The sequence below is a fragment of the Streptomyces sp. NPDC036822 genome, assembly GCF_055609145.1.
Genome location: NZ_JBVJPY010000006.1, coordinates 391,908 through 445,845 on the forward strand (window position 1 = coordinate 391,908; position 53,938 = coordinate 445,845).

55 protein-coding genes and 1 tRNA gene (2 of these 56 only partly in view) are annotated in these 53,938 nt (G+C 72.3%); 25 read left to right on the forward strand and 31 right to left on the reverse strand.

Annotation, left to right across the window (positions count from 1 at the left end; all coding sequences use genetic code 11):
* A protein-coding gene (locus ACZ68P_RS17580) for a GNAT family N-acetyltransferase (RefSeq protein ID WP_471006971.1) crosses the window boundary here: on the forward strand, positions 1-287 show its 3' portion. 223 nt of this gene lie to the left of the window's left edge; 287 of the gene's 510 nt are visible here — the last part of the coding sequence; the start codon falls outside the window, past its left edge; the stop codon is at positions 285-287.
* A 4-nt stretch (positions 288-291) separates the two neighbouring features.
* On the opposite strand, the gene ACZ68P_RS17585 is transcribed toward ACZ68P_RS17580, so the two are convergent.
* The gene (locus ACZ68P_RS17585) at positions 292-1,692 is read right to left on the reverse strand and encodes a M1 family metallopeptidase (protein WP_471006972.1); all 1,401 of its coding nucleotides are present in this window, start codon (positions 1,690-1,692) and stop codon (positions 292-294) included.
* Between the two features lie 258 nt (positions 1,693-1,950).
* The gene (locus tag ACZ68P_RS17590; RefSeq protein WP_471006974.1) at positions 1,951-2,499 is read right to left on the reverse strand and encodes a GlcG/HbpS family heme-binding protein; all 549 of its coding nucleotides are present in this window, start codon (positions 2,497-2,499) and stop codon (positions 1,951-1,953) included.
* Positions 2,500-3,068: 569 nt separating this feature from the next.
* Here ACZ68P_RS17590 and ACZ68P_RS17595 point away from each other — a divergent pair.
* The 4 genes from ACZ68P_RS17595 to ACZ68P_RS17610 all read left to right on the forward strand — a co-directional run bounded on the left by ACZ68P_RS17595 (position 3,069) and on the right by ACZ68P_RS17610 (position 6,899).
* On the forward strand, positions 3,069-4,199 hold the full coding sequence (locus tag ACZ68P_RS17595) for a sensor histidine kinase (protein WP_471007166.1): 1,131 nt from the start codon (positions 3,069-3,071) through the stop codon (positions 4,197-4,199).
* Entirely contained in the window at positions 4,196-4,816 is a 621-nt protein-coding gene (locus ACZ68P_RS17600; RefSeq protein WP_471006975.1) for a response regulator, read from the forward strand. The genes ACZ68P_RS17595 and ACZ68P_RS17600 overlap by 4 nt, the downstream gene beginning before the upstream one ends.
* A gap of 87 nt (positions 4,817-4,903) precedes the next feature.
* A complete protein-coding gene (locus ACZ68P_RS17605) occupies positions 4,904-6,211 on the forward strand; it encodes an FAD-dependent monooxygenase (RefSeq protein WP_471006976.1) in 1,308 nt (435 codons plus the stop codon).
* 187 nt (positions 6,212-6,398) lie between these two features.
* On the forward strand, positions 6,399-6,899 hold the full coding sequence (locus tag ACZ68P_RS17610; protein WP_471006978.1) for a hypothetical protein: 501 nt from the start codon (positions 6,399-6,401) through the stop codon (positions 6,897-6,899).
* An 83-nt stretch (positions 6,900-6,982) separates the two neighbouring features.
* On the opposite strand, the gene ACZ68P_RS17615 is transcribed toward ACZ68P_RS17610, so the two are convergent.
* On the reverse strand, positions 6,983-7,660 hold the full coding sequence (locus ACZ68P_RS17615; protein ID WP_471006980.1) for a pentapeptide repeat-containing protein: 678 nt from the start codon (positions 7,658-7,660) through the stop codon (positions 6,983-6,985).
* Between the two features lie 118 nt (positions 7,661-7,778).
* On the opposite strand from ACZ68P_RS17615, the gene ACZ68P_RS17620 reads away from it, so the two are divergent.
* Both ACZ68P_RS17620 and ACZ68P_RS17625 read left to right on the forward strand, forming a co-directional pair.
* Positions 7,779-8,951: an FAD-dependent oxidoreductase gene (locus ACZ68P_RS17620; protein WP_471006982.1), complete on the forward strand. Its 1,173-nt coding sequence runs from the start codon at positions 7,779-7,781 to the stop codon at positions 8,949-8,951.
* 136 nt (positions 8,952-9,087) lie between these two features.
* Positions 9,088-10,086 carry a zinc-binding dehydrogenase gene (locus ACZ68P_RS17625; protein WP_471006984.1) on the forward strand — a complete coding sequence of 333 codons (999 nt, stop codon included), beginning with the start codon at positions 9,088-9,090 and terminating at the stop codon, positions 10,084-10,086.
* 76 nt (positions 10,087-10,162) lie between these two features.
* Here ACZ68P_RS17625 and ACZ68P_RS17630 read toward each other — a convergent pair whose 3' ends face one another.
* Positions 10,163-10,639, reverse strand: a complete 477-nt coding sequence (locus ACZ68P_RS17630; RefSeq protein ID WP_471006985.1) for a GNAT family N-acetyltransferase — start codon at positions 10,637-10,639, stop codon at positions 10,163-10,165.
* A 220-nt stretch (positions 10,640-10,859) separates the two neighbouring features.
* On the opposite strand from ACZ68P_RS17630, the gene ACZ68P_RS17635 reads away from it, so the two are divergent.
* Positions 10,860-12,251: an NAD(P)/FAD-dependent oxidoreductase gene (locus ACZ68P_RS17635; protein WP_471006987.1), complete on the forward strand. Its 1,392-nt coding sequence runs from the start codon at positions 10,860-10,862 to the stop codon at positions 12,249-12,251.
* Positions 12,252-12,362: 111 nt separating this feature from the next.
* Here ACZ68P_RS17635 and ACZ68P_RS17640 read toward each other — a convergent pair.
* Positions 12,363-12,437: transfer RNA gene (locus tag ACZ68P_RS17640), tRNA-Thr, on the reverse strand.
* Positions 12,438-12,745: 308 nt separating this feature from the next.
* On the opposite strand from ACZ68P_RS17640, the gene ACZ68P_RS17645 reads away from it, so the two are divergent.
* From ACZ68P_RS17645 to ACZ68P_RS17655, 3 genes are all read left to right on the forward strand, one after another.
* Positions 12,746-13,843: an ABC transporter ATP-binding protein gene (locus ACZ68P_RS17645; protein ID WP_365718881.1), complete on the forward strand. Its 1,098-nt coding sequence runs from the start codon at positions 12,746-12,748 to the stop codon at positions 13,841-13,843.
* 233 nt (positions 13,844-14,076) lie between these two features.
* Positions 14,077-14,490 (forward strand): hypothetical protein, encoded by a 414-nt coding sequence (locus ACZ68P_RS17650; RefSeq protein ID WP_471006990.1) that lies wholly within the window; start codon positions 14,077-14,079, stop codon positions 14,488-14,490.
* 54 nt (positions 14,491-14,544) lie between these two features.
* Positions 14,545-15,261: a nucleotidyltransferase family protein gene (locus ACZ68P_RS17655; protein WP_471006991.1), complete on the forward strand. Its 717-nt coding sequence runs from the start codon at positions 14,545-14,547 to the stop codon at positions 15,259-15,261.
* A gap of 181 nt (positions 15,262-15,442) precedes the next feature.
* On the opposite strand, the gene ACZ68P_RS17660 is transcribed toward ACZ68P_RS17655, so the two are convergent.
* From ACZ68P_RS17660 to ACZ68P_RS17685, 6 genes are all read right to left on the reverse strand, one after another.
* Complete coding sequence (locus tag ACZ68P_RS17660; protein WP_471006994.1) at positions 15,443-17,023, reverse strand: DoxX family protein; 1,581 nt, start codon at positions 17,021-17,023, stop codon at positions 15,443-15,445.
* 246 nt (positions 17,024-17,269) lie between these two features.
* The gene (gene rlmB / locus ACZ68P_RS17665) at positions 17,270-18,229 is read right to left on the reverse strand and encodes a 23S rRNA (guanosine(2251)-2'-O)-methyltransferase RlmB (RefSeq protein WP_365718798.1); all 960 of its coding nucleotides are present in this window, start codon (positions 18,227-18,229) and stop codon (positions 17,270-17,272) included.
* A gap of 76 nt (positions 18,230-18,305) precedes the next feature.
* Positions 18,306-19,706, reverse strand: a complete 1,401-nt coding sequence (gene cysS / locus ACZ68P_RS17670) for a cysteine--tRNA ligase (RefSeq protein ID WP_471006997.1) — start codon at positions 19,704-19,706, stop codon at positions 18,306-18,308.
* A gap of 101 nt (positions 19,707-19,807) precedes the next feature.
* Positions 19,808-20,326, reverse strand: coding sequence for a 2-C-methyl-D-erythritol 2,4-cyclodiphosphate synthase (gene ispF / locus ACZ68P_RS17675; protein ID WP_471006999.1), 519 nt, complete (start codon positions 20,324-20,326; stop codon positions 19,808-19,810).
* Positions 20,316-21,065, reverse strand: a complete 750-nt coding sequence (gene ispD / locus ACZ68P_RS17680) for a 2-C-methyl-D-erythritol 4-phosphate cytidylyltransferase (RefSeq protein WP_471007001.1) — start codon at positions 21,063-21,065, stop codon at positions 20,316-20,318. Before ispD ends, ispF begins: the two co-directional genes overlap by 11 nt.
* Before the next feature lie 424 nt (positions 21,066-21,489).
* On the reverse strand, positions 21,490-21,972 hold the full coding sequence (locus tag ACZ68P_RS17685; RefSeq protein ID WP_003953493.1) for a CarD family transcriptional regulator: 483 nt from the start codon (positions 21,970-21,972) through the stop codon (positions 21,490-21,492).
* Between the two features lie 662 nt (positions 21,973-22,634).
* Between ACZ68P_RS17685 and ACZ68P_RS17690 the strand changes: the two genes are divergently transcribed.
* The gene (locus tag ACZ68P_RS17690) at positions 22,635-23,231 is read left to right on the forward strand and encodes a DUF461 domain-containing protein (protein ID WP_471007003.1); all 597 of its coding nucleotides are present in this window, start codon (positions 22,635-22,637) and stop codon (positions 23,229-23,231) included.
* 361 nt (positions 23,232-23,592) lie between these two features.
* Here the strand turns inward: ACZ68P_RS17690 and phoP are convergent, their stop codons facing one another.
* A complete protein-coding gene (gene phoP / locus ACZ68P_RS17695) occupies positions 23,593-24,264 on the reverse strand; it encodes a two-component system response regulator PhoP (protein WP_466728736.1) in 672 nt (223 codons plus the stop codon).
* Positions 24,265-24,269: 5 nt separating this feature from the next.
* On the reverse strand, positions 24,270-25,505 hold the full coding sequence (gene phoR, locus ACZ68P_RS17700) for a two-component system sensor histidine kinase PhoR (RefSeq protein WP_471007005.1): 1,236 nt from the start codon (positions 25,503-25,505) through the stop codon (positions 24,270-24,272).
* Positions 25,506-25,769: 264 nt separating this feature from the next.
* Here phoR and phoU point away from each other — a divergent pair, with 264 nt between their 5' ends.
* The gene (phoU, locus tag ACZ68P_RS17705; protein WP_365718786.1) at positions 25,770-26,450 is read left to right on the forward strand and encodes a phosphate signaling complex protein PhoU; all 681 of its coding nucleotides are present in this window, start codon (positions 25,770-25,772) and stop codon (positions 26,448-26,450) included.
* A gap of 101 nt (positions 26,451-26,551) precedes the next feature.
* Entirely contained in the window at positions 26,552-26,695 is a 144-nt protein-coding gene (locus tag ACZ68P_RS17710) for a hypothetical protein (RefSeq protein WP_471007007.1), read from the forward strand.
* A gap of 68 nt (positions 26,696-26,763) precedes the next feature.
* Here the strand turns inward: ACZ68P_RS17710 and ACZ68P_RS17715 are convergent, their stop codons facing one another.
* Positions 26,764-27,249 carry a GNAT family N-acetyltransferase gene (locus ACZ68P_RS17715; protein WP_471007008.1) on the reverse strand — a complete coding sequence of 162 codons (486 nt, stop codon included), beginning with the start codon at positions 27,247-27,249 and terminating at the stop codon, positions 26,764-26,766.
* Between the two features lie 173 nt (positions 27,250-27,422).
* Between ACZ68P_RS17715 and ACZ68P_RS17720 the strand changes: the two genes are divergently transcribed.
* A complete protein-coding gene (locus ACZ68P_RS17720; RefSeq protein WP_471007010.1) occupies positions 27,423-27,671 on the forward strand; it encodes a hypothetical protein in 249 nt (82 codons plus the stop codon).
* Between the two features lie 488 nt (positions 27,672-28,159).
* Here the strand turns inward: ACZ68P_RS17720 and ACZ68P_RS17725 are convergent, their stop codons facing one another.
* A complete protein-coding gene (locus ACZ68P_RS17725; RefSeq protein ID WP_471007013.1) occupies positions 28,160-28,417 on the reverse strand; it encodes a hypothetical protein in 258 nt (85 codons plus the stop codon).
* A gap of 765 nt (positions 28,418-29,182) precedes the next feature.
* Between ACZ68P_RS17725 and ACZ68P_RS17730 the strand changes: the two genes are divergently transcribed.
* The gene (locus ACZ68P_RS17730) at positions 29,183-29,404 is read left to right on the forward strand and encodes a hypothetical protein (RefSeq protein ID WP_471007014.1); all 222 of its coding nucleotides are present in this window, start codon (positions 29,183-29,185) and stop codon (positions 29,402-29,404) included.
* Positions 29,405-29,693: 289 nt separating this feature from the next.
* Here the strand turns inward: ACZ68P_RS17730 and ACZ68P_RS17735 are convergent, their stop codons facing one another.
* Complete coding sequence (locus ACZ68P_RS17735; RefSeq protein WP_471007016.1) at positions 29,694-30,455, reverse strand: phosphoglyceromutase; 762 nt, start codon at positions 30,453-30,455, stop codon at positions 29,694-29,696.
* A gap of 126 nt (positions 30,456-30,581) precedes the next feature.
* Here ACZ68P_RS17735 and ACZ68P_RS17740 point away from each other — a divergent pair, with 126 nt between their 5' ends.
* Positions 30,582-32,021 carry an MDR family MFS transporter gene (locus ACZ68P_RS17740; RefSeq protein WP_471007019.1) on the forward strand — a complete coding sequence of 480 codons (1,440 nt, stop codon included), beginning with the start codon at positions 30,582-30,584 and terminating at the stop codon, positions 32,019-32,021.
* On the opposite strand, the gene ACZ68P_RS17745 is transcribed toward ACZ68P_RS17740, so the two are convergent.
* The 3 genes from ACZ68P_RS17745 to mshA form a co-directional block, all read right to left on the reverse strand.
* The gene (locus ACZ68P_RS17745) at positions 32,011-33,687 is read right to left on the reverse strand and encodes a glycosyl hydrolase family 28-related protein (RefSeq protein WP_471007021.1); all 1,677 of its coding nucleotides are present in this window, start codon (positions 33,685-33,687) and stop codon (positions 32,011-32,013) included. The two genes, ACZ68P_RS17740 and ACZ68P_RS17745, sit on opposite strands and share 11 nt — an antisense overlap.
* A gap of 143 nt (positions 33,688-33,830) precedes the next feature.
* Entirely contained in the window at positions 33,831-34,331 is a 501-nt protein-coding gene (locus tag ACZ68P_RS17750) for a type III secretion system chaperone family protein (protein ID WP_471007023.1), read from the reverse strand.
* Positions 34,324-35,682, reverse strand: coding sequence for a D-inositol-3-phosphate glycosyltransferase (mshA, locus tag ACZ68P_RS17755; protein WP_471007024.1), 1,359 nt, complete (start codon positions 35,680-35,682; stop codon positions 34,324-34,326). The genes ACZ68P_RS17750 and mshA overlap by 8 nt, the downstream gene beginning before the upstream one ends.
* Positions 35,683-36,009: 327 nt before the next feature.
* On the opposite strand from mshA, the gene ACZ68P_RS17760 reads away from it, so the two are divergent.
* From ACZ68P_RS17760 to ACZ68P_RS17770, 3 genes are all read left to right on the forward strand, one after another.
* On the forward strand, positions 36,010-36,732 hold the full coding sequence (locus ACZ68P_RS17760; RefSeq protein ID WP_471007169.1) for a class I SAM-dependent methyltransferase: 723 nt from the start codon (positions 36,010-36,012) through the stop codon (positions 36,730-36,732).
* Positions 36,733-37,094: 362 nt separating this feature from the next.
* Positions 37,095-38,153 carry a C40 family peptidase gene (locus ACZ68P_RS17765; protein ID WP_471007026.1) on the forward strand — a complete coding sequence of 353 codons (1,059 nt, stop codon included), beginning with the start codon at positions 37,095-37,097 and terminating at the stop codon, positions 38,151-38,153.
* A 213-nt stretch (positions 38,154-38,366) separates the two neighbouring features.
* The gene (locus tag ACZ68P_RS17770) at positions 38,367-39,647 is read left to right on the forward strand and encodes a PP2C family protein-serine/threonine phosphatase (protein ID WP_471007028.1); all 1,281 of its coding nucleotides are present in this window, start codon (positions 38,367-38,369) and stop codon (positions 39,645-39,647) included.
* A gap of 112 nt (positions 39,648-39,759) precedes the next feature.
* Here the strand turns inward: ACZ68P_RS17770 and ACZ68P_RS17775 are convergent, their stop codons facing one another.
* The 4 genes from ACZ68P_RS17775 to ACZ68P_RS17790 all read right to left on the reverse strand — a co-directional run bounded on the left by ACZ68P_RS17775 (position 39,760) and on the right by ACZ68P_RS17790 (position 41,941).
* On the reverse strand, positions 39,760-40,101 hold the full coding sequence (locus tag ACZ68P_RS17775) for a DUF2516 family protein (RefSeq protein ID WP_365718760.1): 342 nt from the start codon (positions 40,099-40,101) through the stop codon (positions 39,760-39,762).
* Positions 40,102-40,207: 106 nt separating this feature from the next.
* Positions 40,208-40,777: a hypothetical protein gene (locus tag ACZ68P_RS17780; protein ID WP_471007031.1), complete on the reverse strand. Its 570-nt coding sequence runs from the start codon at positions 40,775-40,777 to the stop codon at positions 40,208-40,210.
* A 20-nt stretch (positions 40,778-40,797) separates the two neighbouring features.
* The gene (locus tag ACZ68P_RS17785) at positions 40,798-41,286 is read right to left on the reverse strand and encodes a helix-turn-helix domain-containing protein (protein ID WP_471007032.1); all 489 of its coding nucleotides are present in this window, start codon (positions 41,284-41,286) and stop codon (positions 40,798-40,800) included.
* A 97-nt stretch (positions 41,287-41,383) separates the two neighbouring features.
* Positions 41,384-41,941, reverse strand: a complete 558-nt coding sequence (locus ACZ68P_RS17790) for a hypothetical protein (RefSeq protein WP_471007034.1) — start codon at positions 41,939-41,941, stop codon at positions 41,384-41,386.
* A gap of 160 nt (positions 41,942-42,101) precedes the next feature.
* On the opposite strand from ACZ68P_RS17790, the gene ACZ68P_RS17795 reads away from it, so the two are divergent.
* Complete coding sequence (locus tag ACZ68P_RS17795; RefSeq protein WP_471007036.1) at positions 42,102-42,587, forward strand: MarR family winged helix-turn-helix transcriptional regulator; 486 nt, start codon at positions 42,102-42,104, stop codon at positions 42,585-42,587.
* 112 nt (positions 42,588-42,699) lie between these two features.
* Positions 42,700-44,355, forward strand: coding sequence for an MFS transporter (locus tag ACZ68P_RS17800; RefSeq protein WP_471007037.1), 1,656 nt, complete (start codon positions 42,700-42,702; stop codon positions 44,353-44,355).
* A gap of 278 nt (positions 44,356-44,633) precedes the next feature.
* On the opposite strand, the gene ACZ68P_RS17805 is transcribed toward ACZ68P_RS17800, so the two are convergent.
* Positions 44,634-45,440, reverse strand: coding sequence for a TetR/AcrR family transcriptional regulator (locus ACZ68P_RS17805; protein WP_471007038.1), 807 nt, complete (start codon positions 45,438-45,440; stop codon positions 44,634-44,636).
* A 105-nt stretch (positions 45,441-45,545) separates the two neighbouring features.
* On the opposite strand from ACZ68P_RS17805, the gene ACZ68P_RS17810 reads away from it, so the two are divergent.
* Both ACZ68P_RS17810 and ACZ68P_RS17815 read left to right on the forward strand, forming a co-directional pair.
* A complete protein-coding gene (locus tag ACZ68P_RS17810) occupies positions 45,546-46,529 on the forward strand; it encodes an ATP-binding cassette domain-containing protein (RefSeq protein WP_471007040.1) in 984 nt (327 codons plus the stop codon).
* Positions 46,522-47,277, forward strand: coding sequence for an ABC transporter permease (locus tag ACZ68P_RS17815; protein ID WP_471007042.1), 756 nt, complete (start codon positions 46,522-46,524; stop codon positions 47,275-47,277). The genes ACZ68P_RS17810 and ACZ68P_RS17815 overlap by 8 nt, the downstream gene beginning before the upstream one ends.
* A 91-nt stretch (positions 47,278-47,368) precedes the next feature.
* Here ACZ68P_RS17815 and ACZ68P_RS17820 read toward each other — a convergent pair whose 3' ends face one another.
* Complete coding sequence (locus ACZ68P_RS17820) at positions 47,369-48,613, reverse strand: GNAT family N-acetyltransferase (RefSeq protein ID WP_471007043.1); 1,245 nt, start codon at positions 48,611-48,613, stop codon at positions 47,369-47,371.
* Between the two features lie 169 nt (positions 48,614-48,782).
* Positions 48,783-49,376 carry an RsiG family protein gene (locus tag ACZ68P_RS17825; RefSeq protein WP_471007045.1) on the reverse strand — a complete coding sequence of 198 codons (594 nt, stop codon included), beginning with the start codon at positions 49,374-49,376 and terminating at the stop codon, positions 48,783-48,785.
* A gap of 128 nt (positions 49,377-49,504) precedes the next feature.
* Here ACZ68P_RS17825 and dtd point away from each other — a divergent pair, with 128 nt between their 5' ends.
* The gene (gene dtd, locus ACZ68P_RS17830; RefSeq protein ID WP_471007047.1) at positions 49,505-49,930 is read left to right on the forward strand and encodes a D-aminoacyl-tRNA deacylase; all 426 of its coding nucleotides are present in this window, start codon (positions 49,505-49,507) and stop codon (positions 49,928-49,930) included.
* A gap of 69 nt (positions 49,931-49,999) precedes the next feature.
* Here dtd and ygfZ read toward each other — a convergent pair whose 3' ends face one another.
* The 5 genes from ygfZ to ACZ68P_RS17855 form a co-directional block, all read right to left on the reverse strand.
* Positions 50,000-50,980, reverse strand: a complete 981-nt coding sequence (ygfZ, locus tag ACZ68P_RS17835) for a CAF17-like 4Fe-4S cluster assembly/insertion protein YgfZ (RefSeq protein WP_471007049.1) — start codon at positions 50,978-50,980, stop codon at positions 50,000-50,002.
* Positions 50,981-50,990: 10 nt separating this feature from the next.
* A complete protein-coding gene (locus ACZ68P_RS17840; protein ID WP_471007052.1) occupies positions 50,991-51,428 on the reverse strand; it encodes a Fur family transcriptional regulator in 438 nt (145 codons plus the stop codon).
* Positions 51,429-51,477: 49 nt separating this feature from the next.
* Positions 51,478-52,050, reverse strand: a complete 573-nt coding sequence (locus tag ACZ68P_RS17845; RefSeq protein WP_471007055.1) for a heme-binding beta-barrel domain-containing protein — start codon at positions 52,048-52,050, stop codon at positions 51,478-51,480.
* A gap of 299 nt (positions 52,051-52,349) precedes the next feature.
* A complete protein-coding gene (locus ACZ68P_RS17850) occupies positions 52,350-53,345 on the reverse strand; it encodes a hypothetical protein (protein ID WP_471007057.1) in 996 nt (331 codons plus the stop codon).
* Positions 53,342-53,938 carry the 3' portion of a hypothetical protein gene (locus tag ACZ68P_RS17855; protein ID WP_471007060.1) on the reverse strand. 240 nt of this gene lie beyond the right edge of the window, so the window shows 597 of its 837 coding nt (coding positions 241-837); the start codon falls outside the window, past its right edge; its stop codon occupies positions 53,342-53,344. The genes ACZ68P_RS17850 and ACZ68P_RS17855 overlap by 4 nt, the downstream gene beginning before the upstream one ends.

A 53,938-nucleotide genomic window follows, 5' to 3' on the forward strand; every position in this document is an offset into this window, starting at 1 on the left:
GCATCGCGGCCACCCTCGACCACCATCCCGACCCCGACGACCCGGACCCGTGGATCGGCCTGCTGATGGTCGACGCGCGCGCCCACCGGTCCGGCCACGGCCGGGCGCTGGCCGGCCGTGTCGAGGACCGCTTCCGCTCCGAAGGGCGTACGGGCGTCAAACTCGCGGTCCTGGAGAACAACCCCCGCGCCTTCGCGTTCTGGACGTCCCTCGGCTACGAGGAGACCGACCGCCGCGCCGACCTGGACCGGGGCCGCCCCTGCCGGGTGCTCCGCAAGAGCCTCTGAGCGCTCACCGCGGCCGCTCCGGCTTGTCGTCCCCGTACAGCCACACGTCCCACAGCGCGCTCAGGTCCTCCCCCGCCACGTCCTCCACATAGGCGGTGAAGTCCTCCGTCGAGGCGTTGCCGTGCCGGTACTTCGCGGGCCAGCCGGCCAGGATCTCGTAGAAGGTGTCGTCGCCGACCGTCTCGCGGATCTTGTGCAGCACCATCGCGCCGCGCTGGTACACCGGCGGGTCGAAGAGGTTCTCCGCCTTCGGCGGTTCGGCGGGCGGGAAGGCCCAGTTGGCGTCCTCACCGAAGGCCTTGTCGAAGCTGACCCGCGCCGGGGTGTCCTCGAAGTCCTCCGCGTACAGCCATTCCGCGTACGTCGCGAAGCTCTCGTTGAGCCACATGTCCCGCCACGTCGCAGGCGAGACCGAGTCGCCGAACCACTGGTGCGCCAGCTCGTGCACGAGGGTGGGGGCGTCGAAGGAGTCCAGCGGGAAGACGGGCCGCGTCTGGGTCTCCAGGGCGTAGTCGGCGTCCCCGGCCGGTTCGACGATGGCGCCGGTCGCGGAGAAGGGGTACGGCCCGAAGTTCTCCTGCTGCCACTCCAGGAGTTCGGGGATGCGGGCGAGGAGTTCGGCGCTCTCGTCGGCGACGGCCGGGTCGGCGGCGGTGAGGACGGACACCCCGGAGGGGGTCGTCGTGGTGCTCGTCCGGTACCGGCCGATGGCCGCCGTCGCGAGGTAGCTCGCCATCGGCTCGGCGCTGTGCCAGACGGCCGTGGTCCGGCCGTTCGCGGTGCGCTCGCCCCGCAGGACGCCGTTGGAGATCGCCCGCAGCCCCTCGGGGACGGTCAGCGTGATGTCGTACGTCGCCTTGTCGGAGGGGTGGTGGTTGCCGGGGAACCAGGCCATGGAGCCGACCGGCTCGCCGAGCGCGAGCGCCCCGTCCTTCGTCCTCAGCCACCCCTCGCCCGACCCGTCCGCGTCGGTGATCGTCCGGGGGACCCCGGAGTACGCGACGGTGGTGCGGAAGACCTGGCCCTCGTCGATGTCCTCGCGGGGCCGGAGCGTCAGTTCGCTGCCCGCCCGGTTGACGGCTGCCGGGGCCCCGTCGACGGTGGCGCGGCCGACGGTGAGGCCGTCCAGGTCGAGGTTGAAGGCGCTCAGGTCCTGCGTGGCGCGCGCCTCGATCTCCGCGGTGGCGTCGAGACGGCCGCTCGCCGGGTCGTAGTCGAGCTTCAGCGCGTAGTGCCGGACGTCGTAGCCGCCGTTGCCGAGCTTGGGGAAGTACGGGTCGCGCAGCCCCGCGGCGCCGGGGGTGCCACGCACTCCGCCGTCCTCGCCGCCGGTGCAGCCGGCGGAGCCCGCGAGGAGCAGCAGCGCCGTGACGGCCGCCAGGGCGGTCCGGGTACGTGGTTCCACCCGACGATCTTAGGTCGTGCCCCGCGGCTGCCGACCGGCCCTGACGCCGTCACACCTGGTCGGAGCCTCGGCACGCCGGGCCCGGGGGCGCTGCCGTGCCTCGTCCGCGGGCACCATCCTCCTGGTGCGCGACCACCATCCGCCCTTCTCCGCGGGCAGGCCACGCCTGGCGCGGGGGCGTGGTCCTGCCTGGCGCGGGGGCGATACGGAACGGTGGCGCCCGGCGGTGGTCCGGGCGCCGCCTCCCCGCGGCGAGGGCTACTTGCCGAGCGCCTCGGCGCCGGCCCGGGCGAACTTCTCGTCCAGGTCGCCGCTGGGCGCGCCGGCCACGCCGATGCCGGCGATCGGGGCGCCCTTGGCCGTGACCGGGACGCCGCCGCCGAGGAAGAGCGTGCCGGGGATGTCCTTCAGGTTCGGAGCCTGGGCGAGGCGCCCGGCCAGGACCGAGGTCGGGGCGTTCCAGGAGACCGCCGTGAACGCCTTGCGCTCGGCCGACTCGTAGGACTGCGGGCCGGCGCCGTCGCCGCGAAGGGTCACGATGGTGTTGCCGTTGCGGTCCACGACGGCGACCGTCACACGCTGGTTCTCGTCCTCGGCGGCGTCCAGGGTGGCCTGCGCGGCCTTGGTCGCGGCCTCGACGGTCAGGTGCGTGGACTGCTGGAGGTTCTCGTTCGCGGCGTCGGCCTTCACCGCGGCGGCCGGGGCGGCGGCGGGCGCGGCCGGGGCGGAGGCGTTCGCGGAGACGGCGCCGAAGGTGCCGGCGGCGAGGGCGGCCGCCGCGGTGGCGCCGATGAGGATCTTCTTCATGGGGAACTCCCTGGGATCGCTGCGTGAATCGCTCTGCCATCGATCCTCCGGCCGCTTCCGGGCCCGTGCGGTCGACGGAGCGGCTGCGTCCGCCGCGCGGTACGGACGACACGCGGGTCAGCCGATCGGTTGATGCCGGTGTGGTCCCGCCGGGTCACCATGGATCCGTACACCCAGGTCAGCACGGGGCCCCGCGCGCCGCCAGGACCCCGGGCGCGTCGGAGACGACCGCCGGACACCGGGCCGGACACCGGCCGGACCGGGACCGGCCGTCGGGACACCGGGCGAACCGGGCCGGCCGTCCGGACTCCGAGCGGACCGGAACCGGCCGACGGGACACCGAGCGGACCGGAACCGGCCGCCGGGACTCGGGTCGCCGCCACCACCGGCGACCCACCCGACGCCCCCGGTCCCGGCAGCCGGCAGCCGGCACCCGGCACCTGGCCGGCCCAGGCCGGAAGGACCACCTCGGCACCCGGCCGACCAGGCCGGAAAGACCCACGAGACAGGAAAGGCCGGAGAGGCACGTGAACGAGCAGGACCCGGACGCCCGCTGGCTGGCGCGGGTCATGCACGTCGCCTTCTTCCTCCTCCTCGGCGCCTCCCTCGCCCGCTTCCTGCTGCGGCACCCCTGGGAGGACCGCGGCCCGTGGGTCGTCGCCCTCTCCGGCGCCCTGGCCTCCCTCTACCTCCTCGGCCCGGTGCTCGGCACCCGCGCCACCCCCCGCCGGATCGCCTGGCTCTTCACCGTCGTCGCCGTCTGGATGCTCCTGGTCGTCCTCGCGCCGAGCTTCGCCTGGTGCGCCGTACCGCTCTTCTACACGGGCCTGCGCACCCTCCCGCCCCGGGCCGCCCTCGTCCTGGTCGCCCTGCTGACCGTCTTCGTGGTGACCGCCCAGGTCCAGCTCTCGCACGGCGGATGGGACCCGAACCTGGTCATCGCCCCGCCGGCGGTCGCCGCCATCGCCACCGCCGTCTTCGTCCACGCCCAGCGCCAGGCCGACCGGCAGCGGGCGCTGATCGACGACCTCATCCGCACCCGGCGCGAACTGGCCGCCATCGAGCGCCGCGAGGGAACCCTCGCCGAGCGCCAGCGGCTGTCGATGGAGATCCACGACACCCTCGCCCAGGGCCTGTCCAGCCAGCAGATGCTGCTCCAGGCCGCCGACCGCACCTGGGACGGCGACCCGGCGACCGCGCGCCGCCACGTCCGTACCGCCGAGTCCATCGCCGAGCGCAACCTCGCCGAGGCCCGCCGCTTCGTCCACGACCTCGCCCCGGCCGATCTCGCCGAGGGCGGCGGTCTCGAGGAGGCGCTGCGGAACCTCGCGGCCCGCGAGTCCACCGCGTTCCGTGTCGACGGCACCCCGGTTCCGCTGCCCGACCGGGTGCAGTCGGCGCTGCTGCGGATCGCGCAGGGCGCCCTGGCCAACGTCCGCGAACACGCCGCCGCCACCTCCGCCGCCCTAACCCTGACCTACCTCGACGACCAGGTCGTCCTCGACATCGCCGACAACGGCCGCGGCTTCGAGCCCACACCGCCGGCCCGGGAACCGGGCGTACGCGGCCACGGCCTGCCCGCCATGCGGGTACGCGCCCGGCAGCTCGGCGGCGACCTCACCATCGAGTCCACACCCGGCGAGGGCACCGTGCTCTCGGTCGCGATCCCCCTGTCGACACCCCCGGAGGCCCGTTCATGACGGTAAGGATCCTGCTGTGCGACGACCACGCCGTCGTACGCGCCGGACTGCTCGCCCTCCTCGGCAGCGCCCCCGACATCGAGGTCGTCGGCGAGGCCGGCAGCGGCGAGGAGGCCGTCGCGATGGCCGCGAAGCTCACCCCCGACGTCGTCCTGATGGACCTCCAGCTCGGCCCGGGGATCGACGGCGTCGAGGCCACCCGCCGGATCGCCACCCCCGACGTACACGTGCTGGTCCTCACGACCTACGACACGGACGCCGACATCACCCGCGCCATCGAGGCCGGCGCCACCGGCTACCTCCTGAAGGCCGAACGGCCCGAGGAGCTCTTCGCGGCGATCCACTCCGCCGCCCAGGGCCGCACCACCCTCTCCCCGCCCGTCGCCAGCCGCGTCATGGACCGGATGCGCGGAGCGGCCGGACCGACGCTGACCGACCGCGAACGGGACATCCTCGGCCAGCTCGCCCACGGCCTCGGCAACCGCGAGATCGCCCGCGCGCTCTTCATCAGCGAGGCGACGGTGAAGACCCACCTGGGCCGGATCTACGCCAAACTCGGCGTCGACACCCGGGCGGGCGCCGTCGCCGTGGCCAAGGAACAACGCCTCCTTCCCTGAGCCCGCGCCTCCCCCGCCACCCACCTCACCCCCTGCTACCCTGCGTCGCTCATCCATCACGAAGTGTGAGAAGAAGTGGGAGCGCGCGTGAAGATCGCCTGCGTCGGCGGTGGCCCGGCCGGCCTGTACTTCTCGATCCTGATGAAGCGGCAGGACCCGTCCCACGACATCACCGTCTACGAACGCAACCCGGCCGGCTCCACCTACGGCTGGGGCGTGACCTACTGGGCCGGGCTCCTCGACAAGCTCCGGGCCGGCGACCCCGAGTCCGCCGCCGCGATCAGCGCCGCGTCCGTGCGCTGGACCGACGGTGTCGCCATCGTCCGCGACGAGCGGACCGTCCACCGGGGCGACGAGGGCTTCGGCATCGGCCGCCGCCGGATGCTCGCCCTTCTGGCCGAACGGGCCCAGTCCCTCGGCGTGCGGGTGGAGTTCGAGCACGACATCACCGGCGCGGACAGCCCCGAACTCGCCGACGCGGACCTGGTCGTCGCCGCCGACGGGGTCAACAGCGTCCTGCGCGAGGCACACGGCGACCACTTCGGCGCCACCTTCGCCACCGGCCGCAACCGCTACATCTGGCTCGGCACCACCAAGGTGTTCGACTCCTTCAGCTTCGCCTTCAAGGAGACCGAACACGGCTGGATCTGGTGCTACGCCTACGGGTTCAGCGGCGAGCAGTCCACCTGTGTCGTCGAATGCTCCCCGGAGACCTGGTCGGGCCTCGGGCTGGACACCATGGGCGAGGCCGACAGCCTGAACCTGATGGAGAAGCTCTTCCACGACCTCCTGGACGGCCACCGGCTGATCGGGCGGGCGCAGGCCGACGACGCCGCCCAGTGGCTGCACTTCCGTACCCTGACCAACCGCGTCTGGCACCGCGGCAACCTGGTCCTCCTCGGGGACGCCGCCCACACCACCCACTACTCCATCGGCGCGGGCACCACCCTCGCCCTGGAGGACGCCCTCGCCCTCGCGACCGCCCTGCGCGAGGCCGAGACCGGGGCCGGGGCCGGGGCCGGGACTGCCGACAGGCGGCGGGCGGATGACGGAGCCGGGAAAAGCGGGAGCGGGGCCGGCGTGGATCTCGACGGGGCGCTCACCCGCTATGCCCGGCGCAGGCGCGCGGAGCTCCTGTCGGCCCAGAGCGCGGCCCGCTACAGCGCCCAGTGGTACGAGAACCTCCCCCGCTACATGCGCCTGGACCCGGCGCGGATGTTCGCGCTCCTCGGCCAGCGCCACTCCCCTCTGCTCCCGCACATCCCGCCCCAGCTCTACTACCGGCTCGACCAGGCCACCGGACGGCTGGAAGCCCTGCGCCGCCTCAAGCGCTGGCTCGGTCCCCGCCTGGCCCGCACCCTCCACGCCCGCACCCGCCCCCGCACGCACGCCTGACACCGGGAGGACCGGGACGACGCCCGACACCGGGGCCGAGCACCCGAACCCGGGGCCGCCCCCCGCGCGCCGGGGACGAGCTCCCGACCGCCGACCGCCCTCGCGACAGGCGTCCGGCCCCCGGGCGCCCGGGGGCGGGCCCTTCGCCCCGCGCCGTTCCCCTCCCCCGGCGTGGGACCATCAATCCGTGCTCGACATCGGCTACTCCCTCTCCCGTCGCTTCCCCGACCCCCCGCAGACCGACTACCGCCGCGCGGACGTCCGCGCCCTGCGCCACGACCTCTTCTGCGGGGACGTCTACCTCGCCGACCCGAAGGCCGACCGGGAGCTGTCCACAGCCTGGGGATGGGTGCCGGTGCTCGACTTCGCCTGGGCCCTGTGCGACATCGTCGAGCAGCTCGACCGCGACCCGCGCGGCAACCGCTCCGCCCGCCCCCAGTACGCCGAACTCGACTTCACCGAGTCCTCGGACCGCATGCTCTTCGAGCGCCGCTTCGGCTGGGTGGACGTCGAGGCCGACTGGATGCCCGGCGACGAGCCCCCGCTCACCTTCAACCACCGCGAACTGCGCCGTGAAGCCCGCGACTTCCTGCACGACGTGATCGCCGACCTCACCGACATGCACGAGGGCCTCGGCGACAACCCCGTGATCTGGGACCTCCAGGCCCGCTTCCCCCGCGTGCCCTGAGTCACCCCGGGTGCCCCGGCCCTCCCGGCCGAGGTCCCCCGGCCCCCGGGCATCCCGGAACGTCCCCGTCGGACCGCCGCCGCTCAGTCCTCCACCCGCACCCCCAACTGGGCGGCGAACACCGGCGCGAGGTCCAGCAGCTGGCCCATACCGATCACCGCACCGGCCAGGGCGTCCACGCCGCGCGCGATCTCCAGGCGCTCCACGGTCCGCAGGTCCACGTCCTTCATCACGGCCCCGCTGAAGTCCACCCCCGCCAGCACACAGTCGCGGAACTCCACCCGCTCCAGCCGCGCGCCCCCGAAGTCCGGCTCGCTCAGCACGCACCCTTCGAAGAGCACGTCCTTCAGCTTCGCCATCCGCAGGTTCAGATAGTCGATCTTCCCTCCCCTCACCCACACCCGCTCCAGGACCGCCCCGTGCAGCTGCGTCCCCCCGAGCCGCGCGTCCCGCACCTCCACGTCCCGCAGCGTCGCCCCCGCGAGGTCCGTCCCCACCCCCCGCAGCTCGCTCCACACACAGTCCAGGACCCGGGCCGAGGTCAGTCGCGTCTCGTCGAGCGCGCACTCCCGCACCGCGCAGTCCATGAACCGCGCGCCCGCCCCCTCCTGCCCGGCCAGGTCCAGGCCCCGGAACTCGAGACCGTCGTAGTCCCCGTCCGGCTCCAGTCCCCCCGCGTGCGCGGTGAGGGGCGGCAGCCGCACCTCGGGCCGCCGCACCCCCGCCACCCCCGCCGTCTTCCTGCCACTCCGTGTCGCCATGACCCCATGGTGACGTGCACCACTGACAACGGCCCCGATGTCACAAACCGCGGCCCCCGGCCCGTCCCCTCCGTAGGACCGGCCCGGACCGGACCGCACCGACATCAGGGAGAAGCACATGAAGCAGACGAAGCACCTCACCGTCATCGGCGGCGGCTTCGCCGGACTCACCGCGGCCGTCACCGCCGCCGAAGCCGGAGCGCGGGTCACCCTCCATGAGGCCCACGGCACCCTCGGCGGCCGCGCCCGTACCGCCGAAGGCCCCTACCGCACCAACGAAGGACCGCACGCCCTCTACAGCGGCGGCCCCCACTGGACCTGGCTCAAGCAGCGCGACCTCCTCGGCCCGCTCGCCCCGCTGCCGCCCCTCGAAGCCGCCCGGCTGCGCTTCCACCGCGACGGCGCCCTGCGCCGCACCCCGCCCCTCGGCTTCCTCCGCCTCAGCCGCCGCTCGGCCGAAGACGCCCCCGTCGACGTCGACTTCCTCAGCTGGGCCGACCGCGTGGCCGGCCCCCGTGCCGCCCGCGACGCCGCCGCCTTCAGCGCGGTCGCCCTCTTCCACCACGACCCCGGCTCCCTGTCCGCCCGCTTCGTCCAGGAACGGCTCCGCCGGTCCACCTCCCTGCCCCCCGAGGCCCACTACCCCCGCGGCGGCTGGGGGCGGCTCATCGACCGGATGGCCGCCCGCGCCCGGGACCTGGGCGTACGGATCGAGACCTCCTCCCGCGTCGACGCCCTGCCGCTCGCCGACGGGCCCGTCGTCGTCGCCACCTCCCTCGCCGCGGCCGCCCGCCTCCTCGACGACCCCGGCCTCACCTGGGAGAGCGGCCGCACCGTCCTGGTCGACCTGGCGCTGCGCCACCGCGCCGGGGACCCCTTCGTCATCTCCGACCTGGACGCCCCCGGCTGGATCGAACGCTTCACCGCCCAGGACCCCACCCTCGCCCCGGCCGGCGAGCAGCTCCTCCAGGCCCAGCTCCCCATCGGCCCCGACGGCTCCAAGGCCGACGGCGTCGCCCACGCCGAACGCCTCCTCGACCTGGGCTTCCCCGGCTGGCGGGAACGTACCGTCCAGCGCCGCGTCGCCGTCTCCCACGGCCGTACGGGAGCCGTCGACCGCCCCGGCACCACCTGGCGCGACCGGCCGGCGATCGACCGCGGCGACGGCGTCTACCTCGCCGGCGACCAGGTCGCCGCACCCGGCGTGCTCTCCGAGGTCTCCTTCACCAGCGCCGTCGAAGCGGTGTCACTGGCCCTGCGCGCCACACGCCTTGACCTCAAGCGAGCTTGAGGTTGAAAGCTGGGGCTCGCCCACGGACCACACCGACACCCACCGGTCGCCGGCCGGCGCGGTCACCCCGGGCAGCCGCAGGACCCGCGCCACGCACCACGACCGCCCCACGCGACCACCGGACAGGGGAGCCACCATGCACGCCATCCGCCTCCACGCCTTCGGCCCCGCCGAGAACCTCCGCTACGAGGAGACACCCGACCCCGTCCCCGGACCCGGCCAGGTACGCATCGCCGTCACCGCGGCCGGCGTCCACCTCCTCGACACCGCCCTGCGCAGGGGCTTCAGCGGCCCCTTCCCCGCCCCCGCCGAACTCCCCACCATCCCCGGCCGCGAGGTCGCCGGAACCGTCGACGCACTCGGCGCGGACACCGACCCCGCCTGGCTCGGCAAGCGGGTCGTCACCCACCTCGGCCTCGCCCCCGGGGGCTACGCCGAACTCGCCGTCGCCGACGCCGACCGGCTCCACGCCCTCCCCGACACCCTCGGCGACGCCGAGGCCGTCGCCATGATCGGCACCGGCCGCACCACCCTCGGCATCCTCCGGTTCGCCGAACTCGGCCCCGACTCCGTCGCGATCGTCCCCGCCGCCGCCGGAGGCATCGGCACCCTCCTCGTCCAGTACGCGAAGAACGCCGGCGCCACCGTCATCGGCCTGGCCGGCGGCCCCCGGAAAGTCACCCTCGTCGAGAAGAACGGCGCCGACCTCGCCGTCGACTACACCCTCCCCGACTGGCCGGCCACGGTCCGCGACTTCCTCGGCCCCCGCACCGCCACCCTCGTCTTCGACTCCGTCGGCGGCGACACCGGCCGCGCCGCCGTCGACCTCCTCGGCCGAGGCGGCCGGCACCTCGTCTTCGGCTGGTCCGGCAAGGGCCCCCACGACGGCGAACCACTCACCTTCACCGACGACGAACTCACCACCCGCGGCATCACCTCCGAGAACGTCCTCGGCCCCGCCATGATCCGGAAGGCCGGCGGCGACATCCGCACCCTCGAACTCGCCGCCCTCACCACCGCCACCGCAGGCCACCTCCGCCCGGCCGTCCACCGCTTCCCCCTCGCCGAAGCGGCGGCCGCCCACCACGCCCTGGAAACCCGCGGCACCACCGGCAAGGTGGTCCTCATCCCGTAGCTCCCCGGAGCACACCCACGCCGGCGGGGGCCGCCCACCCCCGCCGGGCCCAGCGCCGCCGCCAGGCCCTCACACCTCAGGCGCCCGTCCCCAACTCCCGCAGCGCCCCGTCCGTCAACCGGTACACCGACCACTCGTCCTGCGCCCGAGCCCCCAACGACTCGTAGAACTCGATCGCCGGCCTGTTCCAGTTCAGGACCGACCACTCCAGACGCCCGTACCCCCGCTCCACACAGATCCGCGCCAGCTCCGTCAGCAAAGCCTTCCCGTGACCACCACCCCGGCACGACGGACGGACGTACAAGTCCTCCAGATAGATGCCGTGGACACCCCGCCACGTCGAGAAGTTCAGAAACCACAGGGCGAAGCCCACCGGCTCCCCCTCCGCGGACTCCGCGACGTGCGCGAAGACCGCCGCCCCCGGGCCGAAAAGCGCCTCATGGAGCTGCGCCTGCGTCGCACGGGCCTCGTGCGGGACCTTCTCGTACTCCGCGAGCTCGCGGACCATCGCATGGATCACAGGAACATCAGCCGGTGTGGCGGTACGAATCATGCCCCCAGCCTGCCTCCGTCAGCGCCTCCCGCTCAGAAGCGTCCGCGCGATGGACACCTGATCCGGATCCAGCGCCGGCTCCCCGTCCTCCACCTCCCAGGAACTCCCGCGCCGCCCCGGCAACGCCGCCACGAACGCCCACCCCACACCCCGGAACACGCCACCCCATCCAGTACCCTCCCGCCACCGACCCCCAAGGCCCGCAGGGACAGAGGACACCATGAGCAGCACGGTCAACGGCGGCATCTCGTTCTGGTACGCCCAAGAAGGCACCCCCGCCCCCCGCGAACCGCTGCCCGGCGACACCACCGCCGACATCTGCATCGTCGGCGGCGGCTACACCGGCCTCTGGACCGCCTACTACCTCAAGAAGGCCGTCCCCTTCCTCAACATCACCCTGCTCGAAGCCAAGTTCTGCGGCTACGGCGCCTCCGGACGCAACGGCGGCTGGCTCTACAACGGCATCGCCGGACGCGACCGCTACGCCGCCCTCCACGGCCACGAAGCGGCCGTCCGCCTCCAGCACGCCATGAACGACACCGTCGGCGAAGTCATCCGCGTCGCCGCCGAAGAGGGCATCGACGCCGACATCCACCAAGGCGGCGTCCTCGAAATCGCCCACACCCCCGCCCAACTCGCCCGCCTCAAGACCTTCCACGCCCTCGACATCGCCTTCGGCGAGAAAGAGCGCGAACTGTACGGCGCCCGCGAAACCGCCGACCGCATCCGCGTCACCGGCGCCGTCGGCTCCACCTGGACCCCCCACGGCGCCCGCATCCACCCCGTCAAACTCGTCAAAGGCCTCGCCGCCGCCGTGGAGGCCCTCGGCGTCACCATCCACGAATCGACCCCCGTCACCGAGATCAAGCCCAAACACGCCGTCACCCCCTACGGCACCGTCCGCGCCCCTTACGTCCTCCGCTGCACCGAAGGCTTCACCGCCACCCTCACCGGCCAGCGCCGCACCTGGCTCCCCATGAACTCCTCCATGATCGCCACCGAGCCCCTCACCGACGCCCAATGGGAAACCATCGGCTGGAACGGCCTCGAAACCCTCGGCGACATGGCCCACGCCTACATGTACGCCCAGCGCACCGCCGACGGCCGCATCGCCCTCGGCGGCCGAGGCGTCCCCTACCGCTACGGCTCCAAGACCGACAACGACGGCCGCACCCAACCCCGGACCGTCGAAGCCCTCCGCGACATCCTCATCCGCCTCTTCCCCTCCCTCGCGGGCATCGGCATCGCCCACGCCTGGTCCGGCGTCCTCGGCGTCCCCCGCGACTGGTGCGCCACCGTCACCCTCGACCGCACCACCGGCCTCGGCTGGGCCGGCGGCTACGTCGGCTCCGGCGTCGCCACCACCAACCTCGCCGCCCGCACCCTCCGCGATCTCATCCAGCAGGACTCGGGCCAGTCGGGCCCCACCGACCTCACCACACTCCCCTGGGTCGACCACAAGGTCCGCAAGTGGGAACCGGAGCCGCTCCGTTGGCTCGGCGTCCAGGCCATGTACGCCGCCTACCGCGCCGCCGACCACCGCGAGACCACCACCCACACCGCCACGACGGACCGCATCGCCACCCTCGCCGACCGCCTCAGCGGCCGCTGAGCCCCGCGCCCGCGTCTCCGACTCCGCCTGCGCCCGCTCCGCGTCCCGCCGTGCACCCCGTGAAACACGAGTGTCCCGGACCAAGGTGGTCCGGGACACAGGAATTCGGAGAGCCCCCTGTCGGATTCGAACCGACGACCTACGCATTACAAGTGCGTTGCTCTGGCCGGACTGAGCTAAGGAGGCGTTGCCCGCATACGTCAAGCGCGCGTGGCTCCCACTTTACACAGCGCCACGAACCACCGGCCAAGTAGTCACGAGGACCGTGAGCACCCGCCCACACCTTCGCCGACCGCACTGTCGCGAGCTGGTCAAAGGTGCGTTGCTCTGCCCCCGCGGCCGAGCTCTTTCGAAAACTTCTCCGCCTCCGACTGCTGACAGATCGGACATCGCCAAGGTAGCGTCACGTGCAGTTCACTCCGGTGGACTACACCACATCCTTCCTTTACAACGGATCGTCCGGCACGTTCCTGCCGGTGAAGGGACACATCACCATGGCTTCCGTCACTTTCGACAAGGCGACCCGGCTCTACCCGGGTTCCGACAAGCCCGCCGTCGACCAGCTCGAGATCGAGATCGAGGACGGCGAGTTCCTCGTCCTCGTCGGCCCCTCCGGCTGTGGCAAGTCGACCTCCCTGCGCATGCTCGCCGGTCTCGAGGACGTCAACGGCGGCGCCATCCGGATCGGTGACCGCGACGTCACGCACCTGCCGCCGAAGGACCGGGACATCGCCATGGTGTTCCAGAACTACGCGCTGTACCCGCACATGACCGTCGCGGACAACATGGGCTTCGCGCTCAAGATCGCCGGCGTCAACAAGAGCGAGATCCGCGCCAAGGTCGAAGAGGCCGCCAAGATCCTCGACCTCACGCCGTACCTCGACCGGAAGCCGAAGGCGCTCTCCGGTGGTCAGCGTCAGCGTGTGGCCATGGGTCGCGCCATCGTGCGTGAGCCGCAGGTGTTCCTCATGGACGAGCCGCTGTCGAACCTCGACGCCAAGCTCCGTGTCTCCACCCGTACGCAGATCGCGTCGCTGCAGCGCCGTCTCGGCATCACGACGGTGTACGTCACCCACGACCAGGTCGAGGCGCTGACCATGGGCGACCGTGTGGCGGTGCTGAAGGACGGTCTGCTGCAGCAGGTCGACTCGCCGCGCAACATGTACGACCGCCCCGCGAACCTCTTCGTCGCCGGCTTCATCGGCTCCCCGGCCATGAACCTGGTCGAGGTGCCGATCACCGAGGGTGGCGTGCGGTTCGGCAACAGCATCGTCCCGGTCTCCCGTGACGCGCTCTCCGCCGCCTCCGCCAAGGGCGACACGACCGTGACGGTCGGCATCCGCCCGGAGCACTTCGACGTCTCGGGTGCCACCAGCAAGGAGGGCCTGGCGGTCTCCGTGAACGTCGTCGAGGAGCTCGGCGCCGACGGTTACGTGTACGGCTCCGCTCGGGTCGGCAGCGAGGACAAGGACCTGGTGGTCCGTGTCGGTGGCCGCGCGGTGCCGGAGAAGGGCTCCACGCTGCACGTCGTGCCGCGCGCGGACGAGCTGCACGTCTTCTCGACCTCGACGGGTGAGCGTCTCTCCGGCTGACGCCCCGGCTCCGCCCCGTGCCGTACGGCCCCGTGTCGCTCGCCGACGCGGGGCCGTTCGCGTACCTTGATCGCGCTCGGTGGAGCCTGTCGACAAATACCCCGGCAGATCAGTCAATTCGGACTGCCCCCACGCGTCGGCGTCAACATGGGATTCGAAAAGGCGCCTCGAACCGTCCCTCGCGAGAGTGACTAAATGTCGCCATATCTGTACGGACCGCTACGCTCGCCTGCGTGACGCACACTGCCCGCCGTATCGGCCGCTCTCTCGCCCTCGTCCTGCCCGTCGTCCTGGTGCTCTCCGGAACGCTCGCGGTGTCCGCCGTTCCCTGGGCCGGCCAGGCCTCCGGGACCCAGATGCTGACCGCATCCTCCAAGGACGTCTCCGCCCCCGCCAAGGCCCGTGCCCCGCAGGATATTCTGCGCGACCGTCTCCTCGCAGAGCTTCAGGAGAAGGACCCCGGGACGGCTCTCACCCACCTCCAGCGTGAGGTCGAGAACCGCCCGTCGCTCGCCCGGCACTGCATGTCGATCGCGCGCGCTCTGGGCCGTGCCGCCGTGCAGCACTACGGCCCCACGCGCGCCCAGTCCTACTCCCGTCCGGTCTGTGACACCTCCTTCGCGACGGGTGTGATGTACGCGAGCTGAGCCGCCGACGCCGACAGCGGTTCCAGCCTCACGAGGTACGCATATCGTTCCGGTATGCACACCACCCCGACGCAGGCCGTGGTCCTGGCGGGCGGCCAGGGCTCGCGCCTGCGCCCCTACACCGACGACCGCCCCAAGCCGATGGTCGAGATCCCGGGTACCGGGACCCCGATCATCGGCCATCAGCTTTCCTGGCTCGCCGCCGAGGGCGTGACCGACGCCGTCGTGTCCTGCGGCCATCTCGCCGAGGTGCTCCAGGAGTGGCTGGCCTCCGCCGTCCTCCCCCTGCGCGTGACGACGGTCGTGGAGACGGAGCCGCTGGGCCGTGGCGGCGGCCTGAAGTACGCGGCCGCGCACCTGCCCGAGCCGGGGCAGCCCTGGTACGCCACCAACGGCGACATCTGGACCCGCTTCTCCCTTCGGGAGATGGCCGAGTTCCATGCCGAGCGGGACGCCACCGCCACTCTGGCACTGGCCCGCCCGCGGATCCCGTGGGGCGCCGTCGAGACCGACACCTTCGGGCACATCACCGACTTCATCGAGTCGCCTCCGTCGCCGTATCTGATCAACGCGGGCGTGTACGTCTTCTCCGCGGCCTTCACGGACCTCCTCCCCGAGTTGGGCGACCACGAGCGCACCACGTTCCCCCGGCTGGCCCGTGAGCGGCGTCTGGCGGGCTTTCCGCTGCCTCAGGGGGCCTACTGGCGGGCGATCGACACGGCGAAGGACCTGACGGAGGCGGCGAAGGAGCTGGCCGCTCAGGGGACCTGACAGCCCGGCGGAGGGGCGTGGCCGGCGCGTGCGGCCGGTGGACGGGGAACACGCGACACGGACGAGGCACCTGCCCGCCTTCCGTGGACGCCGGGAGGCGGGCAGGACGAAGGGGCGGCACCGCTCGTGCGGTGCCGCCCCTTCGTCGTGTCCGAAGCCGGGGGCCGTCGGTGGGGGTGTGTCAGCCGAGGAGGCCGCCGATGGGGTTGCGGTTGCTGCCGCCGCTGGAGGAGCCGCCGTCCGTGCTGCCGCCGTCGCCGCCGGAGCCGCCTCCGGTGGTGCTGCCGCCGGTGCTGGTGGGGCCGGAGCTGGTCGACGTCGGGGGCGCCGGCTTGGACTGCGTCGGGGAGCTGTCGGTGCCGCGGGTGGCGGTGGGCCGGCTCTCCTCGATGCGGCCGGTCTCGCGGGCGGTCTCGGTCGGCGCGGCGCTCTCCTCCTCCTCGCTCTCGCCGACGGCGCCGGCGGTCTCCGACGGCGTGGGGCGGACGGAGGCGGACTTCGAGGGGGTGCGCTCGCCGGGTTCCTGCGGGAGGGGCTGCCCGGGGAGGTGGTTGATCGGGTCGTCGTTGGGGCCGGGGACGGTGACCATCTCGGTGGAGCGTACGGCTCCGCCGAGCATGGAGCCGACGAGGAGGGTGAGGCCGACGACGACGGCGGTGACGACGGCGCCGCGGCGCAGGACGCGGCGGCGGAGGTCCCAGAGTTCGGAGCGCGGGCCGAGGGTGCGCCAGGCTTCGCCGGCGAGGCGTCCGTCGATGGAGTAGACGGGGGCGCCGGCGATGACGAGGGGGGACCAGGCGGCGAGGAAGATGATGTCGGGGGCGTCGTAGACCGGCAGGCTCTTCCAGCTCACGGTGAGGATGAGCGCGGCGGAGAGCAGGGCTCCGAAGACGGCGGCGACGCGCTGCCAGAGTCCGAGGACGGTGAGGACGCCGACGACGACCTGGAGGAAGGCGACTGTGAGGCCGGCGCCGACGGGGTGCTGGAGGGCGAAGTCGCGGAGCGGTTCGGCGAGGGGCCAGGGGTGGAGCGAGTTGAGCCACTTGACCATGGAGCCGCGTTCGCCGCCGTCGAAGTAGACGGGGTCGCAGAGCTTGCCCATGCCGGCGTAGATGGAGATGAAGCCGAGGAAGACGCGGAGCGGGAGGAGGACGACGCCGAGGTTCATGCGGCGTCCGGGGTAGTAGGCGTGCCGGACGGGGTCGGCGCCGTGGCGGTGCGGCCGGGCGCGGTCGGCGTCGGTGTCCTCCTCGCCGTGGGCGGGCCGGTACGGCGTGTCGTACGGGTCGTCCTGCGGGGGGTCGTAGGCGCCTTCGGCGCGCCGCATGGGGGGCAGCAGCGGGGGCGCGTCGGAGGGGACGACGGGGGTCGGCATGGTGTCGTCGATGCGCGGGATGGCCTGCGTGGCGCCGGCGTCGTGGGACGCGGGGGGCTCCAGTGTGGAGACGGAGGACTCGCGCATGGCCTGGAGGAGTCCGGTGGCGCCGGGGTCGCCGGGCGCGGACTTTCCGGTCCAGACGACGGGGCGGCGGCGGCCCGCGGCGCCCGCGGCCGCACCCGCGGTCGCGCCCGCGGCGGCTCCGCCGAGTACGGAGAGGCGGGGGGCGACGGCGAACTTCGGCTGCTGGGCGGTCGGCGCGAGCCGCACACGGAAGCTGGCGTGGTTCACGATGACCTGCGCGGGGTCGGAATCCACTTTGACCATGCTCAGCGCGGGCTGATCGTCGAACCCCGGCCGGGGCGTTCTGGTGTCCACACTCATCTAACCGAGTGACGCGGGATAAGGACACTGCCTTGACGGGCTCGGAATGTCCGAGACCCGTCAAGATCGCCCGTTACGGGAAAGGGCCCAGCTCAGCGAGGTGGGCCCGTCCCCGGTGTACGCCGATCGAGGGGGCGTACGGAGTGTCGGCGCGCGCGCCGAGGATGGCCGGCGCGGCGGCGGCGCCGGCCCGGGAGGGTCGGCGCGGGGCCGGGTGGAATGGCCCCGCGTCGGTGTGGCGGGGGGTCAGCGGGTGCGGCGGCGGGCGACCTCGTAGAGCACGATGCCGGCGGCGACGCCGGCGTTGAGGGACTCGGCGCCGCCGGGCATGGAGATGCGGACGCGGTAGTCGCAGGTCTCGCCGACGAGGCGGCCGAGGCCCTTGCCCTCACTGCCGATGACGATGACGACGGGCCCGTCGAGCGCTTCGAGGTCCTCGACCGTGTGCTCGCCGTCGGCGGCGAGGCCGACGACGGTGAGGCCTTCCTTCTGGTAGCCCTCCAGGGCCCGGGTGAGGTTGGTGACCCGGGAGACGGGGGTGCGGGCGGCGGTGCCGGCGGAGGACTTCCAGGCTCCGGCGGTCATGCCGGCGGCGCGGCGCTCGGGGACGACGACGCCGTGGCCGCCGAAGGCGGAGACGGAGCGGACGATCGCGCCGAGGTTGCGGGGGTCGGTGACGCCGTCGAGGGCGACGATGAGCGGGTCCTCGTGGGCGTCGTAGGCGGCCGCGGTGAGGTCCTCGGGGTGGGCGTACTCGTAGGGCGGGACCTGGAGGACGAGGCCCTGGTGGTTGAGCCCGTTGGTCATCCGGTCGAGCTCCTGGCGCGGGGCTTCCATCAGGTTGATGTTGCCGCGCTCGCCGGCGAGCTTGAGGACGTCGCGTACGCGCTCGTCGTTGTCGATGAACTGCTGGACGTAGAGGGTGACGGCGGGGACGCCGTCGCGGAGGGCCTCGAAGACGGGGTTGCGGCCGACGACCATCTCGGAGGTGCCCTTGGGGCCGCCGCGGCGCGGGGCGGGGCGGCGGGCGGCGGCGTGCTTGGCCTGGGCGTTGGCGATGCGGTTCTTCTTGTGGCCCTTGCGTGCGGAGGCGGGCGGGGTGGGGCCCTTGCCTTCGAGGCCCTTGCGCCGCTGGCCACCGCTGCCGACCGTCGCACCCTTCTTGTTGGACGTGCGACGGTTCCTGCGCTGGCTGTTCCCGGCCATGACTACCTAATCCTCGGTGTTGCGTGCATAGGTCTGTAGGTGAAGTGTGCCGCCCGGTCGCCCGGGCGGCATGTCTTCAGCGGTTGCCGAGCGTCCAGCGGGGGCCCTCGGGGCTGTCCTCGACGACGAGTCCGGACTGGGTGAGCTGGTCGCGGATCGCGTCGGCGGTGGCCCAGTCCTTGCGCTCGCGGGCTGACTCGCGCTGCTGGAGCACGACGCGTACGAGTGTGTCGACGACGCCGTGGAGGTCTTCGCCGCGGTCGGTCTCGCCGGCCCAGTGCGGGTCGAGCGGGTCGAGTCCGAGGACGCCGAGCATGGCGCGTACCTCGGCGAGGCGGGCGATGGCCTCGTCCTTGTCGTCGGCGGCGAGGGCGCTGTTGCCCTGCCTGACGGTGGTGTGGATGATCGCGAGGGCCTGCGGGACGCCCAGGTCGTCGTCCATGGCCTCGGCGAAGGCGGGGGGGACGTCGGGGGCGGGCGGGACGGTCTTGCCGGCCTTCTCGGTGACGCGCTGGACGAAGCCCTCGATCCGTGCGAACGCGGCCTCGGCCTCGCGCAGGGCGTCCTCGCTGTACTCGATCATCGAGCGGTAGTGCGGGGTGCCGAGGTAGTAGCGCAGGACGATGGGGCGCCAGTGCTTGACCATCTCGGAGACGAGGACGGAGTTGCCGAGGGACTTCGACATCTTCTCGCCGCTCATGGTGACCCAGGCGTTGTGCACCCAGTACGAGGCGAAGTCGTCGCCGTAGGCCTTGGCCTGGGCGATCTCGTTCTCGTGGTGGGGGAAGATCAGGTCGAGGCCGCCGCCGTGGATGTCGAAGGCGGGGCCGAGGTACTTGTGGGCCATGGCGGAGCACTCGAGGTGCCAGCCGGGGCGGCCGCGGCCCCACGGGGTCTCCCAGTCGGGCTCGCCGGGCTTGCTGGCCTTCCACATGGCGAAGTCGCGGGGGTCGCGCTTGCCGGTGATGCCCTCTTCGGAGGGCTGGCGCAGGTCGTCGATGTCCTGGTTGGACAGGGCGAGGTAGCCGGGGAAGGAGCGGACGTCGAAGTAGACGCTGCCGTCGGCCTCATAGGCGTGTCCGCGTGCGATGAGGCCGCGCATCATCTCGACCATCTCGGTGATGTGGCCGGTGGCGCGGGGCTCGTAGGTGGGCGGCAGGCAACCGAGGGCGTCGTAGCCGGAGTTGAAGGCGCGCTCGTTCTCGTAGCCGATGGACCACCAGGGGCGGTCCTGGTCGGTGCCCTTGGCGATGATCTTGTCGTCGATGTCGGTGACGTTGCGGATGAACGTGACGTCGTAGCCGCGGTGGTCGAACCAGCGGCGCATGATGTCGAAGTTCAGCCCCGAGCGGATGTGGCCGATGTGCGGGGCGGCCTGCACGGTGGCACCGCAGAGGTAGATCGAGACACAGCCCGGTGTGAGCGGGGTGAAATCACGGATCTGCCGGGCGCTGGTGTCGTACAGGCGAATAGTCACCACTCCAGGGTAGTGGGCGTGTGGTAGTGCCCCGCGACCTATACCGGCCGCGGGGCGTCTTTTTCGCGCTGTGGGGCGTCTCCTCGCCGGCGGGCGGGGGCCTATGCGGTGTGCGGGGGCCGTACGCGGACGACGAGGGCGGTCGCGAGGGCGGCGAGGCCTTCGGCGCGGCCGGTGAGGCCGAGGCCGTCGGTGGTGGTGCCGGAGACGGAGACCGGGGCGCCGGCGGCGGCGCTCAGGGCCTTCTGGGCTTCGTCGCGGCGCTTGCCGACCTTGGGGCGGACGCCGATGACCTGGACGGCGATGTTGCCGATCTCGTAGCCCTCGGCGCGGACGATGCGGGCGGCCTCGGCGAGGAGGGTGACGCCGGAGGCGCCGGACCATTCGGGGCGGGAGGTCCCGAAGTGGGCGCCGAGGTCGCCGATTCCCGCGGCGGAGAAGAGGGCGTCGCAGGCGGCGTGGGCGGCGACGTCGCCGTCGGAGTGGCCGGCGAGGCCGTGTCCGCCACTGTCGGCCTCGTCCCAGAGGAGGCCGGCGCACCAGAGTTCGCGGCCCTTCTCGAAGGCGTGGACGTCGGTGCCGATGCCGACCTGCGGCAGGAGGGGCCGGTCAGAAGCCATCGTTGGCCCTCCTGCGGGCGAGTACGGCCTCGGCGAGGACGAGGTCGAGCGGGCGCGTCACCTTGAACGCCTCCTCGTGGCCGGGCACGACGACGACGGGTGCGCCGAGGCGTTCGACCATGCCGGCGTCGTCGGTGGCGCCGTCGCCGGTGAGGGCGATGGTGGCGTGGGCGTTGACGAGGGTGTCGCGGTCGAAGCCCTGCGGGGTCTGGACGGCGCGGAGCCGGGAGCGTTCGGGGGTGGCGACGACCTGTTCGGGCCGGCCCTGCTGCTCCGCGGGCTCGACCTCTTTGACGGTGTCGGCGAGGGGCAGTGCGGGGACGACGGCGACGGCGCCGTCCCGTACGGCCTCGATGACGGCGTCGACCGTGTCGACGGGGACGAGGGGGCGGGCCGCGTCGTGGACGAGGACGGTGGTGATGCCCTCGGGGAGGGCGTCGAGGCCGAGCCGTACGGATTCCTGGCGGGTTTCGCCGCCGGGGACGACGAGGTAGTCGGTGCGCTCGGGGAGCGCGTGGGCGTCGAGGAGGTGTTTGACCTCGGCGGCGCCGTCGGAGGGGGCGACCACGACGACGAGGGAGACCGCCCGGGAGGCGGCCATCGCGCGGACGGCGTGGATGAGCATGGGGGTGCCGTTCAGCGCCCGGAGCGCCTTGGGGGCGCCTGGGCCGAGCCGTACGCCCCGGCCGGCCGCGGGGATCACCACGGCGGTACGGACAGGACGCGCTGGGTCTGTCATTGGTTGCACTCCGGCAGGTTTGTTTCCTCGGCCGACATGGGTATGGCCTCACCGTGCCGGACGCGACGCCTTGACCGGGCCCTTTCCGTGACGACGGTCGGGGCGTTCCGCGGCGGGCACAGGGGATGTGGCGCGAGGGGACCAAGGGGACAGGGACTGCGGGTTTTTCCGTGAAACACGTGATGCGGGGGCCGTCCGGGCTTCGTGCGGCTCCGCGCGCTCCGCACGCTGGGAACGAATCCGTGCGTCGTGTACGTCTCCGTACGGTGTCAGCTCCGGTCGCCCGCGCCTTTCGCGGCCGGCTCCGCGGTGCGGGGCCGTCCGTCGACGCGGACGGACATGCCACAGACGGACATGCCGCAGCGCCCGGCGACGGCACTGTGGTCTTCACAGCACGTCAGCGGGCACCGCGGCATCGCTGCACTCAGGACGCGAGGACCTCGTCGAGGAGAGCCTCGGCCTTGTCCTCGTTCGTGTTCTCCGCGAGGGCGAGCTCGCTCACCAGAATCTGCCGAGCCTTGGCGAGCATGCGCTTCTCACCTGCGGAGAGTCCGCGCTCCCGCTCCCGACGCCACAGGTCGCGCACTACTTCGGCGACCTTGATGACATCGCCGGAGGCGAGCTTCTCGAGATTTGCCTTGTAGCGACGGGACCAGTTCGTCGGCTCTTCGGCGTACGGCGCGCGCAGCACCTCGAAGACCCGGTCCAGCCCGTCCTGACCGACTACGTCGCGAACTCCGACGAACTCCGCATTGTCCGCCGGTACACGCACCGTCAGGTCGCCCTGGGCGACCTTGAGCACCAAGTAGGTCTTGTCCACGCCTTTGATCTGGCGAGTTTCGATGGCCTCGATCAGCGCGGCCCCGTGATGGGGATAGACCACGGTGTCGCCAACCTTGAACGTCATGTGACAGGTACCCCTTCCGTGGCTATCCAGGGTAACACGGATACGGCTTCTTCTGAATGGCGTTTTCGCAGGTCAGGGCATATCTCGGGGCTTGACAACAGCGACACGAACGTGCTGCGACGGGCTGCCGGGAGGGGGTATTCGCAGGTCGGAGCCGCTGCGCGGACGCAGAGAAACGCGCACGTTACACCCGTTCGAGGTCGCGTGAAGAAGGTGTGTTGTCCCGGTTTGTCGGGTTCGGCGCGGATCTCTGTGCGTACTCCGTTCGAGGATCGGTCACTCGTACGGATGCATGCCCGGGCGAATCCCGAATTGATCACGGGGATGCCGCTCCGGGCTTTTTCACGGGGAGGCCCGGGAAATGCGCGGACGGTCACCGAATTGATCAAGGCGGTTATGTGAACGGCGGGTCAATGGGTCGTGATCCGGCCGTGGCGCGAAACATCCCGGGCGGGAGTCGGGAGTGTCGCCGCCCGCCGTCTCCGGGCGAAGCGGAACGCACCGGGGGGCCGAAGGGGCGGGTCGGGTGCGGGACGGAGAGTGCGGCTCGGTAACCTAAGCGCGCCGACGCACCTTCGGCTCGTCCTCGGCCGGCTGCTCCACGCTCGACCCCCGCCGGCCTGTCCCTCGCCCGTCCGTACGTCCTAGGAGTTGCCGCCGCCGTGAGCCGCAGCCTTCGACGCGGCGCCCTCGCCGCCACCGCCATCGTGTTCTCGATCGCCTCACTGTCCGCATGCGGCGCGGGTAACGACGCCCAGACGCTCGGCGTCCGGCCGGACAACGCCGCCGCCTCCGTGGACGACGTCAAGATCCAGAACGCGCTCGTGATCACCCAGCCGGACGCCGCCGTGAAGGGCCCGGCCGTCGTCTCGGCCACGGTCTTCAACAACGGCAGCGCGCCGCAGACGCTCGACTCGATCACCCTTCCCGGCACGTCCGCGACGGTGAAGCTGAAGGCCGCCGAGGGCACGGGCCCGATCACCGTCCCCGCGATGGGGTCGGTCATCATCGGCGGCAAGGGCAACGCCTCCGCGACGATCGAGACCGGCGCCGAGGCCGCCAAGAACGGCAACGCCCAGGAAGTCGTCTTCAAGCTGAGCAAGACCGGCGACGTGGGCCTGCAGGCCTTCGTCGTCCCGGCGACCAGCTACTTCAAGGACTTCGGCCCGGTCGAGATCCCGAAGCCCCCGGGCGCCGCGCCGACGCCCACGGGCGAGGCCACGCCGTCGGGCGAGGCCAGCCACGAGGCGGGCCACTGACGGACCGTACGGGCCGTACGCAAGCGGTCCGAACGCCATACGCCTGAAGGGGCGCACCCGTACCGGGTGCGCCCCTTCAGGCGTGTCGTGGGCCCTGCGGGCGGGTCGGGCCTCCGGCCATGCCGGACAGGCGGTCCGGCGCTCGGCCGCGGCAGGCCGTCGGGCCGTGGAGAGATCCGGGGCCGTCGGGCGTCGGGCCGTCGGGAGCTCGGCGACCGTCGGCGCGTCGGGCCGTCAGGAGGTCCGGGCCGTGTCAGGCACCCGGCCGGGCCGGTGGGCGTGGCGCGGGGCCGGGGCCCGATCCGGGGCCGTGTCAGGCAACCGGTCGGGCCCGTAGGCGTGGCCCGGGGCCGGGGCCGGCCTACGGCTCGAACTTGTAGCCCAGGCCGCGCACCGTCACCAGGTAGCGCGGCGCGCCCGGGTCCGGCTCGATCTTGGCGCGCAGGCGCTTGACGTGGACGTCGAGCGTCTTGGTGTCGCCGACGTAGTCCGCGCCCCAGACGCGGTCGATCAGCTGCATGCGGGTGAGGACGCGGCCGGCGTTCCTCAGGAGCATCTCCAGGAGGTCGAACTCCTTCAGCGGCAGGTCGACCTTGCCGCCCGCGACCGTGACGACGTGGCGGTCCACGTCCATGCGGACCGGACCGGCCTCCAGGGCCGCCGGGGTGACCTCCTCCGGCTCGCCGCGGCGGCGCAGGACGGCGCGGATGCGGGCGACCAGCTCGCGCGAGGAGAAGGGCTTGGTGACGTAGTCGTCGGCTCCTATCTCCAGACCGACGACCTTGTCGATCTCGCTGTCCTTGGCGGTCACCATGATGACCGGGACGTTCGAGCGGCCGCGCAGCTGGCGGCAGACCTCGGTGCCGGGCAGCCCGGGCAGCATCAGGTCGAGGAGGACGAGGTCCGCTCCGTTGCGCTCGAACTCGTCGAGGCCGTCGGGCCCGGTCGCGGCGACCGCGACCTCGAAGCCTTCCTTGCGGAGCATGTACGACAGGGCGTCGCTGAAGGATTCCTCATCCTCGACGACGAGCACTCGGGTCACGGAAGGACCTCCGGGGCAGGGAGCGGTTCGGTCATGAGATCGGGGGTGGGAGAGGCGGAGCCGTCGGCGCGGCGTTCCCGTACGGCGCCCGCCTCGGGCAGCCGCAGGGTGAAGGTGGAGCCCTGGCCTTCGGTGCTCCACACGGAGACCTCCCCGCCGTGCGAGGCGGCCACGTGCTTGACGATGGCGAGGCCCAGGCCCGTACCGCCGGTGGCGCGGGAGCGGGCCGGATCGACGCGGTAGAAGCGCTCGAAGATGCGCTCCTTGTCCTTGTCGGGGATCCCGATGCCCTGGTCGGTGACGGCTATCTCGATGAGGTCGCCGCCGGGTGCGGTGATCTTGCGGGCCGCGACGCCGACGCGGGTGTGGGCCGGGGAGTAGTTGACGGCGTTCTCGACGAGGTTGCCGAGGGCGGCGGCGAGCTGGCCGCGGCTGCCCCAGACGTGGAGGTCGGCGGAGCCTCCGGACGCCATGGTGATCTGCTTGGTGGAGGCGGTGTGGCGGGAGCGGTCGATGGCCTCGGCGACCAGCTCGTCCACGCGTACCGGCTCGGAGTCCTCCAGCGGGTCGTCGTTCTGCACCCGGGACAGGTCGATGAGCTCCTGGACGAGGTTGGTGAGGCGGGTCGCCTCGATCTGCATGCGGCCGGCGAAGCGGGTGACCGCCTCGGGGTCGTCCGAGGCGTCCATGACGGCTTCGGAGAGCAGGGAGAGCGCGCCTACGGGAGTCTTGAGTTCATGGCTCACGTTGGCGACGAAGTCACGTCGTACCGCTTCGATACGGCGGGCCTCGGTGAGGTCCTCGACCAGGAGGAGCACCAGGCGGGAGCCGAGCGGCGCGACGCGGGCGGAGACGGCGAGGGCTTCGCCGCGTCCGGTGCCGCGCCGGGGCAGGTCGAGCTCCACCTGGCGTATCTCTCCGTCGCGGCGGGTGTCGCGGGCCATGTTGAGCATGGGCTCGACGGCCAGCTTTCCGCCGCGGACCAGGCCGAGGGCGTACGCCGCCGAGCTGGCCTTGACCACCGAGTCGCTCTCGTCGAGGACGACCGCGGAGGAGCGCAGCACGGAGAGGACGGTGTCGACGCCGGGCGGGAGCACGGCGTCGGTGTGCAGGGAGGTACGGGTGGGTCGCGCCTGGTCGCGTTCGCTCCAGCGGAACGCCAGCATGGCGATCACGCCGGTGCACACCCCGGCGATCGCTGCCAATGCGGCGACTGCCGCGTTCACGTCCATGCCATCCAGGTTATGCGGGGTGGCGGACACTCTCCCAGCCGTGCGAGTGGCTGCTCGAACAGTCGTCGCCCAGAGTTCACCGTGGGGACGGTGGTGGTTCATTTGACCCGCGCGGAGCGCTGACGTGCGTCGCCCAGAGTTCACCGGGGAGAAAGGGCCGGTTCATGTGAGGTGGAGGAACCGGACGCGTACGGGTCCGAACGTGGGAGCGTGGGGGTCCGAGCCCCACCCGGACCCCGGACGCTTGTGAGAGAGGGACATTCGATGCGGGACGCGTACCACGAGGAACTTGACTCGATCGGCGAGGCCTTGGTCGAGATGGCCCGGCTCGTCGGGTCGGCGGTCGGACGCGCCACGACGGCGATGCTCGACGCGGACCTGAAGCTGGCGGAGAGCGTGATCGCGGCGGACCAGAAGGTCGACGATCTGCAGCACGATCTGGAGGCCCGGGCGATAGCACTGCTCGCCCGGCAGCAGCCGGTGGCGACGGACCTGCGGATCGTGGTCACCTCGCTGCGGATGAGCGCGGACCTGGAGCGGTCGGGCGACCTGGCGCAGCACGTGGCCAAGCTGGCACGGCTGCGGTTCCCGGACACGGCGGTGCCGCGGGACCTGCACGCCACGATCCTGCAGATGGGGCAGCTGGCGCAGCGCCTGATGGCGAAGGCGGCGGAGGTCATCATCACGAAGGACGTCGATCTGGCGCTGCAGCTGGAGCAGGACGACGACGAGATGGACCTGCTGCACCGGACGCTGTTCAAGCACCTGATGGACGACCGGTGGAAGCACGGCATCGAGACGGCGGTCGACGTGACGCTGCTCGGCCGCTACTACGAGCGGTTCGCGGATCACGCGGTGTCGGTGGCGAAGCGGGTCGTGTACCTGGTGACGGGTGAGCACGCGGACGAGCTGCAGCAGTCGGACGTGCCGGTGGAGGGCGCGTAAGCCGTCCGGGGTCGCAGGTCGCACTCCTGTGCGCCGTTGATGCGCCCGGCCTGCCGGGCGTGCAATGGCCGGAGGCGACGTACGCCTTCGAGGAGGGACCCATGGCAGCCGATTCCACTCCGACCGATTCCCAGCAGGAGGCACCGCGCGACGCGGTGTTCCTGCCCGTCCTCGGCGCCTGCGGGTGCGGCTCGGGCTGCGGCTGCGGCTGCCAGTCCGGGGCGCCGTGCCAGTGCGGGGGCTGAGCGGCAGAGCCGCGGGACGACGGGGCCCCGCCCGGTGAGCGGGCGGGGTTCCTCGCGTCGTACGTGTCTCACGCGGTCGGCGGGCCCTGGACGTCGAGGACACCGACGGTCTGGCCGCCGGTCGTCTCGCCGGTCGTGCGGAAGCCCTGCTTGAGGTAGAAGTCCCCGGGGCCGCCCTCTCCCGGCTCCCATGACACGTACATCAGCGTGCCGCCGCGTCGCCGTATCTCCTCGCGTACGGCCTCGACGGCGAAGCGCCCGTACCCCTTGCCCTGGTGGCCGGCGGCGATGTTGAGCCGCCAGAGGCCGCTCCGGTAGTCGTCGGGGTCCCTCTCCGGGGCCCACTGGATGTCGATGAAGGCCATCAGGAACCCGACGAGCTCGACACCGTCGAAGAGGAGCCGGGGCCAGGCGGGCTCCCCGAAGGCGTACGCCTCGGCGAGCGAGGTCGCGACCGGGGCGACGTTCTTCTCCTGGTGCGGGTGGACGCGCAGCGCGAGGGCGGCGTCGACGTTCTTGGGGGTGATCTTCTCCAGGCGGAGCGTTGCGGACATGCGCGGAGGTTATCGAGGGCGGAGCGGGGGCGCGCGGGGATATCCCGCAGGTGGGCACGGGTATGCGTTACTGGGCAGTTGAGAACTTATGTCGCAATTGCCCGGAATCTCTTGACAGGTGTCGCGTGAGGCGACGAGCGTGACGCTCAAGACCTCGTGTCTGGAGTCGAGTCATGACGACCACAACCATCCGAAGGAAGAGGATCGGCGCGGCGATAGCCGCCGCAGCGGCAGCCTGCGCTCTGGGCCTCGGCACAGCCGGTACGGCCACGGCGGCGATCACGCCGCACGACGTCTCCTGCAGCAACAACGCGGGCCACGAGCCCGGCGGCCAACAGCCGAGCTGCAAGGGCAACTCGCTGACCCAGGAGACCGAGAACCGCAACCCGGCCGGCCACGCCCCCGGCGGCCACAACAAGTAGCGCGCCATCCTCCACCCACCCACGATCAGCTCCCTGCCCATCGGGCGACCGGCGGGAAGGGAGCTCCGAGGTGTCGCCCCTCCTGGCCGGTACGCAGTCGACCCGGCGGTTACCGAGCCGGCGCCTCGACGCGTGCGCGAGCCGGAGTGGTGACCTCTCCGATGGCCCCCGAACGCAGAGGGCCCCCGAACCCCGTGGGGCGGGGGTTTCTTGTCGAATTCTTCGTGGTCGTGGAACGGGTCGACGACGAGGCTGCCGGTGATTGATACGCGCAGGCGTGGCTGAGGGAATACCACACCTACCAGTGGGAGTTCCGTGACGGAACGGCGGCAGAGCACTACCCGACCCTGACGCTCTCTCAGAAAAAGGTCATCACCGCCCTGCACGGCTGGGCCAAGGGGCGCCCGGACTGGAAGGACCCCTTCATGTGGAACACCTCGGCGCCCGGTCCGCGAACACCGACTGCCCCCCGCCTGCCCCGTGTCTGATCACTCGGCCTTCATGACATGTCCGATCGCGATGAGGCCCACGCCTATGACAGCGATGGCCGGGGAGGAGAACCCGCCGACTGCCAACAACAGCGCGCCGGTTCCCCACACCCTCGGTCGCCCTACGTGCCGTTGCAGCAGGCGCCCAGGCATGCGCCCGAGCAGCAGGCCGTGAAGACCCAGCACGGCGCACGCAAGCCACAGCGTGATCACTGCCACGAATCCGACCACCATCATGGTCGCGAACGCCGTCCCCACGGCACACCCCCAGAAAGCCGCGCTCCGGCGGCCCGAAGTCAGTCTGGCATCAAGGGCTGAGCCCGGTGGTGGCCGCCTCACCCGGACCGTGCGCGGCCCGCTCCGTGTGGACGCCAAGCGCGTGACCTCACGGACGCCGGAGCGGATCTTCGCCGTGCGCGCCTGCTATGCCCGAGCGCTACCAAGCCGTGCTCGACGTCGGCAGCGGCTGCGGGCTCCGCCGGGGCGGGATCCTCGGGATCGGCGAACTCAGTCGCGAGCCCAGTCGAAGGGCATCGGCGCGCCCTGCAGAACCACCCAAGGGTGCGGGTAACGCGCCCGACAGCCTGTGCACCGCGCGACGAACGGACCGATGTCGGGGTTTGTCATAATGCTGTAGTGGCTCGAGGGCTGAGCCGGAAGCATGTGTCCGTTCGCTGTCGACTCCAAGCCGGGCCACTCCGGTGAGCACTCACAAGACCGCTCCATGGCGAACGACTCACCGTCAGAGGCCTCGGCCGTTCGCTTGAAGAGCCTGGCGAGGTTCTCGCGTACCGACACAGTCGGCCTCCGTTTCAGCTAGCCCGAAACCCGGGTGGGCAGAAGCTATCCGAGAGAGGCTCCGGACTCCCGTTCGGAGCCTATCCGGCTGTGCCCTTGGCAGGGCTGGAATCTGCCCCTGTACCGCGTAAGCATGCAGTCGCTTCGCCTGGTTGCCTCCGTGCGTCCTGAGACTGCCGATCCCGGGGGCCTGTCGCTGGCATGATCTTCCCGGAGGGGGCTGCTGTGGACGTCGTGGAACTGATGGCATGGCTGGCCGAGCGAGGGTGCTCGGTGGTCTTCAAGGCTGACGGTGAGCGATCACCGGGGCGTCGATGGATGGTGATCGTCTCCGGCGGCCCCTTGGGCAGGGAGTCCTTCTTCAGGTCAGACAGGGCATCCGCCGAAGCCTGCCTTGAGGAAACCCTCGCGCACCTGGAAAGCGTGGGGATTACGCCCTTCGCCTGAGGCGCTGAACTCGGGAGTCATCGATCTTCGATGCCCGATACTCGCTATGACCTGTGCAAACGGGCGTCGAGCCGAGTCGGCATTGACCCTTCTCCCCGGCCGCCCTTGTCCGTGCTTCACCGGCCTACTGGCACGGATGCGGCGCGGGGACCTCTTCGCCCCGAAGCAACGTGGGCGCGGACCCGGTCGCCGAGCGGCCCCACCGCGTTGACGGCCCACAGGCGGCCCACGAAACGAATCAGCCCCCTACCAGCGGAGAACCCGCAGGTAGGGGGCATGATCACTATGACTACTTCTTCTTGCCCTGGTTCTTCACGGCCTCGATCGCCGCAGCGGCCGCGTCCGGGTCCAGGTAGGTGCCGCCCGGCTTGACGGGCTTGAAGGTCTCGTCGAGTTCGTAGGCGAGCGGGATGCCCGTGGGGATGTTCAGGCCCGCGATGTCCTCGTCCGAGATGCCGTCGAGGTGCTTGACCAGGGCGCGCAGGCTGTTGCCGTGGGCGGCGATCAGGACCGTGCGGCCGGTCAGGAGGTCAGGGACGATGCCGTCGTACCAGTACGGCAGCATGCGGTCGACGACGTCCTTCAGGCACTCCGTCCGCGGGCGCAGCTCCGGCGGGATCGTGGAGTAGCGGGCGTCGTGCGCCTGCGAGAACTCGTTGTCGTCGGCGAGGACCGGCGGCGGGGTGTCGTACGAGCGGCGCCAGAGCATGAACTGCTCCTCGCCGAACTCGGCCAGCGTCTGCGCCTTGTCCTTGCCCTGGAGCGCACCGTAGTGGCGCTCGTTCAGACGCCAGGAGCGGTGGACCGGGATCCAGTGGCGGTCGGCGGCCTCCAACGCGAGCTGCGCCGTGCGGATGGCGCGCTTCTGGAGCGAGGTGTGCAGTACGTCGGGCAGCAGGCCGGCGTCCTTGAGCAGCTCACCGCCGCGGACCGCCTCCTTCTCGCCCTTCTCGGTGAGGTTGACGTCCACCCAGCCGGTGAACAGATTCTTCGCGTTCCACTCGCTCTCGCCGTGGCGGAGGAGGATCAGCTTGTACGGTGCGTCGGCCATGCGTCCGAGCCTAATCGACGCCTGACACCGCACGCCCCCCATCAATTCGCTGGCGTCCGACACGTGAGATGCGTAAGTTACGGACTCGCCAAGGGGGACTTACACATGCCAGGGGGCCGGCCACACATGTCCATCGACTCGCTCAGACGATCAGCGCGCGCGACCGTCTCCGGGCTCCCCCGCGGTTTCTGGTGGCTCTGGCTCTCCACCCTGGTCAACCGCACCGGCGCGTTCGTCCTCACCTTCCTCTCCCTCTACCTCACGCAGGAGCTCGGGCACTCGGCCTGGTTCGCCGGGCTCGTCGTCGCCCTGCACGGTCTCGGCGGGGTCGCCGGCTCGCCGCTCGGCGGCATGCTCACCGACCGGTGGGGCCGGCGGCCCACCATGGTCTCGATGCACCTGGCGGCCGCGGCCTGCGCCGCCGCCCTCGCGTACGTCACCAGCGCCTGGGCCATCGCCGCCGTCGTCCTGCTCATGGGCGTCGCCATGCAGGGCGTCCGGCCCTCCATCAACGCCACGATCGCCGACATGGTCCCCGAGAACGACCTGCGCCGGGCCTACGCGCTCAACTACTGGGCCCTGAACCTGGGCTTCGCCATCGCCGCCCTCGGAGGCGGCGCCGCGGTCTTCCTCGGCTACCGGACCCTGTTCGTCGTCGACGCCGTGGCCACCGTCCTCTGCGCGCTGATCGTCTTCCTCCGGCTGCCCGAGACACGGCCCGACGCCCGCCGGGACACCGCCGGCGAGATCATCGAGGAACAGCGCCTGAGCATCCTCACGGTGCTGCGCGACGCCCCCTTCCGTACCCTCGTGCTCCTCAACCTCCTCGTCTGCCTCGTCTTCACCGCCCCCTGGATCGGCCTGCCGCTCTCCATGGCGGAGCAGGGCCTCTCCACCGCCTCGTACGGCGCGGTCATCGCCGTCAACGGCGTCGTCATCGTCGGCTTCCAGCTGCTGGTCAACAAGGTGACCGACAAGCGGTCGCCGACGATGCTCCTGACCGTCTCCTCGCTGCTGTTCGCGTTCGGTACGGGAGCGACGGCCCTGGCCGGGTCACCCGTCGCCTTCGCCGCCACGGTCGTCGTCTGGACGATCGGCGAGATGATCCACGTGCCCACCAACGCCGCCGCCACCGCCAGGCTCGCCCCCGAGCACGCCCGCGGTCGCTACCAGGGCGTGATGGGCATGTCCTGGGCGGTGGCCGGCTTCGTCGCGCCGATCCTGGCCGGCTGGGTCGTGGACGGGCCCGGGCCCGACGTCCTGTGGGTGGCCTGCGCGGTCATCGGGGCGGTCGCGGCCCTCGGTTACACGACCCGCCTGCGCAAGGCCCTCGTCGACGACGAGCCGATCGCGATCGACCCGGTCCACGAGGACGCCCGCCCCGGCGACCTCCCCGACCAGAAGCCCGACCTGAAGCCCGACCTGGAGGACCTGAAGCCTGAGCCGGGGCCCGGGCCGCAGCCTGAGCCGGAACCCGGCCTGGAGGACCCGACGGCGGGCCTGGAGGGCCCGCACGGCCCGGAGGCCGGTCAGGGGCCCGGCCGGAGACCCGCCGTCAGCGCCTGACCCTCCGCTGGGCCTCGTACAGGTTCCGGGGGTGCACCGCCCCCGGTTCCCCGTACGCCTCCACGCGCGCGTGGAGGTCGCCCGCGAAGTCCGGCACGTCGATCTGGTCGAACTCCCGCACCTCGCTGATGCCGGCCGTCACGCTGTACGGCGCGACCGTGTCGATCCTGACCAGGCCCGCCCGGCCGTTCGTGACCGTCACGTTCCAGTGCGCGAACCGCGCTCCGTAGAGCGGCCCGGCCGATGCGTCGCCGCCGTGCCGGCCGTTGTTCTCGACGGTGATCTGCGTCCGCACGTTGGCGAAGGGCATGCCCCGGTGCGTGTCGAAGGTGCCCATCTCCATCCAGCCCCGCGACCAGACGTTGTGACTCGACAGTCCCTCGACGTTGATGCCGTGGAGCTGCGTCCCGGGCGGCGCCGGAACCGTACGGGCCGCCACGCGGAAGTCCTCCACGAGGTTGTCGTGCGCTCCCTCCCGGCAGAAGTACGGGTGGTGCGAGCCGCGCCCCTCCACGCGCGTACGGCGCAGGGTGCAGGCGGAGGCGGCGACGAGCCCGAAGCCGTTGTCGACGTGGCGGACGACGACGTCGTCCGCCCAGCAGTCGTACGCGCACTGGAAGGTGACGCCGTTGTAGCCCTTGTCCAGCAGGTGCGGGGCCTGGGGCGTCTCGACCGCCTCCAGGGTCAGTCCCGCCACGCCCGAGTCGGTGAGCGGCTCGGCGAGGGTGGTCAGCCGGGCGTCCCATTCCGGTCGTACGTCGAGGGGCAGCGGCCGCTCGAAGGTGACCGTCCGGCCGCGTACGGAGGCGATCCGCACCGGCCACTCGTAGGGGACGTAGCTCGTCAGCTTCGTCTTGTCGTCCCAGGTGTACGCCTCCGGGCCCGGTCCGCCGCCCGCCATGTGCTCCAGCAGCGTGTGCCCGGCGTCGTCGGCCAGCCGGAGGAGAACGATCCGCCCCCGGTGCAGGGCTGACGGGTCGTCGACCGTCACCGTCCAGTCGCCGCGGCGGGCCGGGCGGACGGTCGTGAGGGTGGTCCACTCGTCGCGGCCGTTCCCCGTCCAGCCCTCGAAGGGCCAGGCGCGCGCCCTGATCGCGGCGAGGAGGGAGGCGTGGCGGGCGCGCGGACTGAGCCAGATCAGCCCGCCGGCCCAGGACCAGGAGGACTTGTCGCCGCCGTAGCGGGAGCCGTACGGGCCGATCAGCTCCGTGAGGTGCCGGGTGGCCAGCAGGGTCGTCCGCCCCGAGCCGGCACCGCGCAGGACCACGCCGCTGTGGCCGATGTGGATCAGCCCGTCGATCCGGTACGTGCCCGGCGGGACGACCACCGTGCCGCCGCCGCGCTCCCCCGCGTGGGCGAGGGCCCGGTTGACGGCGGGGGCGGAGTCCGTGGAGCCGTCGGGGGTGGCGCCGAAGTCGCGGACGTCGGCGATGGTCCTCGGCCGGGCGAGACGGGTGGCGCCGCGGCGGGCGCCGGCGCGGCCGACGTAGGGGATCTGGGGGTGGGTGTAGGGGGCGGCCGTGTACTCGTCCCAGAGGGAGGGCCGGGAGGCCGGGCCGGGGACGTTCCCGGGGGAGGAAGGGGGCGCCGGGGCAAACCCCGTGCCCGCGGAGGCGCCCGCCACCGCGACCGCGCCGCTCACGAACTGCCGCCTGCTGAGTGCCATACCCCGAGCCCCTTTCACGTACATGAATGGTGTTCAGCTCCGTGCCGGGCGTGAGCATGCCACGGTCAGGGCGGGGTGCGGAAGGCATGGGAAGCGGAATACGGAAAGGGGGCGCGGGCCGGACGCAGCCGGGCGCCTGAGCCTCAGTCCGTCGGGCGCTGGGTCAGATTCGTGAACGCGTCCAGGTTGCGGGTCGACTCGCCGCGTGCGATCCGCCACTCGTACTCACGCCGGATCGCGCTCGCGAAGCCGAGCTCCAGAAGCGTGTTGAAGGAACCGTCGGCCGCTTCGAGGACCGAGCCGAGCAGCCGGTCCAGCTCCTCGGCGGTGACGGCGGCCAGCGGCAGCTTGCCGGCGAGGTAGATGTCGCCGAGGCCGTCGACCGCGTAACTCACGCCGTACAGCTTGAGGTTGCGCTCCAGGAGCCACCGGTGGACCCCCGCCTCGTTCTCGTCGGGGTGCCGGATGACGAAGGCGTTGAGGGAGAGGGAGTGGCGGCCGACGCGCAGGGAGAGCGTCGTGAAGAGCTTCCGTGTGCCCGGCAGTTTGACGACGTACGAGCCGGGCTCGGGGGACTCCCAGTCCAGTTCGGCGTCCTTGAGGGTGTCCTCGATGACCTGGTGGGCGCGTGCGACGTCAGCCATGGTGCGAGCGTACGCGACGGCGGTGATCACGCATCCGGTGATCGTGCATCGCCGCCGTGTACACGTCCGCCGTACCGGACGCCGCCGTGTCCCAGCCGAAGGAGCCGGCGTGCCGGGCGGCCGCCGCGCCCATCCGGGCGGACAGGGCCGGGTCCTCCAGGAACCGGCCGAGCGCGCGGGCGTAGTCGGCCGGGTCGTGGCCCTGCACGAGGAAGCCGGTGACGTCGTCGCGCACCGCGACGGGAAGGCCGCCGACGGCCGCCGCGACGACCGGCGTCCCGGCCGCCTGGGCCTCGATCGCGACCAGGCCGAAGGACTCACTGTACGAGGGCATGACCAGCACCGAGGCCGCGCGGAACCAGTCCGCGAGCCGTTCCTGTCCGACCGGCGGGTGGAAGCGCACGACGTCCGCGATGCCGAGCCTGGCCGCCAGCTTCTGCAGGTTCTCCGGCTTGGCCAGGCCGCTGCCGCTCGGCCCGCCGACGACCGGCACGACCATGCGGGAGCGCAGGGAGGGGTCCCGGTCGAGCAGCAGGGCCACCGCCCGCAGCAGGATGTCGGGGGCCTTCAGCGGCTGGATGCGGCCCGCGAAGACCGGGATGAAGGCGTCGGCGGGCAGGCCGAGGCGGGCCCGGGCGGCCGCGCGGCCGTCCGCGGGGCGGAAGTGGTCGAGGTTCACGCCGGGGTGCACGACGGCGACCTTGCCGGGGTCGGCCTCGTAGAAGCGGACCAGCTCGTCGGCCTCCTCGGCGGTGTTGGCGATCAGCCGATCGGCGGCGGAGACGATCTGGGTCTCGCCGATCACCCGGGCCGCGGGCTCGGGAGTGTCGCCCTCCGCGAGCGCCGCGTTCTTGACCTTGGCCATGGTGTGCATGGCGTGCACGAGCGGGACGCCCCAGCGTTCGGCGGCGAGCCATCCGACGTGGCCGGAGAGCCAGTAGTGGGAGTGGACCAGGTCGTAGTGGCCCGGGCGGTGGCCCGCCCACGCCTGCATGACCCCGTGCGTGAAGGCGCAGAGCTGGGCCGGCAGCTCCTCCTTGGCCAGGCCCTCGTACGGTCCGGCGTCCACGTGCCGCACGAGGACGCCGGGCGCGAGCTCGACGACCGGGGCGAGGCCTCCGGTGGTGGCGCGGGTGAAGATCTCGACCTCGATGTTGATCGCGGCGAGGCGCTTGGCCAGCTCGACGATGTAGACGTTCATGCCTCCCGCGTCGCCGGTTCCCGGCTGGTGGAGGGGCGAGGTGTGGACGCTGAGCATGGCCACCCGGCGGGGGGTGCGGGGACGGCCGGGGAGCCGGAGCCTGGACGGTGTCGCCAGGGAGCCGGCGAGCCGGGACACGTACTGGCTCACGTCGACGGTCCTTCCGCTCGGAGCGAGGCATAACGGTCAGCGGGAGGCGTTGCGGAGCGGGTACGGCAGGCCGGGGCACGGCGAACCGGACGACCCACGTCGCCCTCCTGGCGGCACAACACCGGAATGACGCCATCCATTTCCGTTTTGCCAATTCATTGCCCGCGCGGGGCGGCGTGGCGCACCGCTTAGGCTCGTCCCATGGCCCCGCGCACCCCCCTCCCCGACGGCTCCGGCCGGGGTCGCCCCGCCCGCGCGTCGCTCGCCGGGACCCGACCGGTCGGCACGGCGACCCGCGGGACCACCCACCCGAACCGGCTCCGCCGCATGGACCGCTGGATCGCCGCCGTCCACGGCCCGGCCCTGCGCCGGTCGCCCGCGCCGCCCGTCGCCGTGGACCTGGGGTACGGCGCGGCCCCCTGGACGGCCGTCGAGCTGCTGGGACGGCTGCGGACCGCCGATCCGCGCGCCGAGGTCGTCGGCATCGAGATCGAGCCGTCCCGGGTCGCCGCCGCCCGGCCGTACGAACGCGAGGGCCTGACCTTCCTGCACGGCGGCTTCGAGGTCCCGGTGCCGGGCGAGGTCGCGCTGATCCGGGCGGCGAACGTGCTGCGGCAGTACGACGAGGGCGAGGTCGCCGCTGTGTGGGCGCGCCTGTGCGCGCGGCTCGGGCCTGACGGGCTGCTGGTGGAGGGGACCTGCGACGAGATCGGGCGGCGGCACGTGTGGGTGGCGCTCGACCGGTCCGGGCCGCGGACGGTGACCTTCGCGACCCGCCTCGCCTCCCTGGAGCGCCCCTCCGACCTCGCGGAGCGGCTGCCGAAGGCCCTCATCCACCGCAACGTGCCGGGTGAGCCGGTGCACGCCTTCCTGCGCGACTTCGACCGGGCGTGGGCGGCGGCGGCTCCGTACGCCTCGCTCGGCGCGCGGCAGCGCTGGATCCGGGCCGTGCGGGACCTGGCGGCGGACTGGCCGCTGACGGACGGCCACCGACGCTGGCGGCAGGGAGAGGTGACGGTGCGCTGGGAGGCCCTGGCGCCGGTCGTGTGAGCGCCGCCCGGCGATGGGGCGTGGAGGGAGGCCCGGCGGGAGGACGCGGCGCGGGGGGAGGGGAACGCTGCCGCGACCGCCGCGCGGGAGGGTCTGGCGCGGGAGCGACGGTGGCGTGAACACCGCCGCGCGGGAGGGCCTGGCGCGGGGCGCGGGAACGTCGCGCTCGTCACATCCGGCTGAATTTCCGCCGCTTGCGGAACGCGACACGCCGCACACTCGTCCCTGGTCGGGGGAACTGGCCCGACAAGCCCAGGTTTCCCCTGTCGCTTTCGGGCTTCGCATGGCACTATCGCCAGGTCACCAGCAAGTTACTGACGGTAAATCAGATTCGGGATGCAAGGCCGTCCGAGGGGGAGATAGTGAACCGACGCCGCCATGCCACCACCGCGATCACCGTGGTCTGCGCCCTGACGGTCCTGGCTTCGCCCGCACTGACCCTGACCGCCACCGCCGCACCGCTGCCGCCCGGGGCCCCCGCCGCGCCCGAGAAGACCCTCGAAGAGGTACGCGGGGAGATAGACGGTCTGTACCGTCAGGCCGCCGTCGCCACCGACGCGTACAACCTCGCCGAGGAGCAGACCAAGGAGCAGTCCGCCGAGATCGTGAAGCTGGCCCGGATGATCGTGGCCGGCCGCGAGAAGATCGACCGGCTCAAGGCCCAGGCGGGCGCGGCGGCCCGCGCCCAGTACCGCAACGGCGGCCTTCCCGACGGCGCCCAGTTCGTCCTGACCGACGACCCGCAGCTCTTCCTCGACAACGCGGGGCGGCTCAAGCAGGGCCACAAGGCCACCAGCGACCTCCTCGTGGAACTGAACCGGACCCAGGGGGAATTGACCCTCTACGCCAAGGAAGCCGGCACCAACTGGACCAAGCTGGAGGCCAACCGCGTCAAGCAGGCCAAGGCGAAGAAGGACATCGAGGCCAAGATCGCCGCGGCCCGCAAGCTCGAGTCCGAGCTGGAGGCCGAGGAGCTGGCGCGCCTGCTGCGCATGGAGGAGCAGGAGCGGTACCGGGCCCAGACGGCCTGGCTGGGCACCGGCGTCCTCAAGGGCCTCGACGGGAAGGCGACAGCGCGCGGCAAGCAGGCCGTCCGGTACGCGACGGCGCAGATCGGCAAGCCGTACGTCTGGGGCGCGGAGGGCCCGGGCTCGTTCGACTGCTCCGGCCTGACCCAGAGCGCCTGGGGCGCGGCGGGCCGGCCCATCCCGCGCACCTCGCAGGAGCAGTGGCGGCTGCTGCCGCGGGTGGACATCAAGGACATGCGGCCGGGTGACCTGATCGTCTACTTCAAGGACGCCAGCCACATCGGGATGTACATCGGCGACGGCGCCATGGTGCACGCGCCGCGGCCGGGCCGGAACGTGACGATCGCGGGAGCGGGCTCGATGGAGATCCTGGGAGTCGTCCGCCCGGAGTGACGCGACGGGACCTCCGGGCCGGGCCGGGCGTGATGTTCGTCATGGCCCGGCGGGCAACAACCTCCCCATGCGCGGCATATGCCAACCTCACTTCCGTGCTCGTGCCGTGATCACCATTCCGTTGCCCGTCGGGGTGGCGCTATGGTCCCCGTCTGGCGGGACGTCGTTCGTCGTCACGCCGCGCCCTCGGGGGGAGGGAAGGAAACAAAGCCGATGCCCATACCCGTACCGCGACAGAGAAGCGTCTCTGCTGCGGCGCCAGGCGCTGTCACCGCCGCCCCGGCTGCCACGGCCGCCACCGTCGCCACGGCGACGACAGGCACCGACCTGACCCTTCTGGTCGTCGAGGACGACCCGGCGGGTGCCCTCGCCGTACCCGAGATGCTCGACGCCGACGGGACCCGCGTCCGGATCCGTACCGCCCGTAACCTCACCGAGGCCGAGCGGCTGCTCACGGACGACGTGCACTGCGTCCTGGTCGACCTCGCCCTTCCCGGGCCCCGGGCGGCCGGCGACGACCCCCTGGCCCCGCTGCGGCACGTCCTGCGGCTCGCGCCGCGCCACGCCGTCCTGGCGCTCGCCGCCTCGGCGGACGCGGAGCTGGCGGCGGAGGCCGTACGGGTGGGGGCGCAGGACCACCTCTTCCGCGAGGAGCTCGACGGCAGGCTGCTGAGCCGGGCGATCCGGTACGCGGTGGAGCGCAAGCGGGCGGACGCCGTGCAGGTGAAGCTGGCCGAGTCGCGGCTGCGGGCCCAGGAGAACGCCCGGCTCGAGCGCGGGCTGCTGCCCACTCCCCTGCTGGAGGGCTCCGACCTGCGGTTCGCGGCCCGCTACCGCCCCGGCCGCTCGCGTGCGCTGCTCGGCGGCGACTTCTACGACACCGTCCGCACCCCGGACGGCACGGTGCACGCCATGATCGGCGACGTCTGCGGGCACGGCCCGGACGAGGCCGCGCTCGGCGTGGAGCTGCGCATCGCGTGGCGGGCGCTGACCTTCGCGGGCCTGTGCGGGGACGAGCTGCTCTCCACGCTCCAGCAGGTGCTGGAGCACGAGCGGGAGAGCGAGGAGATCTTCGCGACGCTCTGCACGGTCGACATCGCGCCGGACGGGCGCCGGGCCGGCCTGTGCCTGGCCGGGCACCCCTCGCCGCTGATCGCCCGGGCGGGCGCGGCGGCGCGGCTCCTGCCGTACGAGGACGGCGGCCCGGCCCTCGGCCTGCTGCCGCGCGCCCGCTGGCCGCGCCGCCAGGTGGAGCTGGGCGGGACGTGGAGCCTGCTGATGTACACGGACGGGCTGATCGAGGGCCGCTCGGCGGGCCCGGGCTCGCCGCGGCTCGGCCAGGACGGGATGGTCGCGATGATCAACCGGCAGCTGGCGGAGGGGCTGCGGGGCGAGGAGCTCCTGGAGGCGGCGGTGACGGAGGTCCGGTCGCTGAACGGCGGCGAGCTGACGGACGACGTGGCGGTCCTGGCACTGGAAAGGGCCCGGGGCTGAGCCCGGGCCCTCACCACTCGATCGGCGTCCTCGCGCGACGGGCCGCCGCGCGGGGCACGCGTCCCGGTCGGCCTCGCGCGAGCGGGCCTCTCGCGCCTGGCGATCGATTCCGCTAGCGGCCGCCGTTGTACGGGCCGTAGGGCCCGTCGCTGCTGGAGCCGCCGCGACGGCCGCCGCCTCCGCCGGAGATCTGCCGGATGGCGGGCCGGACGTCGACCATGAAGACGATGGCCGCGATGAGGCCGGCGATCTGGAGGAAGAGCATCGGCAGCAGCAGGTTGAGGGCGAGGTTGATGCCCAGGAGGATCAGCCAGAACTTCTTGGTCTGCTTGTCGGCCGCGCGGTAGGCGTCCTCGCGCGCCATGGCCGCGAAGACGAGCGCGGTGACGGCGAAGCCGATGAAGACCAGGCCGATCACCAGCCAGATGATGGAGTCGAATCCCGCGCGCAACATGCGTAGCACCGCCTCGTGAGTGGATGGAGCGCCTCGCGGCCAAGGTACCCGGTTCAAAGCCCCGGGCACCCTGATCGGTGCCCGGGCTTATGTCACGCCGCGGGGGTCACTGCTCCGTGGCGGCCGTGGTCTTCTTGGCGGCGGGCTTGCGGACGGCGGCCTTGCGGCCGGTCTTGGGCTCCGCGGACGTGGCGGCCGCCTTCACCTCGGCGGTCCCCGCCTTCTCCGACTCGGTCTTCGCCTCCGGCTCGACGACGATGGCGATCTCGGTGATCTCGTCGGCGGCCTCACCGCGCCAGGAACGCACGGCCTCCTCGCCGTGCGCGGCGACCTCCTCGTACTTCTCCCGGGCCTTGACCGCGTACTCGGCGGCCACACCGACACCGCGCAGGGCCAGGTCCTGGGCCTGCTCGCCCAGCTTCTTCAGGTCGGTGTCGAAGTTGCCCACGACCTCGGCGAGCTTGGACTGCACGGTGACCTGGGCCTCCTTGGCCCGCTCCGACACCTTCTCCTGCACGGCCTTCGGGTCCGTCTTGCGCACGGCCTCGATCCGCGCGGGGGCCTCGGCGGCGATCTGCTCGATCAGCCCGGGCACCTTCCTGGCCTGCTGGACGGCGAGATCGGCGGTCCCGGCGGCGAAGTAGAGGGGGGTACGCAGTTCTTCGATGATGGCCATGGTGGTGGTCCTCCCGGACGTCACGTACTGGTTCGAGGGTCGTTCGAGGATCGTTCGGCACCCACGTCGGCGCCCGGGTCCGTACCCGTACCGGCACCGGAGTCGGCGCCCGCGTCGTCACCCGGCGCGGTCCGCGCCGCACGCGCGGCGTTCTCGGCGCTCTCGGCGGCGTTCTCCTTGCGGAAGGAGTCGTAGATCTGGAGCAGTACCTGCTTCTGCCGCTCGTTGATCGAGGGATCGGCCAGTATGACGGCGCGCGTCTCCAGCTCCTCCCGCTCCTTCTCGTCGAGGATCCCGGCCTGCACGTACAGCGTCTCGGCGGAGATCCGCAGCGCCTTGGCGACCTGCTGCAGCACCTCGGCGCTGGGCTTGCGCAGTCCGCGCTCGATCTGGCTCAGATACGGGTTCGACACCCCGGCGGCGTCGGCGAGCTGCCGCAGGGACAGCTGCGCGGAGCGCCGCTGCTCGCGGAGGTACTCGCCGAGATTGCCGACGTTGAGTGATGCCATGCTGCGACCTTGCCAGACCCCGCTAACTATTGCAAGCAACTGCTTGCAAGTGTGTCGCGCGTCCCTGACCCCGCCTCCGGGCTGGGCCCCCCGCGTGTCACAAGCGGCCGAGCCAGGCCGCGATCGTCTCGAAGTCGGCCTTCACGAGGCCGACTCCGGGTTCGACGCGGTGCAGGAGCGCCGGGGCGGGGTGGTGGGCGGACACCCAGGAGCGGTCACTGTGGGTGATCTCGTCGTCCACCCAGACGAAGGGGCGGCCCGCCGCCCACGCCACCAGGGGCCGGGTCTTCCAGTGGAGACCGTGCCAGGCGTTCTCGGGGGGCGGGTCCGGCCAGACCACCACGGGCAGCTCCGGCAGTCCGAGGCGGGGCGCGACGCCGCCGTTCGCGTCGGACATCCACGTCGTGGCCCACACCAGCTCGCACGGCAGCGCGGCCAGCCGGGGCCCGTGCGCGGGATCGATCCTGCCGAGGAGGGGGTGCGCGGCGTCGGCGGGGCCGTACGTCGGGTGGCCGTGCGGATGCCGGGGCGGTGGTGGGCCGAAGGGGATCAGCGGCCCGTCGACGTCGAGGAAGAGCAGCGGCCGCCCCGCATGCGCGCCGGCGCCCTCGGCCACGCTCCCGCTCTCCGTCACGCCGCTCGCCGTGGGTTCCATGCACCCAGCCTGCCGCATCGGGCAGCCGTAGCAGCCCGCACGAGGCCTGGGCACAGAAGGTCGGGCGAAGCCGCCGGGCGGCGGCGGGAGCGGATCCGTGGCTCCGGTCGTCCGCTTCCTGATAATCCGTGACGGATCGACTTCCTCTACCCTGGCCGACATGACAGCCATGGCACCCACCCGTACCGAGCCGGACCTCTCCTTCCTGCTGGATCACACCAGCCACGTCCTGAGGACGCGGATGAGCGCCGAGCTCGGGGAGATCGGGCTCACTCCCCGTATGCACTGCGTCCTGGTGCACGCCCTGGAGGAGGAGCGGACCCAGGCACAGCTCGCCGAGATCGGCGACATGGACAAGACCACGATGGTGGTGACCGTCGACGCGCTGGAGAAGGCCGGCCTCGCCGAGCGGCGGCCGTCGAGTGCCGACCGGCGGGCGCGGATCATCGCCGTGACGGAGAAGGGGGCGAAGGTCGCCGGGGAGAGCCAGAAGATCGTCGACCGCGTCCACGAGAACGCCCTCGGCTCCCTGCCCGAAGAAGAGCGTGTGGTCCTGCTCCGGGCGTTGAACCGCCTGGTCACCGGCCACCTGGAAACTCCCGTCGAGGGCCCGCGGCAGGCCAGGAGGGCGCGCCAGAAGGGATGACCCCCGGACGCGGGTCCGCGCCCCGAACGCCATCGATCCGTAAAAGATAGTCTGCAACAAAACTATCTGCTACGGTCGTTTCTGTTGCCGTCCGACGACAGGAGTGACCGCGATGCCCGCCACCGATTCCCCCGCTGACCCCCTCACCGACACCGCCTCCGGGGCCCCCGCCCGCTCCCGCCGGCTCGCCCTGGGCGTCCTGTCCACCGGGATGCTCATGACGATCCTCGACGGCAGCATCGTCACCGTCGCCATGCCGGCCATCCAGGGCGACCTCGGATTCACCCCGGTCGGCCTGAGCTGGGTCGTCAACGCCTACCTCATCGCCTTCGGGTCCCTGCTCCTCCTCGCCGGGCGCCTCGGCGACCTCATCGGCCGCAAGCGGATGTTCCTCGCGGGTACGGGCGTGTTCACCGCCGCCTCCCTCCTGGCAGGCGTGGCCGGCTCCCCCGGCGTGCTGATCGCCGCCCGCTTCCTCCAGGGAGCCGGCAGCGCCATGGCCTCCGCCGTCAGCCTGGGCATCCTGGTCACCTTGTTCACCGCCCCGCGCGAACGAGCCAAAGCCATCGCGGTCTTCAGCTTCACCGGCGCGGCCGGTGCCTCCCTCGGGCAGGTGCTCGGCGGCGTCCTGACCGACGCGCTCACCTGGCACTGGATCTTCTTCATCAACCTGCCCATCGGCATCGCGGTCCTCCTCGTCGCCCTCCCCGCCCTCCCCGGCGACCGCGGCCTCGGCCTGAAGGCCGGAGCCGACCTCGTCGGCGCCCTGCTGGTCACGTCCGGGCTGATGCTCGGCATCTACGCCGTCGTCAAGGTCGAGGAACACGGCGCCGGCTCGGCCCACACGCTCGGCCTCGGCGGCCTCGCGCTCGCCCTCCTCGCGGGCTTCGTCGTCCGCCAGGCCACGGCGCGGAACCCGCTCATGCCGCTGCGGATCTTCCACTCGCGCAGCGTCCTGGGCGCCAACATGGTCCAGATGCTGATGGTCGCCGCGCTCTTCTCGTTCCAGATCCTCGTCGCGCTCTACCTGCAGAAGGTCCTCGGGTACGGCGCCGCGGAGACCGGTCTCGCGATGCTCCCGGCGGCGGCCGTCATCGGCGCCGTGTCCCTGGGCGTCTCCGCCCGCCTGAGCGCCCGCTTCGGCGAACGCACCATGCTGCTGACCGGCCTCGTCCTCCTGATCGGCGTCCTCGGGCTGCTGACCCGGGTGCCCGTGCGGGCCTCGTACGTCACCGACCTGCTGCCCGTCATGCTCCTCGCGGCCGGCTTCGGCCTCGCGCTCCCGGCCCTCACCTCGCTGGGGATGTCCGGCGCGAAGGAGGAGGACGCGGGACTCGCCTCCGGCCTGTTCAACACCACCCAGCAGATCGGCATGGCCCTCGGCGTCGCGGTCCTCTCCACCCTGGCCGCCTCGCGTACCGAGAGCCTCACGGAGGCGGGCCGTCCCGCCCCCGAGGCGCTGACCGGCGGCTACCACCTCGCCTTCGCGGTGGGCGCCGGCCTCCTCGTCGCCGCCCTCGCCGTCGCGGCCACGGTCCTGCGCCGGCCCCGGACGGAGGGCCGGGCGGGGACGGACCGCGCCTCCCAGTCGGGCGGACGGGCGGGGACGGACGGCGTTCCCCAGGCGGACGGCCGGGCGGGGACGGACCGCGCCCCCCAGGCGGACGGCCCGGCGCCGACGGAGGCCCTGTCGGCGCCGGAGGGCCCGTCGCGGGTGGAGGCGCCCGTCGTGACCGCCGAGCGCGAGGCCCGTCTCACGGCCCACTGAGCCGGCAGGCCCGCCGACCGACGCCCGCCGCCGAACTCCGTTGCCTCGGCGGCGGGTTGCCGCGCGATGATCCGGCTGACCGCACGCCGGGACGCAGGACGGCGGGCCCCCGACCGCCCGCCGAGGCCCCAGCCGTGCCCGCGGGACCCCCGGCCGCGTACGCACCCCTGGCCCCGCACGCCGCACGAGGCCCCACGGCCGGCTGAGCCCCCGCCCCTTCGCGAGACCCCACGGCCGGCTGAGCCCCCGCCACCCCGCGAGACCCCCGGCCCGCCTCGTTACGAGACGTCTCCCGCCGGCCCGTCCACCAGGACCGCGACCCCGTCCAGGAGCCGCGCCAGGCCGAAGCGGAACTCGTAGTCCGGCTCGTCCGGCTCGTCGAGGACCCCCGACTCCAGCATCCTGGCCACCGCCGGGTAGCGCTCCGGATCGGCGAGGCGGCGCAGCATCTGGCTGTACCGGGCCATCACGACGTCCGCCTCCTCCCCGCTCGCGGCGATCGCGGCGGCGAGGTCGGCGCTCGTCATGGCGTCGCTCTTCACGAATCCGCTCACCAGCAGGATGACCGAGATCTTGGCGCCCTCGTCGAGGCCGGTGCTCGCCAGGGCCACCATGCCCTTCTCCCACCAGGCGACGGTGTGCGGTGTCGCGGGCGGCCCCGAAACGGGGACGCGGACCAGCCACAGGTTGCGCAGGTAGAGGTCGCGCATCGCCCAGGCCCACGCCTCCATCGCCTCCCGCCACGGCGTACCGGGCGGGAACATCTCCGGCGGGGCGCCGGTCGCCGCGTCCGTCATCAGGACGTACAGCTCGCTCTTCGCGCCCACGTAGCGGTAGAGCGACATCGGGGAGACGCCCAACTCCTTGGCGATCCGCCCCATGGAGACGGCGTCGAGCCCCTCGGCCGCGGCGACGCCGACGGCCGCGGCGACGATCCGGTCGAGGGTGAGGCCGGGCTTGGGCCCTTTGGAGGGCCGCTCCCGCAGACCCCAGGCGGCCTCGATGCTCGCGGGCAGGAACGTCCCGCCACCGCTCTTGTCGTCCGCCATGAGTCGCCGCCTCCACACCTCGCGCTTGACGGCCATCCTAGTAATGCGTAACCCTTACGCAATAACGCGTAGGGCATACGCAGTACGCGTTCGCGCGATCCGTCCGCAGCACGTGTCCGAGCTCGAGGAGCAGGAGCCGTCATGCCATCCGCCACCCCACCCACCTCCGGGCCCGCGGTCGAAACCGCCGGCCTGCGCAAGGCGTACGGGACCGTCACGGTCCTCGAATCCCTCGACCTCCGCGTCGAGCGGAGCTCCGTCTTCGCCCTCCTCGGCCCCAACGGCGCCGGCAAGACCACCACCGTCCGCATCCTCACCACCCTCACCCGGCCCGACGCCGGACACGCGCGCGTGGCGGGGCACGACGTCGTCGCCCGACGCGCCGACGTCCGCCGATCCATCAGCCTCACCGGCCAGTTCGCCGCCGTCGACGACATGCAGACCGGCGCCGAGAACCTCCGCATGGCCGCCCGGCTCTCCGGGCTCTCCCGCCGGGACGCCGACCGGCGCGCCGCCGAGCTCCTGGAACGCTTCGGCCTCGCCGACGCCGGCCGCCGCCGGGCCGGGACGTACTCCGGAGGCATGCGCCGCCGCCTCGACCTCGCCGCGGGGCTCGTCCGCCGCGTCGAGGTGATGTTCCTCGACGAGCCCACCACGGGCCTCGACCCCCGCAGCCGCCAGGAGCTCTGGCAGGTCGTCCGCGACCTCGCGGCGGACGGCACGACGGTCTTCCTGACCACCCAGTACCTGGAGGAGGCCGACCGGCTCGCCGACCGGATCGCCGTCCTGGACTCCGGCCGGATCGTGGCGGAGGGCACCCCCGACGCGCTCAAGTCACGCGTCGCGGGCCACCGCCTCGACCTCGTCCTCGCCGACGAGCACGCCTACCTGCGGCTGGCGGACCGGGCGGTCCACCGCTCCCCCGAGACCCTCACCCTCGGCGTCCCCACCGACGGCAGCGCCGTCCACGTCCGGGCCCTCCTCGACGAACTCGACCCGCAGCGCCGGGACATCACGCACTTCACCCTGCACACCGCGACGCTCGACGACGTCTTCCTGACCCTCACCGCACGCGACGACGCCGACGACCCCTCACGCGACCCCCGGGAGCCCGCCCATGCCTGACACGCTGACCACCGCGCGCATCCTGACCGGCCGCGGCATCCGCCTCAGCCGCCGCAACCCGGACGCCGTCATCACCTCGATGATGCTCCCGGTCATGCTGATGCTGATCTTCGTGTACTTCTTCGGCGGAGCCATCGACACCGGGACGCGCTACGTCACCTACGTCGTCCCCGGCGTCCTGCTCCTGTGCGCCGGATTCGGCTCCGCGAGCACCGCCGTCAGCGTCAGCGAGGACATGAAGGGCGGGATCATCGACCGCTTCCGGTCGCTCGACGTCGGCGGTACGCCGATCCTGGCCGGGCATGTGGGCGCCAGCGTGGCCCGCAACCTGCTCGCCACCGTGCTCGTCTTCGGCGTCGCCTTCCTGATCGGCTTCCGGCCCACGGCGACCCCACTCGGCTGGCTCGCGGCCCTCGGCCTGCTCGTCGCCTTCATCACCGCCATCTCGTGGCTGTCGGCCGCCGCCGGACTGCTCGCGAGAACACCGGAGGCGGCCGGCGGCTTCACCTTCCTCATGATGTTCCTGCCCTACCCGAGCAGCGCGTTCGTACCGATCGACACCATGCCCGGCTGGCTGCACGGCTTCGCCGAACACCAGCCGGTGACCCCGGTGATCGAGTCCCTGCGCGGACTGCTGCTCGACCAGCCGGTGGGCGACACGCCCTGGATCGCGCTCGGCTGGTGCGCCGGGCTGCTCGCCCTCGCGGTGACGGCTTCGGAGAGCCTCTTCCGGCTGCGTACGAGGTGAGGACCGGGCGGCCCGGACAGCCCCGGCCGGACCAGGTGCCGGGCCCGGCCGGAACGGTGGCGGGCCCGGGTCGCCCCGGCATCGGGCCGGGTCAGAAGATGTCCGGGCACCAGGGCCTGCGCGGGGTCCGCAGCAGCACGTCGGCGAGGGCGGCGGCGCCCGGGCAGACCTCCTCCACCCGGCCCAGGGCCGCGAGCCGTACGACCGACTCGTCGCCGAGCGAGAGGGTGCCCAACTCGGCGACGTCGAGGACGAGGTCCGCGGACGCGGTGGTACGGGAGCAGGCGGCGCCCTCCGGGGAGGCGTCGAGGCGGTAGCGGCCGCCCGCCGGCCCGTCGGCGTCCCGCAGTTCGAGGACGAGACCGCCCGTGGCTCCGTACGTACGGCCCTCCAGGACCTTGACGACGTCCAGGACCCGGACCCACAGCATGTCGGCGTGCGTGGTGACACGGGCGGCGCGCGGGTCCGGCAGGAGCAGCGGCAGGAGGTCGTCGGGGGCGCGGTGACCCGACGTGACGGTGGTGACCCAGTCGAGGGAGCACAGGAACATCCACAGCGCGCGCTCGGCGGCCGGCGTGACGGCGATCAGATCCCGGACGGTGGCGGTGTTGAGGGGCTGCTTGCCGTCCTCCCACTTGTCGTCGCAGGTGTAGGCGGCGAACCCCTGCGCCGTCCCGTCCCCGTCGCGGTAGACGGCGTAGAACGGTTCGGTCCAGGGCCGGCTCTGGTGGCCGAGGCCGGTGCCGAGGTCCCAGCCACGGGCGTCGCGGCCGACGATGCCGGCGCGGGCGCCGGCCAGGGCGCGATGGAGCCCGGGGCCGATCTTCCGGATCTCCTCGCCGTCGGCGAAGTCGATCCGCCCGCCGTCCTCGGGCCGGCCGGAGCGGCGCGGGTCGAGGCCGGCGCGCCGGACGTCGACGGTCCACTCGGTCGTCCAGGTCGCGGGTCCGAAGCCGTACCGGCCGTAGATCGGGTACTCGGCGGCGATCAGCGTGGCGACGGCGTCGCCGCGCTCCCGCGCCGCGTCGAGGTCGGCCGCCATCATGCGGCGGAGCAGGCCGCGGCGGCGGTGGGTCGCGGAGACGGTGACGCCGGAGACGGCGTCGGCGACGAGCGTGCCGCCGCCGACCGCGCTCAGCTCCTGGGTGAACGACCGGAAGGTGGCGACGACCCGCCCCCGGTCGAAGACGCCGAGGACGCGCGTGAGGTCGGTGTGCGGCAGCCGGTCGGCGACCTCCTCGTCCGACACGACGGGGGGCCGCAGGAAGCCCGTGTGAACCGCCCGCACCCAGTCGGCGTACTCGGACTCGTCGACGGCGCGCACCTCAAGGCTCATCCACCGAGGTTATGCGCGGCCTCCCGCCCTTCGCACGTGAGTTTCGTCCGGCTCCCCGGGCGGAGCCGCACGGCTCCGCCCCTCCATGTGGGCCGTCCCCCTCGCCGCCCGGCGCGGTCCCTCCATGGGCGGGCCGCGTGCCTCTCGCCGCCCGGAGCCGCCGCCCGCCTCACATCAGCAGGTCGTCCACCTGCGCCTCGCCCTCGCGGTAGCGGCGGGCGATCTCCGCGCTGCAGTCGTCGGCCGTCCGCTGGAGCTGCTGCCTGCGCTGCGAGACCTGCTGTTCGTAGCCCGCGAGCCGCCCCATCGCCGTGTGCAGCTCGTCGTCCGTGCGGGCGGAGAGGTCCGACAGCTCGACCTCCGACAGCATCTCGGTCGCGAGCCGCCGGTACTCCTCGCTCCGCGGCGTCGACAGCGTCACGTGCCGCGCCGAGGTCCGCAGCCGGGAGGGCGCGTCCGCGAGGATCTCCGAGAGCCGGTCCATGACCGACGCCTCCGGATCCGTACGGCGGGCCAGCTCCGCCCGCAGGATGTCGATCCGGCCCTGGAGCATCCGTCGCACATAGCTGAGGTCCGCCTCGTCGCCCTGGGCGTCGCGGCGCAGGGCCCGCAGCTCGGGCAGCCGAAGCCCGGCGATGTCCGGCTGTGGCGGTTCCGGCAGCGACGGAGCCGCCGTGCGCTGCACCGGTGGACGTACGGCCGCGCCGACTCGGGTCAGCGGTACGGGACCGGACGGCGTCTGCCCGGCGCCATGTGCACTCATGTGAATCGTCCCCTCGACCGGTGCGGAGCCGCACCGCCTGACACGCATGGTGCCACCCCCGCACGTGTGTGTGCAGGCGCTCTGCACCCGTTCAGCCCCAGACGAGTCGGGTCGGTAGGTTGGTCCGTATGCGTGCGGTGGTGCAGAGAGTGGACGGCGCGAGCGTCGTCGTAGCAGGAGAGACGGTCGGCGAGATCGTCGGCGAGGGACTGTGTGTGCTGGTGGGAGTGACCCACGACGACACACCGGAGAAGGCCGCCCAGTTGGCCAGAAAGCTGTGGTCCGTCCGGATTCTGGAGGACGAGAAATCCTGTTCGGACACGAATGCGCCCTTGCTGGTGATTTCGCAGTTCACCCTCTACGGGGACGCGCGGAAGGGCCGTCGGCCCACCTGGAACGCCGCGGCGCCCGGCCCGGTCGCCGAGCCCCTCGTCGACGAGGTCGTGGAGCGGCTGCGCGAGCTGGGCGCGAAGGTGGAGACGGGCCGGTTCGGAGCGGACATGCGCGTCTCGCTCACGAATCACGGCCCGTTCACGGTCCTGATCGAGGTCTGAGCCTCCCGCCGCCGCCCGTAGGGCTCAGTCCGCACGGCTCAGGACTCAGGGTTCTGCGGCTTTACGGCGTTACGGCTCTACGACCGTCTCCTGCGCCGCCGCCGTGTCCCCGGCGAGCAGCTTCGCGTCCACCGGCACGTTCCGCTTCAGCATCGCCAGCGCGATCGGCCCCAGCTCGTGGTGGCGCGCCGAGGTGGTGACGAAGCCGAGCTGGCGGCCCTCGGCGCCGTCCGACGCGAGCCGGATCGGGGTGCCGGGGCCGGGCAGATGGACCTCGCTGCCGTCCAGGTGCAGGAAGACGAGCCGCCGGGGCGGCTTCCCCAGGTTGTGGACGCGCGCCACGGTCTCCTGACCGCGGTAGCAGCCCTTCTGCAGGTGCACCGCGCTGCCGATCCAGCCGAGCTCGTGCGGGATCGTCCGGTGGTCGGTCTCGAATCCGAGCCGCGGCCGGTGCGTCTCGACCCGCAGCGCCTCGTACGCGAGGATCCCGGCGGCCGGGCCGTGCGTGGCCCCGAAGGACTCCAGCTCCGCCCGCGGCAGGAACAGGTCACGGCCGTGCGGGGTCTCCCGTACGACCACGCCCTCCGGCACCTCGGCGATGGACCCGGCCGGCAGATGGACGACGGCGACCTCCTCCGTACGGTCGGCGACCTCCACGCGGTAGAAGAACTTCATCGACTCCAGATAGGCGATGAGCTCCTCCTGCGTGCCCGGCTCGACGTGCGCCCAGACGGTCTCGCCGTCGTCGACGAGGTAGAGGGCGTGCTCGATGTGACCGTTGGCGGAGAGGATCAGCGCCTCGGTGGCCTGGCCGGCCGGAAGCGCCGAGACGTGCTGGGTGAGCAGCAGGTGCAGCCAGCTCAGCCGGTCGTCCCCGGTGACGGTGACGACACCGCGGTGGGAGAGATCGACGAAACCGGTGCCGGCGGCGAGGGCGCGCTGCTCACGGAACAGGTCGCCGTAGTGCGCGGCGACGCCTTCGTCACGGCCTTCGGCCGGAACGGCGCCGGGCAGGGAGAGCAGAGGGCTGTGCGTGGAATGACGCTGCATGGGGACCAGCCTACGACCGCGTGGCCTCGTCCTTGTTCGAACAGTCCGCGCAGCGGCCGAAGATCGCGAAATGCTTCAGGTCCGTGTCGAACCCGAACGTCTCCCGGAGCTTGCCGGTGAACTCGGCGGCGATGTCGACATCCGCCTCGATGACGTTCGTACAGTCCCGGCACACCAGGTGCAGATGGTGGTGCCGGTCGGCGAGGTGGTACGTCGGGGCTCCGTGCCCCAGATGGGCGTGGCTGACGAGGCCCAGCTCCTCCAGCAGCTCCAGCGTGCGGTACACGGTGGAGATGTTGACGCCGGAGGCCGTCTTGCGGACCTGGCCGAGGATGTCGTCGGGCGTCGCGTGTTCGAGCGTGTCGACGGCCTCCAGGACAAGCTGACGCTGGGGCGTCAGCCGGTAGCCGCGCTGCCGCAGGTCGCTCTTCCAGTCGGTGCTCACCACGCCCCCCAGTGTAGGAGGGCGTGGCGCGATACCGGGAGGTTCGGAGGGCCTACTTGAAGAAGGCGATGCCGTCGTCCGGCAGGTCGCCGAGGCCGCGCGCCATCTCCGCGACCTCCTCGGGCGTCACGACCTTCTTCAGGTGCGCCGACATGTACGGCCGCAGCGGGACCTCGGGGGTGGCCTTCTCGCCCACCCACATGAGGTCGCCCTTGACGTAGCCGTAGAGCCGCTTGCCACCGCTGTACGCGCCGGCGGCGGCGGTACGGGCGACGGCGTCGGTCACGAGGTCGATCTGCGGCTTCTGGGCGGCGAGCTCGCCGTACCAGATCTCCACGATGCCCTGGTCACGGACCATGACGATCTCGACCTTGCGGTCCTTGTCGATCCGCCAGTAGCCGCTCTCGCTCTCCAGCGGGCGGACCTTGTTGCCTTCGTTGTCCAGCACCCAGGAGTGGGAGACGTACTCGATGAAGTCCCGGCCGTCGTGGCTGAACGTCACGGACTGACCGAAGTTGCACTTCTCGGCGCCGGGGAAGTCGGAGACGCCCGCGCCTTCCCACGTCCCGAGGAGGAACGCGAGGGGGACGAGGTCCGGGTTGAGGTCGGACGGGATCTCGATCATGAGCAGCTCTGTCGATCTGTAGGGGTGATTAGCGCTGGCCCTGGTACAGCTTCTTCACGGCCAGACCGGTGAAGGCGAGGACGCCGACGCAGACCAGGACCAGCAGGGCTTCGAAGAAGATGATCACAGGGTGCTCCTCGAATGAGCGGTGAAGGCGAAACGGGCCGGACCCCAGCTTAGTGGGCCGGGGCCCGGCCCTCTCTGTGAGGTGGGTCTAGGGGGCATCTTGTCGATCAGGCCGGATCAGCCGCGGCCCCGGCAAGATCGGCAAGGGGCCCCCGGCCACCCACCGGGTACCGCTAGCCCAGAAGCTGGTTCTGCAGGGCGACGGTCTGCTGGAACGGGACCGTGAGCGCCTCGCCCTTGCGGGACTGGGTGATCAGGGCCACGGTGTCGCCGGCCTGGATGTAGGCCCAGCGGCTCTGCTCGGCGTCGGCGGGCTCCTCCACGTAGGCGTAGCGGGCGGTGTACTGCACGGTGACCCGGCTGAGCGAGTCGTCCGTCCGGACCTGTTCGACCCCCTCCAGGAGCGGTCCGTCGACCGAGCCGGCCTTCAGGGCGTCGTCCTTGAACGCCTCGGCGAAGGCCACGGAGCCGAACCGCAGCAGCTGGACACGGGTCGTCGTGCCGTCCGGGGTGGTCCAGGCGCGGGCCGCGATGTGGCGGAGTGCGGAGTCGGCGAGGGCCTGCCTCAGCTCGGTCCGGTCGTCCTTCCGGTACGTCGTGAGGTACTGCTCCACGCTGACCCAGCCACCGTTCACCCGGGGGTCGACCGTGGCGCCGACGGGCGCGGGCAGCAGCAGCGCGCGCGGGTCCGCGTGGTGGACCTCCCCTTCGTTGCCGGCGGTAAAGGGGCGCGGGGAGCCTTCCGGCAGCGCCGGGAGCGTGAGCCGGGGGTACTCCCAGCGGCCGTCGCTCTCGGTGGCGAGGCCGGGAACGTCGGTGCGCTCCATCGAGGCGATGCCGTAGGCGGTCCCGGCACCGAGCCCGCCGCAGACGAGCACGGCGGCGGTCCAGCGGGCGACGGCCGCCAGCGCGCGCCGCGAAACCTTCGAGGGCGGGACGGGCGGTAGGGGCGGAGACGACGCGGGGGCGCCGGGGGCCACGGGCGCCTCCAGGGCTTCAGGAGCTCCCAGGGCTTCCGGCGCTCCCAGGGCTTCCGGGGCTTCCGCCGGCACTCCCTCCACGGCTCGCGGAGCGGCCGGCGTCCGAGCCGCCGCGGTCACGTCCTCCGAAGGCCGCTCCGGCCGCTCCTGCGACGGCACCGTCGCCGCTTCCGTCCGGTCGGTCGTCATACGTACTCCCCGGGGGACTTGAGGTGGTCGAGCTGCTTCCTGACCAGGTCGGCCACAGCGATCTTGTCGAGCGGCTGGGTCCCCGCGGCGTCGACCGTGACCAGCACCTCGGAGTCGTAGGCGATGCACAGCATGCCGCTCAGCTTCTTCTCCCGCTCCGCCTTCGTTCCTTCCTCGCTCTGCGGCGTGAGGTAGCAGACCGCGTCCTTGTGGCCCGAGATCTTCGGTCCGGCGGGGAACTCCAGGAATCCGGCGAGCTCCTTCCGCAGCACGAACATCTCGCGGATCCGCTTCTTGTCCTTCATGCGCGTGATGTCGACGCCGACCACGAGCTCGCTGTCGCCCGCGGCGAACGAGCGGACGGCGATCCCCTGGATGCCGAGCCGGTCGACCCGCTTCTCGAACTCGCGGCGCTTCTTGCCGGAGAGGCCCTTGCCGCCCTGCTTCGCCAGTGCGGTCGCCTCCTTCCCGCTCAGCTCGGCGTCGTTCCCGTACGGCCCGATGTCGGGTCCGAGGAGATAGCCGTCCGGCACGGGCAGCAAGAGCTTGCTCAGCGGTGTCGAGGCCTTGCCTCGCAGGGCGCTCTCTGCCGG

Bases quoted from the DNA above. Each gene is read 5' to 3' on its own strand.
- ACZ68P_RS17590 (WP_471006974.1), bottom strand. From the start codon at position 2,499: ATGAAGAAGATCCTCATCGGCGCCACCGCGGCGGCCGCCCTCGCCGCC.
- ACZ68P_RS17595 (WP_471007166.1), top strand. From the start codon at position 3,069: ATGCACGTCGCCTTCTTCCTCCTCCTCGGCGCCTCCCTCGCCCGCTTC.
- ACZ68P_RS17600 (WP_471006975.1), top strand. From the start codon at position 4,196: ATGACGGTAAGGATCCTGCTGTGCGACGACCACGCCGTCGTACGCGCC.
- ACZ68P_RS17615 (WP_471006980.1), bottom strand. From the start codon at position 7,660: ATGGCGACACGGAGTGGCAGGAAGACGGCGGGGGTGGCGGGGGTGCGG.
- ACZ68P_RS17620 (WP_471006982.1), top strand. From the start codon at position 7,779: ATGAAGCAGACGAAGCACCTCACCGTCATCGGCGGCGGCTTCGCCGGA.
- ACZ68P_RS17625 (WP_471006984.1), top strand. From the start codon at position 9,088: ATGCACGCCATCCGCCTCCACGCCTTCGGCCCCGCCGAGAACCTCCGC.
- ACZ68P_RS17630 (WP_471006985.1), bottom strand. From the start codon at position 10,639: ATGATTCGTACCGCCACACCGGCTGATGTTCCTGTGATCCATGCGATG.
- ACZ68P_RS17635 (WP_471006987.1), top strand. From the start codon at position 10,860: ATGAGCAGCACGGTCAACGGCGGCATCTCGTTCTGGTACGCCCAAGAA.
- ACZ68P_RS17645 (WP_365718881.1), top strand. From the start codon at position 12,746: ATGGCTTCCGTCACTTTCGACAAGGCGACCCGGCTCTACCCGGGTTCC.
- ACZ68P_RS17655 (WP_471006991.1), top strand. From the start codon at position 14,545: ATGCACACCACCCCGACGCAGGCCGTGGTCCTGGCGGGCGGCCAGGGC.
- ACZ68P_RS17660 (WP_471006994.1), bottom strand. From the start codon at position 17,023: ATGAGTGTGGACACCAGAACGCCCCGGCCGGGGTTCGACGATCAGCCC.
- rlmB (WP_365718798.1), bottom strand. From the start codon at position 18,229: ATGGCCGGGAACAGCCAGCGCAGGAACCGTCGCACGTCCAACAAGAAG.
- ispF (WP_471006999.1), bottom strand. From the start codon at position 20,326: ATGGCTTCTGACCGGCCCCTCCTGCCGCAGGTCGGCATCGGCACCGAC.
- ispD (WP_471007001.1), bottom strand. From the start codon at position 21,065: ATGACAGACCCAGCGCGTCCTGTCCGTACCGCCGTGGTGATCCCCGCG.
- ACZ68P_RS17685 (WP_003953493.1), bottom strand. From the start codon at position 21,972: ATGACGTTCAAGGTTGGCGACACCGTGGTCTATCCCCATCACGGGGCC.
- phoR (WP_471007005.1), bottom strand. From the start codon at position 25,505: ATGGACGTGAACGCGGCAGTCGCCGCATTGGCAGCGATCGCCGGGGTG.
- phoU (WP_365718786.1), top strand. From the start codon at position 25,770: ATGCGGGACGCGTACCACGAGGAACTTGACTCGATCGGCGAGGCCTTG.
- ACZ68P_RS17710 (WP_471007007.1), top strand. From the start codon at position 26,552: ATGGCAGCCGATTCCACTCCGACCGATTCCCAGCAGGAGGCACCGCGC.
- ACZ68P_RS17715 (WP_471007008.1), bottom strand. From the start codon at position 27,249: ATGTCCGCAACGCTCCGCCTGGAGAAGATCACCCCCAAGAACGTCGAC.
- ACZ68P_RS17720 (WP_471007010.1), top strand. From the start codon at position 27,423: ATGACGACCACAACCATCCGAAGGAAGAGGATCGGCGCGGCGATAGCC.
- ACZ68P_RS17735 (WP_471007016.1), bottom strand. From the start codon at position 30,455: ATGGCCGACGCACCGTACAAGCTGATCCTCCTCCGCCACGGCGAGAGC.
- ACZ68P_RS17740 (WP_471007019.1), top strand. From the start codon at position 30,582: ATGTCCATCGACTCGCTCAGACGATCAGCGCGCGCGACCGTCTCCGGG.
- ACZ68P_RS17745 (WP_471007021.1), bottom strand. From the start codon at position 33,687: ATGGCACTCAGCAGGCGGCAGTTCGTGAGCGGCGCGGTCGCGGTGGCG.
- ACZ68P_RS17750 (WP_471007023.1), bottom strand. From the start codon at position 34,331: ATGGCTGACGTCGCACGCGCCCACCAGGTCATCGAGGACACCCTCAAG.
- ACZ68P_RS17760 (WP_471007169.1), top strand. From the start codon at position 36,010: ATGGACCGCTGGATCGCCGCCGTCCACGGCCCGGCCCTGCGCCGGTCG.
- ACZ68P_RS17770 (WP_471007028.1), top strand. From the start codon at position 38,367: ATGCCCATACCCGTACCGCGACAGAGAAGCGTCTCTGCTGCGGCGCCA.
- ACZ68P_RS17775 (WP_365718760.1), bottom strand. From the start codon at position 40,101: ATGTTGCGCGCGGGATTCGACTCCATCATCTGGCTGGTGATCGGCCTG.
- ACZ68P_RS17780 (WP_471007031.1), bottom strand. From the start codon at position 40,777: ATGGCCATCATCGAAGAACTGCGTACCCCCCTCTACTTCGCCGCCGGG.
- ACZ68P_RS17785 (WP_471007032.1), bottom strand. From the start codon at position 41,286: ATGGCATCACTCAACGTCGGCAATCTCGGCGAGTACCTCCGCGAGCAG.
- ACZ68P_RS17790 (WP_471007034.1), bottom strand. From the start codon at position 41,941: ATGGAACCCACGGCGAGCGGCGTGACGGAGAGCGGGAGCGTGGCCGAG.
- ACZ68P_RS17795 (WP_471007036.1), top strand. From the start codon at position 42,102: ATGACAGCCATGGCACCCACCCGTACCGAGCCGGACCTCTCCTTCCTG.
- ACZ68P_RS17800 (WP_471007037.1), top strand. From the start codon at position 42,700: ATGCCCGCCACCGATTCCCCCGCTGACCCCCTCACCGACACCGCCTCC.
- ACZ68P_RS17805 (WP_471007038.1), bottom strand. From the start codon at position 45,440: ATGGCCGTCAAGCGCGAGGTGTGGAGGCGGCGACTCATGGCGGACGAC.
- ACZ68P_RS17810 (WP_471007040.1), top strand. From the start codon at position 45,546: ATGCCATCCGCCACCCCACCCACCTCCGGGCCCGCGGTCGAAACCGCC.
- ACZ68P_RS17815 (WP_471007042.1), top strand. From the start codon at position 46,522: ATGCCTGACACGCTGACCACCGCGCGCATCCTGACCGGCCGCGGCATC.
- ACZ68P_RS17820 (WP_471007043.1), bottom strand. From the start codon at position 48,613: ATGAGCCTTGAGGTGCGCGCCGTCGACGAGTCCGAGTACGCCGACTGG.
- ACZ68P_RS17825 (WP_471007045.1), bottom strand. From the start codon at position 49,376: ATGAGTGCACATGGCGCCGGGCAGACGCCGTCCGGTCCCGTACCGCTG.
- dtd (WP_471007047.1), top strand. From the start codon at position 49,505: ATGCGTGCGGTGGTGCAGAGAGTGGACGGCGCGAGCGTCGTCGTAGCA.
- ygfZ (WP_471007049.1), bottom strand. From the start codon at position 50,980: ATGCAGCGTCATTCCACGCACAGCCCTCTGCTCTCCCTGCCCGGCGCC.
- ACZ68P_RS17845 (WP_471007055.1), bottom strand. From the start codon at position 52,050: ATGATCGAGATCCCGTCCGACCTCAACCCGGACCTCGTCCCCCTCGCG.
- ACZ68P_RS17850 (WP_471007057.1), bottom strand. From the start codon at position 53,345: ATGACGACCGACCGGACGGAAGCGGCGACGGTGCCGTCGCAGGAGCGG.